The organism is Amycolatopsis sp. NPDC049253, from assembly GCF_040678995.1.
Classification (GTDB): Bacteria; Actinomycetota; Actinomycetes; order Mycobacteriales; family Pseudonocardiaceae; genus Amycolatopsis.
On record NZ_JBFAQX010000008.1, the window covers coordinates 55258 to 112093 of the forward strand.

52 protein-coding genes are annotated in these 56836 nt (G+C 72.6%); 33 read left to right on the forward strand and 19 right to left on the reverse strand.

Going from position 1 to position 56836, the window contains the following annotated elements:
* The first annotated feature begins 117 nt into the window (after positions 1 to 117).
* The 4 genes from AB0K15_RS19960 (at position 118) to AB0K15_RS19975 (ending at position 5025) form a co-directional block, all read left to right on the forward strand.
* The gene (locus tag AB0K15_RS19960) at positions 118 to 2376 is read left to right on the forward strand and encodes a polyribonucleotide nucleotidyltransferase (protein WP_364052156.1); all 2259 of its coding nucleotides are present in this window, start codon (positions 118 to 120) and stop codon (positions 2374 to 2376) included.
* A 95-nt stretch (positions 2377 to 2471) separates the two neighbouring features.
* Positions 2472 to 3836 carry a pitrilysin family protein gene (locus AB0K15_RS19965; RefSeq protein WP_364052159.1) on the forward strand — a complete coding sequence of 455 codons (1365 nt, stop codon included), beginning with the start codon at positions 2472 to 2474 and terminating at the stop codon, positions 3834 to 3836.
* Positions 3833 to 4582: a 4-hydroxy-tetrahydrodipicolinate reductase gene (gene dapB, locus AB0K15_RS19970; protein ID WP_364052162.1), complete on the forward strand. Its 750-nt coding sequence runs from the start codon at positions 3833 to 3835 to the stop codon at positions 4580 to 4582. The genes AB0K15_RS19965 and dapB overlap by 4 nt, the downstream gene beginning before the upstream one ends.
* Positions 4579 to 5025 (forward strand): tetratricopeptide repeat protein, encoded by a 447-nt coding sequence (locus AB0K15_RS19975; RefSeq protein ID WP_364052165.1) that lies wholly within the window; start codon positions 4579 to 4581, stop codon positions 5023 to 5025. Before dapB ends, AB0K15_RS19975 begins: the two co-directional genes overlap by 4 nt.
* Positions 5026 to 5144: 119 nt before the next feature.
* On the opposite strand, the gene AB0K15_RS19980 is transcribed toward AB0K15_RS19975, so the two are convergent.
* Positions 5145 to 5660, reverse strand: a complete 516-nt coding sequence (locus AB0K15_RS19980; RefSeq protein ID WP_364052168.1) for a hypothetical protein — start codon at positions 5658 to 5660, stop codon at positions 5145 to 5147.
* Positions 5661 to 5826: 166 nt separating this feature from the next.
* On the opposite strand from AB0K15_RS19980, the gene AB0K15_RS19985 reads away from it, so the two are divergent.
* Entirely contained in the window at positions 5827 to 6306 is a 480-nt protein-coding gene (locus AB0K15_RS19985; RefSeq protein WP_364052171.1) for a GtrA family protein, read from the forward strand.
* Here AB0K15_RS19985 and AB0K15_RS19990 read toward each other — a convergent pair.
* The gene (locus tag AB0K15_RS19990; protein WP_364052174.1) at positions 6296 to 6856 is read right to left on the reverse strand and encodes a GNAT family N-acetyltransferase; all 561 of its coding nucleotides are present in this window, start codon (positions 6854 to 6856) and stop codon (positions 6296 to 6298) included. The genes AB0K15_RS19985 and AB0K15_RS19990 overlap by 11 nt on opposite strands.
* A gap of 64 nt (positions 6857 to 6920) precedes the next feature.
* Between AB0K15_RS19990 and AB0K15_RS19995 the strand changes: the two genes are divergently transcribed.
* Entirely contained in the window at positions 6921 to 8135 is a 1215-nt protein-coding gene (locus tag AB0K15_RS19995) for a crosslink repair DNA glycosylase YcaQ family protein (RefSeq protein ID WP_364052177.1), read from the forward strand.
* A gap of 242 nt (positions 8136 to 8377) precedes the next feature.
* Here the strand turns inward: AB0K15_RS19995 and AB0K15_RS20000 are convergent, their stop codons facing one another.
* Entirely contained in the window at positions 8378 to 9379 is a 1002-nt protein-coding gene (locus tag AB0K15_RS20000; protein ID WP_364052180.1) for a DUF4097 family beta strand repeat-containing protein, read from the reverse strand.
* Between the two features lie 15 nt (positions 9380 to 9394).
* Positions 9395 to 9898 carry a toxin-antitoxin system HicB family antitoxin gene (locus tag AB0K15_RS20005; RefSeq protein ID WP_364052183.1) on the reverse strand — a complete coding sequence of 168 codons (504 nt, stop codon included), beginning with the start codon at positions 9896 to 9898 and terminating at the stop codon, positions 9395 to 9397.
* A gap of 120 nt (positions 9899 to 10018) precedes the next feature.
* Here AB0K15_RS20005 and thyX point away from each other — a divergent pair, with 120 nt between their 5' ends.
* The 7 genes from thyX (at position 10019) to AB0K15_RS20040 (ending at position 18884) form a co-directional block, all read left to right on the forward strand.
* Positions 10019 to 10771: an FAD-dependent thymidylate synthase gene (thyX, locus tag AB0K15_RS20010; protein ID WP_364052186.1), complete on the forward strand. Its 753-nt coding sequence runs from the start codon at positions 10019 to 10021 to the stop codon at positions 10769 to 10771.
* Positions 10771 to 11169: an ACT domain-containing protein gene (locus tag AB0K15_RS20015; RefSeq protein ID WP_364052189.1), complete on the forward strand. Its 399-nt coding sequence runs from the start codon at positions 10771 to 10773 to the stop codon at positions 11167 to 11169. Before thyX ends, AB0K15_RS20015 begins: the two co-directional genes overlap by 1 nt.
* A gap of 150 nt (positions 11170 to 11319) precedes the next feature.
* Positions 11320 to 12561 carry an Nramp family divalent metal transporter gene (locus AB0K15_RS20020; RefSeq protein ID WP_364052192.1) on the forward strand — a complete coding sequence of 414 codons (1242 nt, stop codon included), beginning with the start codon at positions 11320 to 11322 and terminating at the stop codon, positions 12559 to 12561.
* A gap of 98 nt (positions 12562 to 12659) precedes the next feature.
* Positions 12660 to 14147, forward strand: a complete 1488-nt coding sequence (locus AB0K15_RS20025) for a serine/threonine-protein kinase (protein WP_364052195.1) — start codon at positions 12660 to 12662, stop codon at positions 14145 to 14147.
* Between the two features lie 103 nt (positions 14148 to 14250).
* On the forward strand, positions 14251 to 15264 hold the full coding sequence (gene dapA, locus AB0K15_RS20030; protein WP_364052198.1) for a 4-hydroxy-tetrahydrodipicolinate synthase: 1014 nt from the start codon (positions 14251 to 14253) through the stop codon (positions 15262 to 15264).
* On the forward strand, positions 15261 to 16958 hold the full coding sequence (locus tag AB0K15_RS20035; RefSeq protein ID WP_364052201.1) for a ribonuclease J: 1698 nt from the start codon (positions 15261 to 15263) through the stop codon (positions 16956 to 16958). The genes dapA and AB0K15_RS20035 overlap by 4 nt, the downstream gene beginning before the upstream one ends.
* Before the next feature lie 402 nt (positions 16959 to 17360).
* Positions 17361 to 18884 carry a VWA domain-containing protein gene (locus tag AB0K15_RS20040; protein WP_364052204.1) on the forward strand — a complete coding sequence of 508 codons (1524 nt, stop codon included), beginning with the start codon at positions 17361 to 17363 and terminating at the stop codon, positions 18882 to 18884.
* Here the strand turns inward: AB0K15_RS20040 and AB0K15_RS20045 are convergent.
* Complete coding sequence (locus AB0K15_RS20045) at positions 18881 to 19453, reverse strand: TetR/AcrR family transcriptional regulator (protein WP_364052207.1); 573 nt, start codon at positions 19451 to 19453, stop codon at positions 18881 to 18883. The genes AB0K15_RS20040 and AB0K15_RS20045 overlap by 4 nt on opposite strands.
* Before the next feature lie 96 nt (positions 19454 to 19549).
* Here AB0K15_RS20045 and AB0K15_RS20050 point away from each other — a divergent pair, with 96 nt between their 5' ends.
* Positions 19550 to 20290 (forward strand): SDR family oxidoreductase, encoded by a 741-nt coding sequence (locus AB0K15_RS20050; RefSeq protein WP_364052210.1) that lies wholly within the window; start codon positions 19550 to 19552, stop codon positions 20288 to 20290.
* Here AB0K15_RS20050 and AB0K15_RS20055 read toward each other — a convergent pair.
* From AB0K15_RS20055 to AB0K15_RS20070, 4 genes are all read right to left on the reverse strand, one after another.
* The gene (locus tag AB0K15_RS20055; protein WP_364052213.1) at positions 20287 to 21231 is read right to left on the reverse strand and encodes an EamA family transporter; all 945 of its coding nucleotides are present in this window, start codon (positions 21229 to 21231) and stop codon (positions 20287 to 20289) included. The genes AB0K15_RS20050 and AB0K15_RS20055 overlap by 4 nt on opposite strands.
* Positions 21232 to 21273: 42 nt before the next feature.
* The gene (gene wrbA, locus AB0K15_RS20060; protein ID WP_220242275.1) at positions 21274 to 21894 is read right to left on the reverse strand and encodes an NAD(P)H:quinone oxidoreductase; all 621 of its coding nucleotides are present in this window, start codon (positions 21892 to 21894) and stop codon (positions 21274 to 21276) included.
* A gap of 29 nt (positions 21895 to 21923) precedes the next feature.
* Positions 21924 to 22763 carry a lysophospholipid acyltransferase family protein gene (locus AB0K15_RS20065; protein ID WP_364052217.1) on the reverse strand — a complete coding sequence of 280 codons (840 nt, stop codon included), beginning with the start codon at positions 22761 to 22763 and terminating at the stop codon, positions 21924 to 21926.
* A gap of 203 nt (positions 22764 to 22966) precedes the next feature.
* On the reverse strand, positions 22967 to 23230 hold the full coding sequence (locus tag AB0K15_RS20070) for a hypothetical protein (RefSeq protein WP_364052947.1): 264 nt from the start codon (positions 23228 to 23230) through the stop codon (positions 22967 to 22969).
* Here AB0K15_RS20070 and AB0K15_RS20075 point away from each other — a divergent pair.
* Positions 23202 to 25532 carry a DNA translocase FtsK gene (locus AB0K15_RS20075; RefSeq protein WP_364052220.1) on the forward strand — a complete coding sequence of 777 codons (2331 nt, stop codon included), beginning with the start codon at positions 23202 to 23204 and terminating at the stop codon, positions 25530 to 25532. The genes AB0K15_RS20070 and AB0K15_RS20075 overlap by 29 nt on opposite strands.
* 44 nt (positions 25533 to 25576) lie before the next feature.
* On the forward strand, positions 25577 to 26020 hold the full coding sequence (locus AB0K15_RS20080) for a hypothetical protein (protein ID WP_364052223.1): 444 nt from the start codon (positions 25577 to 25579) through the stop codon (positions 26018 to 26020).
* On the opposite strand, the gene AB0K15_RS20085 is transcribed toward AB0K15_RS20080, so the two are convergent.
* Complete coding sequence (locus AB0K15_RS20085) at positions 26021 to 26647, reverse strand: nitroreductase family protein (RefSeq protein WP_364052226.1); 627 nt, start codon at positions 26645 to 26647, stop codon at positions 26021 to 26023.
* Positions 26648 to 27038: 391 nt separating this feature from the next.
* Positions 27039 to 27563, reverse strand: a complete 525-nt coding sequence (locus AB0K15_RS20090; protein ID WP_364052229.1) for an amino-acid N-acetyltransferase — start codon at positions 27561 to 27563, stop codon at positions 27039 to 27041.
* 168 nt (positions 27564 to 27731) lie between these two features.
* Between AB0K15_RS20090 and AB0K15_RS20095 the strand changes: the two genes are divergently transcribed.
* From AB0K15_RS20095 to atzF, 9 genes are all read left to right on the forward strand, one after another.
* Positions 27732 to 29780 carry an acyltransferase family protein gene (locus AB0K15_RS20095; RefSeq protein ID WP_364052232.1) on the forward strand — a complete coding sequence of 683 codons (2049 nt, stop codon included), beginning with the start codon at positions 27732 to 27734 and terminating at the stop codon, positions 29778 to 29780.
* A 479-nt stretch (positions 29781 to 30259) separates the two neighbouring features.
* Positions 30260 to 33061 (forward strand): AAA family ATPase, encoded by a 2802-nt coding sequence (locus AB0K15_RS20100; protein ID WP_364052235.1) that lies wholly within the window; start codon positions 30260 to 30262, stop codon positions 33059 to 33061.
* A 117-nt stretch (positions 33062 to 33178) separates the two neighbouring features.
* A complete protein-coding gene (gene rimO, locus AB0K15_RS20105; protein WP_364052238.1) occupies positions 33179 to 34627 on the forward strand; it encodes a 30S ribosomal protein S12 methylthiotransferase RimO in 1449 nt (482 codons plus the stop codon).
* Between the two features lie 110 nt (positions 34628 to 34737).
* On the forward strand, positions 34738 to 35334 hold the full coding sequence (pgsA, locus tag AB0K15_RS20110) for a CDP-diacylglycerol--glycerol-3-phosphate 3-phosphatidyltransferase (protein ID WP_364052241.1): 597 nt from the start codon (positions 34738 to 34740) through the stop codon (positions 35332 to 35334).
* The gene (locus AB0K15_RS20115; RefSeq protein WP_364052244.1) at positions 35334 to 35810 is read left to right on the forward strand and encodes a CinA family protein; all 477 of its coding nucleotides are present in this window, start codon (positions 35334 to 35336) and stop codon (positions 35808 to 35810) included. Before pgsA ends, AB0K15_RS20115 begins: the two co-directional genes overlap by 1 nt.
* A 100-nt stretch (positions 35811 to 35910) precedes the next feature.
* Positions 35911 to 36381: a helix-turn-helix transcriptional regulator gene (locus AB0K15_RS20120; RefSeq protein WP_364052247.1), complete on the forward strand. Its 471-nt coding sequence runs from the start codon at positions 35911 to 35913 to the stop codon at positions 36379 to 36381.
* 239 nt (positions 36382 to 36620) lie between these two features.
* Positions 36621 to 37466: a phage shock protein PspA gene (gene pspA / locus AB0K15_RS20125; RefSeq protein ID WP_326837207.1), complete on the forward strand. Its 846-nt coding sequence runs from the start codon at positions 36621 to 36623 to the stop codon at positions 37464 to 37466.
* Between the two features lie 35 nt (positions 37467 to 37501).
* Positions 37502 to 38491 carry a hypothetical protein gene (locus tag AB0K15_RS20130; protein WP_364052251.1) on the forward strand — a complete coding sequence of 330 codons (990 nt, stop codon included), beginning with the start codon at positions 37502 to 37504 and terminating at the stop codon, positions 38489 to 38491.
* A 349-nt stretch (positions 38492 to 38840) separates the two neighbouring features.
* Complete coding sequence (atzF, locus tag AB0K15_RS20135; protein ID WP_364052254.1) at positions 38841 to 40586, forward strand: allophanate hydrolase; 1746 nt, start codon at positions 38841 to 38843, stop codon at positions 40584 to 40586.
* 424 nt (positions 40587 to 41010) lie between these two features.
* On the opposite strand, the gene AB0K15_RS20140 is transcribed toward atzF, so the two are convergent.
* The 4 genes from AB0K15_RS20140 to AB0K15_RS20155 form a co-directional block, all read right to left on the reverse strand.
* Complete coding sequence (locus tag AB0K15_RS20140; RefSeq protein WP_364052257.1) at positions 41011 to 42042, reverse strand: quinone-dependent dihydroorotate dehydrogenase; 1032 nt, start codon at positions 42040 to 42042, stop codon at positions 41011 to 41013.
* A gap of 70 nt (positions 42043 to 42112) precedes the next feature.
* Positions 42113 to 42679 (reverse strand): GNAT family protein, encoded by a 567-nt coding sequence (locus tag AB0K15_RS20145; protein WP_364052260.1) that lies wholly within the window; start codon positions 42677 to 42679, stop codon positions 42113 to 42115.
* Between the two features lie 560 nt (positions 42680 to 43239).
* A complete protein-coding gene (locus AB0K15_RS20150; protein ID WP_364052263.1) occupies positions 43240 to 44043 on the reverse strand; it encodes a DNA-formamidopyrimidine glycosylase family protein in 804 nt (267 codons plus the stop codon).
* Positions 44044 to 44046: 3 nt separating this feature from the next.
* Entirely contained in the window at positions 44047 to 44919 is an 873-nt protein-coding gene (locus AB0K15_RS20155) for a ParA family protein (RefSeq protein ID WP_364052266.1), read from the reverse strand.
* Positions 44920 to 45036: 117 nt separating this feature from the next.
* Here AB0K15_RS20155 and AB0K15_RS20160 point away from each other — a divergent pair, with 117 nt between their 5' ends.
* The 3 genes from AB0K15_RS20160 to AB0K15_RS20170 all read left to right on the forward strand — a co-directional run bounded on the left by AB0K15_RS20160 (position 45037) and on the right by AB0K15_RS20170 (position 47735).
* Complete coding sequence (locus tag AB0K15_RS20160; RefSeq protein ID WP_364052269.1) at positions 45037 to 45774, forward strand: methyltransferase domain-containing protein; 738 nt, start codon at positions 45037 to 45039, stop codon at positions 45772 to 45774.
* Between the two features lie 103 nt (positions 45775 to 45877).
* Entirely contained in the window at positions 45878 to 47095 is a 1218-nt protein-coding gene (locus AB0K15_RS20165; RefSeq protein ID WP_364052920.1) for a DNA polymerase IV, read from the forward strand.
* A gap of 232 nt (positions 47096 to 47327) precedes the next feature.
* On the forward strand, positions 47328 to 47735 hold the full coding sequence (locus AB0K15_RS20170) for a DUF3040 domain-containing protein (RefSeq protein WP_364052272.1): 408 nt from the start codon (positions 47328 to 47330) through the stop codon (positions 47733 to 47735).
* A 247-nt stretch (positions 47736 to 47982) separates the two neighbouring features.
* Here the strand turns inward: AB0K15_RS20170 and AB0K15_RS20175 are convergent, their stop codons facing one another.
* The 3 genes from AB0K15_RS20175 to AB0K15_RS20185 are packed head-to-tail and all read right to left on the reverse strand — an operon-like array spanning position 47983 to position 52814.
* Positions 47983 to 50553, reverse strand: coding sequence for a DUF3488 and transglutaminase-like domain-containing protein (locus AB0K15_RS20175; RefSeq protein ID WP_364052275.1), 2571 nt, complete (start codon positions 50551 to 50553; stop codon positions 47983 to 47985).
* Positions 50550 to 51821 (reverse strand): DUF58 domain-containing protein, encoded by a 1272-nt coding sequence (locus AB0K15_RS20180; RefSeq protein ID WP_364052278.1) that lies wholly within the window; start codon positions 51819 to 51821, stop codon positions 50550 to 50552. The genes AB0K15_RS20175 and AB0K15_RS20180 overlap by 4 nt, the downstream gene beginning before the upstream one ends.
* A 33-nt stretch (positions 51822 to 51854) precedes the next feature.
* The gene (locus tag AB0K15_RS20185) at positions 51855 to 52814 is read right to left on the reverse strand and encodes a MoxR family ATPase (RefSeq protein WP_255638198.1); all 960 of its coding nucleotides are present in this window, start codon (positions 52812 to 52814) and stop codon (positions 51855 to 51857) included.
* Between the two features lie 389 nt (positions 52815 to 53203).
* On the opposite strand from AB0K15_RS20185, the gene AB0K15_RS20190 reads away from it, so the two are divergent.
* The 4 genes from AB0K15_RS20190 to AB0K15_RS20205 are packed head-to-tail and all read left to right on the forward strand — an operon-like array spanning position 53204 to position 55438.
* Positions 53204 to 53584 carry a hypothetical protein gene (locus AB0K15_RS20190; RefSeq protein ID WP_364052281.1) on the forward strand — a complete coding sequence of 127 codons (381 nt, stop codon included), beginning with the start codon at positions 53204 to 53206 and terminating at the stop codon, positions 53582 to 53584.
* Positions 53577 to 54122 carry a DUF3558 family protein gene (locus tag AB0K15_RS20195; RefSeq protein ID WP_364052284.1) on the forward strand — a complete coding sequence of 182 codons (546 nt, stop codon included), beginning with the start codon at positions 53577 to 53579 and terminating at the stop codon, positions 54120 to 54122. The genes AB0K15_RS20190 and AB0K15_RS20195 overlap by 8 nt, the downstream gene beginning before the upstream one ends.
* Positions 54123 to 54155: 33 nt before the next feature.
* Entirely contained in the window at positions 54156 to 54722 is a 567-nt protein-coding gene (locus tag AB0K15_RS20200; protein ID WP_364052287.1) for a PPE domain-containing protein, read from the forward strand.
* The gene (locus AB0K15_RS20205) at positions 54719 to 55438 is read left to right on the forward strand and encodes an ESX secretion-associated protein EspG (RefSeq protein ID WP_364052290.1); all 720 of its coding nucleotides are present in this window, start codon (positions 54719 to 54721) and stop codon (positions 55436 to 55438) included. The genes AB0K15_RS20200 and AB0K15_RS20205 overlap by 4 nt, the downstream gene beginning before the upstream one ends.
* Positions 55439 to 55450: 12 nt before the next feature.
* Here the strand turns inward: AB0K15_RS20205 and AB0K15_RS20210 are convergent, their stop codons facing one another.
* Positions 55451 to 55903: an Lrp/AsnC family transcriptional regulator gene (locus AB0K15_RS20210; RefSeq protein ID WP_364052293.1), complete on the reverse strand. Its 453-nt coding sequence runs from the start codon at positions 55901 to 55903 to the stop codon at positions 55451 to 55453.
* A 120-nt stretch (positions 55904 to 56023) separates the two neighbouring features.
* Between AB0K15_RS20210 and AB0K15_RS20215 the strand changes: the two genes are divergently transcribed.
* Positions 56024 to 56809: a hypothetical protein gene (locus tag AB0K15_RS20215; RefSeq protein ID WP_364052296.1), complete on the forward strand. Its 786-nt coding sequence runs from the start codon at positions 56024 to 56026 to the stop codon at positions 56807 to 56809.
* Positions 56810 to 56836 lie beyond the last annotated feature (27 nt).

The window sequence follows — 56836 nt, forward strand, 5'->3', positions numbered from 1 at the left end:
CGAAGTCCCGGGAGCTTCGATCGAAGACCGGCCTCATTCCTCGAGCGTCCGCGGGCGAACCGGGTCCCAGGGTGGGAGACTCGCGCCGGACGAAGCACAAAAGAGGAGATACACCCTATGACCGACTCCACCGGAGTCACCGTGCACGAGACCGAAGCCGTGATCGACAACGGCCGGTTCGGCACCCGCACCGTGCGTTTCGAGACGGGCCGCCTGGCCAAGCAGGCCGCCGGCTCCGTCGTCGCGTACCTCGACGAAGAGACCATGCTGCTCTCGGCCACCACGGCGTCGAAGCACCCGAAGGAGCACTTCGACTTCTTCCCGCTGACCGTGGACGTCGAGGAGCGCATGTACGCCGTGGGCCGCATCCCCGGCGCGTTCTTCCGCCGTGAGGGCCGCCCGTCGACCGACGCGATCCTCACCGCCCGCCTGATCGACCGCCCGCTGCGCCCGTCGTTCACCGACGGTCTCCGCAACGAGATCCAGGTCGTCATCACCGTCCAGAGCCTCAACCCGGACGACCCGTACGACGTGCTGGCGATCAACGCCGCGTCGGCGTCCACGCAGATCGCGGGCCTGCCGTTCTCCGGCCCGGTCGGCGGCGTGCGCGTCGCCCTGATCGAGGACCAGTGGGTCGCGTTCCCGACCTGGTCGCAGCTGGAGAAGGCGACCTTCAACATGGTCGTCGCGGGCCGCATCGTCGGTGACGACGTCGCGATCATGATGGTCGAGGCCGAGGGCACCGAGCACACGCTCGATCTGATCGCCGCCGGCGGCAAGGCGCCCGACGAGGCCGCCGTGGCCCAGGGCCTCGAGGCCGCGAAGCCGTTCATCCGCGTGCTGTGTGAGGCGCAGCAGCGCCTGGCCGCCGACGCCGCGAAGCCGACCGGCGACTTCCCGCTGTACCCGGCCTACCAGCCGGACCTCTACGAGGCCGTCGCCGCGATCGCGACCGACGACCTGGCGAAGGCGCTGACCATCGCCGGCAAGCAGGACCGCGACGCCGCGACCGACGCCGTGAAGGCGACGGTCCTGGACAAGGTCGGCCTGGGCGAGGGCGAGGCCTTCGAGGGTCGCGACGGCGAGGTCGGCGGCGCGTTCAAGGCGCTGACCAAGAAGATCATGCGCAATCGCGTGCTCACCGAGAAGATCCGCATGGACGGCCGCGGCCTGACCGACATCCGGTCGCTCTCGGCCGAGGTCGCCGTGATCCCGCGGGCGCACGGCTCGGCCCTGTTCGAGCGCGGCGAAACCCAGATCCTGGGCGTCACCACGCTGAACATGCTCCGCATGGAGCAGCAGATCGACTCGCTCTCCCCGGAGACGACCAAGCGCTACCTGCACCACTACAACTTCCCGCCGTTCTCCACCGGTGAGACCGGCCGCGTCGGCTCGCCGAAGCGGCGCGAGATCGGCCACGGCATGCTCGCCGAGCGCGCCCTGGTCCCGGTGCTGCCGAAGCGCGACGAGTTCCCGTACGCGATCCGCCAGGTCTCCGAGGCGCTGGGCTCCAACGGCTCGACCTCGATGGGTTCGGTCTGCGCGTCCACGATGGGCCTGTTCAACGCCGGCGTGCCGCTGAAGGCGCCGGTCGCGGGCATCGCGATGGGCCTGGTGTCCGACGAGGTCGACGGCGAGACGCGCTACGTCGCGCTGACCGACATCCTCGGCGCCGAGGACGCACTGGGCGACATGGACTTCAAGGTCGCCGGCACCAAGGACATCATCACCGCGCTGCAGCTCGACACGAAGCTCGACGGGATCCCGTCCGAGGTTCTCGCGGCCGCGCTGAAGCAGGCGAAGGACGCTCGCCTCACCATCCTGGAGGTCATCGCCGAGGCGATCGACGGCCCGGACGAGATGAGCCCGTACGCCCCGCGCGTCACCTCCGTGAAGATCCCGGTCGACAAGATCGGCGAGGTCATCGGCCCGAAGGGCAAGATGATCAACTCGATCACCGAGCAGACCGGTGCCGACATCTCCATCGAGGACGACGGCACGATCTACGTGGGTGCGGCCGACGGCCCGTCGGCGGAGTCGGCGATCGACCTGATCAACGCGATCGCCAACCCGCAGCTGCCGAAGGTCGGCGAGCGCTTCCTGGGCACCGTGGTGAAGACGGCCGCGTTCGGCGCGTTCGTCTCGCTGCTGCCCGGCAAGGACGGCCTCGTCCACATCTCGAAGCTGGGCAACGGCAAGCGGATCGCCAAGGTCGAGGACGTGGTCAACGTGGGCGACAAGCTCCGCGTCGAGATCGCCGACATCGACAACCGCGGCAAGATCAGCCTGATCGTGGTCAAGGAGGACGACGCCGCCGACGCCAAGCCGGCCGAGGGCGCCGACAAGGCCGACGCCGACACGGCTGACGCCAAGTAAGGCACGTCCTTCGTTCTGAATTGAAGAAGTCCCGTCGAAGGCCTCCTCGCGGACCCGCGCGAGGAGGCCTTCGCGGCATCGTGAGTAAGGAACGCATGGCACGGCAGGTTTCCGGGCACGAGCAGCCCGTCGGCAGCACCCGCACGCTCGAGTCCACTCCGGACGGTGCGATCGTCAGGCGGAGCGTGCTCCCCGGCGGTCTGCGGGTGATCACCGAGTACGTCCCGGCTTCGCGCTCGGCCACCGTGGGGCTGTGGGTCGGCGTCGGGTCGCGCGACGAGCCGCTCGCCGTCGCGGGGGCCGCGCACTACCTGGAACACCTGCTGTTCAAGGGAACCGCCAACCGGGACGCCACGCAGATCGCCGAGGAGATCGACGCCGTCGGCGGCGAGTTCAACGCGTTCACGGCCAAGGAACACACCTGCTACTACGCGCAGGTGCTCGACGCCGACCTGCCGCTGGCCATGGACCTCGTGACCGACGTGGTGTTCGAGGCGCTGTGCACCGACCGCGACATGGACACCGAGCGCAGCGTGGTGCTCGAAGAGATCGCGATGCGCGACGACGACCCCGAGGACCTGCTGCACGAGACGTTCGTGGGCGCGATCCTCGGCGACCACCCGCTCGGCCGGCCGGTGCTGGGCACCGAGAAGTCCATCACGGAGATGTCGCCCGCGGCGTTGCGCGGCTTCTACAAGCGCCGCTACACGATGCCGCGGATGGTGCTCGCGGTCGCCGGGAACATCGAGCACAACCAGGTGCTTCGCCTGGTGCGCAAGGCTTTGGGCGATCGGCTCAACGGCGCGGGTGTCCCGGTGCCGCCGCGGGCCGGCCGCGCGCGCATCCAGACCCTGCCGAAGCTGGCGCTGCACACCGACGACACCGAGCAGGCGCACGTGATGCTCGGGATGCGGTCGCTGCCGCGTCACGACGAGCGCCGCTTCGCGCTGTCGGTGCTCAACGCGGCGCTGGGCGGCGGCATGAGCTCGCGGCTGTTCCAGGAGATCCGGGAGCGGCGCGGGCTGGCCTACCAGGTGTACTCGTCGGTGGCGAGCTACGCCGACAGCGGGCACCTGGCCGTGTACGCCGGCTGCCAGCCGGAGCGGCTCGGGCAGGTCGCGGGCGTGATCCGCGAGGTGCTCGACAGCGTCGCCGCCGACGGGCTGACCGACGCCGAGGTGGCGCGCGCCAAGGGGCAGCTGCGCGGCGGGCTCGTGCTGGGGCTGGAGGACACGTCGTCGCGCATGTCGCGCATCGGCAAGAACGAGCTGAACTACGGCCGTTACCTGGGGGTCGACGACACCGTGGCCCGCGTGGACGCGGTCACGACCGAAGAGGTGTGTGCGCTGGCTCGCACTCTGCTGCGCCGCCCCGGTGGGGTGTCGGCGGCGGCGGTCGTGGGGCCGTACGCTCACGCCGACGACCTGCCGGACGATCTGCACGAGGTGATCGCGTCATGACCGACTCCCCGATCCGCGTCGGCGTGCTGGGCGCGCGCGGCCGCATGGGTGCGACGGTGGTGAACGCCGTCGAGGGCGCCGCCGACCTGAAGCTGGTGGCCGCGCTCGACGCGGGAGACGACTTCGCGCCGCTGGGCGAGGCCCAGGTGGTGGTGGACTTCACCCACCCCGACGCCGTGATGGACAACCTGCGGTACTTGATCGAGCACGACCTGCACGCCGTGGTCGGCACGACCGGGTTCAGTGAGGAGCGGCTGGCGGAGGTGCGTTCGCTGCTGGCCGGGAAGCCTTCGCTGGGCGTGCTGGTCGCACCGAACTTCGCGCTGGGCGCGGTGCTGGCGATGCGGTTCGCGGCTCAGGCGGCGCGGTTCTACGCGTCGGCCGAGATCATCGAGCTGCACCACAACCGGAAGGCCGACGCCCCGTCGGGCACCGCTTCGCACACCGCGCGCATGATCGGCGAGGCGCGCGCGGCCGCCGGCCTGGAACCGGGTCCGGACGCCACGACGTCCGAACTGGACGGTGCCCGCGGCGCCCGCGTCGCCGAGGTCCCCGTGCACTCGGTGCGGCTGCCGGGATTGGTGGCGCACGAGGAGATCCTGTTCGGCGGCGAGGGGGAGACCCTGACCATCCGGCACGACTCGCTGGACCGCACGTCGTTCATGCCCGGGGTGCTGCTGGGTGTGCGTTCGGTGGTGTCGCGCCCCGGCCTCACGGTCGGCCTGGAGAACGTGCTCGACCTGTGAGGGCCCGCAACGTCGCGCTGCTGCTGACCGCGGCGCTGGTCGTGTACCTGGTCCTGCTCGCGGACCGGGCTGTGGAGCTGTTCGCCACCGGTTCGCCGGAGGGCATCGCGCTCGGGGTGGGCGTGTTCGTGCTGCCGGTGCTGGGCGTGTGGATCGTGGTGGCCACCTGGCGTTCCGGGCTGCAGATCCAGCGCCTCTCCCGCCGCCTCGACGCCGAAGGCGCCCTGCCCGACGTCTCGGACCTGCCCCGCCGCCCGTCGGGCCGCGTCGACCGCACCGCCGCCGACGCCTGGTTCGAGGCCCGCCGCGTCGAGGTCGAGGCCGCCCCCGACGACTGGCGCGGCTGGTACCGCCTCGCCTACGCCTACGACATCGCGGGCGACCGCCGCCGCGCCCGGGCGACGATGCGCAAGGCCGTGGAACTGGAAGCCGCCGACCGCTGAGGGGCTGGGCGGTGCCCGCCGGAGGTTGTGTCGCGCGCGTCGGCTGCCACCGCGGTCGCCGAAAAGCAGCGGTCGCCGCGAAACAGGGGTTGCCCACCCGCGGCGGGTGTGCCTGCGGTTCAGTGCATCCAGCCCGCGAGCAGCGCCGGTGACGCCGCGAGCAGGCTGAACCGCACCCATCGTCCGGCGAGCCCGGCAGCCACGAACGTGACCAGTCGCATGCGGACCATGCCCGCCAGCACGCTCGTCGCCATGAAGGGCGGGAGGCCGATGAGCGAGCTGGCGCCGTAGGTGCCCGCCATCCAGTGCGGGTGGCGTTGGCAGCGTTCGCGCAGGGCCTCGACCTTGGCGCGCAGCACCTTCGTGCGCCGGTGCCAGCGGTCGCGGCGGGCACTGGGCGGGCGTTCGCGGTGGAGGCGGTCGTGGAGGAAGCCGGGTAGCCGGATGGAGCCGCGCGCCGCGAGGAAGTACAGGAGCTTGCCGGCGATCTGCCCGACCGCCACGGCGGCGCCGAGCCACAGCCAGTGCGGGTTGTGCTGGCTCGCGCACAGGCCCACCACGAACAGCTCCGCGTTCACGACCGGCACGATCGCCGAGCCGAACGCGACACCGAGTGTCAGGAACAGCCAGCCCATCGTGCCTCCCCCCTGAAGTGAACCCCCGAAGTGATCCTCGTCATTCGAGGCTAGCAGTCGTCACGAAAAGGTCACGGGGGCTAACCCCCCTATTCCGGCGGGTGCCGACCCCAGAAGATCACCTGGACGTTCGGTTCAGGACACCTCGGCCTGCCACCATTCGGACGTGACCGACGTGCCCTTCGCCGATCGCTTCGCCGGGTTCTGCGCGGCCGTCGTCCGGGTCCTGCCCTTCGGGCTTTCGCGTCTCGTCGCGCCGAGCTTCCTCGGGTTCGTGATCATCAACGGGTTCACCTTCGGCGTCGACCTCGGCCTGCTGACGGTGTTCCACGGCGGCCTCGGCTGGCCGGTCTGGCTGGCGATCAGCGCGGCCTACGTGATCGCGTTCGGGCTCAGTTTCGTGCTCAACCGCGCGCTGAACTTCCGCTCGCACGCGCCGGTCGGGCGGCAGGCGGTGCTGTACGTGGTGGCGATCGGCGTGAACTACGCGGCGTTCCTGCTGGGCGTCGGCGCCGGGCTCGCCGCGCTGGGCCTGGAGTACCACCTGTCGCGGCTGGTCGCCGGAGCGTGCGAGGGCGTGTTCATGTACTCGGTGCTGCGCTGGGTCGTCTTCGCGAAGCGCGAAGAGCCCGCCGTCAGTGCGTGAGCTCCAGCTCCAACGTGCCGGTGAGGCGCACTTCGCGCAGCGTGCCGCGGCCGGTGTCGAGGGTACGGACGGTCCCGTCGGGCGCCCAGCCCGCGCGCCGGTAGAACCCGAGCGTCGGGTGGTCCGACTGCGCGACCCACGTGACGCCGCGGTCGAGCCCGTCCGAGCGCAGGTCGGCGGCGGCGGTGCCGAGCAGCCGGCCGGCGTGCCCGCGACGGCCCCAGCGCGGCTCGACGACGAGCGTCGCGATGAGCGCGGTCCTGGCCGCGTCGGGCGGCGCGGTGCCGTCGGCGGTGGCGATCTCGTCGGCGGGCGCGGGGCCGGCCACGCAGTAGCCGACGGCGAATTCGCCTTCCACCGCGAGGTAGACCCGCGTGCCGGGGAACTCGATGGTCTCGGCCCACGTGCCTTCGAGATCGGCGGCGTCGAGCGCGTCGATGGCCTCGGCGCCCAGCAGGTCGGTGTAGGCCGCCCGCCAGGTGAGGCGCTGGATGCGGGCGATCTCCGCGGCGTCGGACAGGCTCGCGGGACGGACTTCGGCGGCACTCACGCGGAGGAATCTACCGCCCGCCGTCGCGGAAACTGTCGGGGGCGGCTGGCACGATGGACCGACCATGCAGACGATCAGCCTTCAAGCGGCCCGCCGCACCGCGCTGGCCGCCCAGGGGTTCGCCGACGCGCGCCCCGCCGCGCCGCCCACCCGCCGGCACCTGGCCAAGGTGCTTTCGCGTGTCCAGCTGCTGCAGCTGGACTCCGTCAACGTCGCCGTGCGCGCGCACTACATGCCCGTGTTCTCGCGCCTGGGCGCCTACGACCAGGCGCTCGTCGACGACGCCGCCTGGACCGACACCGCACGCAAACCGCGGATGCTCGTCGAGTCGTGGGCCCACGAAGCGAGCCTGCTGCCCGTCGAAGACTGGCCGCTCCTGCGCTCCGGCGCCAAACGCGACGGCTGGTGGCGCAACTACACCAGCGTGGTCGAAACCGTGCCGGGCCTGATCGACGACGTGCTCGCCATCGTCAAGGAACACGGCCCGATCGGCGCGGGCGCCATCGAGAAGGCGCTCGAAGCGGAGGTCGCCGGGCGAGGGCCCGGCGCGTGGTGGGAACGCTCGGTGGTCAAGAAGGCGTGCGAGTACCTGTTCGGCCTCGGCCGCCTGTCCACGGGCACGCGCCGGTCGTTCGAGCGGCTCTACGACCTGACCGAACGGGTGGTGCCGCCGGCGGTTCTGTCCCGGCAGATGTCGGCGGAGGAAGGCGCTCGCGGCCTGATCGACCGCTCCGCGCGGGCTCTCGGCGTCGCCACGGAGACCGACCTGCGCGACTACTACCGGCTCGGCCCGGACGTCGCGCGCCAGGCCGTCGCCGAGCTGGTCGAAGAAGGCACCCTGGAACCCGTCCAGGTCCGCGACTGGCGCGGCATCGCCTACCGGCACACGGCCGCCCGCACTCCGCGGGCGGTGACCGGGCGGGCCCTCCTGTGCCCGTTCGACCCGCTCATCTGGGAACGCGCCCGCACCGAGCGGCTCTTCGGCTTCCGCTACCGCATCGAGATCTACGTGCCGGAACCCAAACGGCTCTACGGCTACTACGTTTTCCCGTTCCTGCTGGACGGCTCCCTGGTCGCCCGCGTGGACCTCAAGTCCGACCGCGCCGCCGGCGTGCTGCGCGTGCAGGGCTCCTTCGCCGAGGAGGGCGCCGACGTACCGCGGGTCGCCGACGAGCTGGCGGGGGAGCTGGCGCACATGGCGCACTGGCTCGGCTTGGACGGCGTGGCGGTCGGCCCACGCGGCGACCTCGCGGAGGCGTTGTCCCGCGCGGTGCGCTGACTGGCGCTTGATCTCCTTGCGGGGCAAGGATTTCGCGCCGGATCACCGGGGCGGCTGAAACCGCCGGGCCAGGTGTGGCACGTGGCGGCGGAACCCGTTTCTGCGGTCTGGCGGTGCCGTTGAGGCATGCGTTGTGTCGGATCGAGCCCGAATGCCCTGTCGCACAAGGACTTCGATCCCGAGCTGCGGATACGAAGCGGCGGGCCGGACCGGATGCCTCGGTCCGGCCCGCCGCCTCCCCCTTAGCCGGCCGCGCGGGTCACCACCGCGTTGCCCGTGCCGGTGCGGGCGCGCACACGCAGCGTGGTGCCCGCTTCGGGCGGCACGTCGGACACGTCCAGCTCGCTGTGAACGCGGCCCGCGGACGAGGCCAGCTCGACCTCGGCCGCGACGCCGCGGCGGATGCCCACGCGGACTTCGCCGGAGCCGGTGATCAGGTCGACCGAGCCGGAGGCCGCTTCGGCGACGGAGAGGTCGCCGCTGCCGGTGCGGGCCATGACTTCGCCCGCGACGGAGCCGAGCCAGACGTTGCCGGTGCCCGTGGCGAGGGTCGCGGAGCCCGAGACGGACGCCGCCTCGACCGAACCGCTGCCGGTGCGCAGCTGGAGGCCGGCGGGCGTCGGGCCGAGCTTCACGCGGCCCGTGCCGGTGCGCACGATGGCGGCGCCGTCGGCCTGTTCCAGCGTGACCTCGCCGGAGCCGGTGAGGATGTCGGCGCGCCCGGCGGTGCCGGTGACCGTGACATCGGCGGCGCCGGCGCGAACCTCCACATGGGAGCCCTTCGGCGCGTGCACGGTGACCGACACCGGCACGTTCCGCAGCTGCCACGCCTTCGCCGCCCGCACCACGAGCCGGTTGCCGGTCTTCTCGATGCGCGCCTGGCGCACCGCGTCGGCCGGCGAGGTGTCCGCGGTCACGCCCAGCTGGTCGCCGAAGCGCTCTCCGACCCATGACAGCAGGTTGTTCACACCACTGACCCACGGCGGCTGCTCGCCGGCGTCGTGCCGCAGCTCGACCCGCGCGCCGGACTCGCGGTCCAGCACCAGTTCCACGCGGCCGATCGTCACCCCGACGTCGAGCTCCAGCGGGCCGTCGGCCTCGAACTCCTGCGAACGCGCCAGCGGATTGTCCGAAGTGGACGAACCGGCGTCCGGATCCAGATCAGCCGAAGCGACAGCCTCCTCCGCCGCACCTGCGACGGCTTCCTCGGCGGCTTCGTCCCAGCCGGACTTGTCTTCACTCATCGTCGCTTCCCCGTTCTAGCTTTGGACCCAGCCGTGCAGCTTGGTCTCCGAGCGGCCGCCCTGGTGCCGCTGCTGGTGGTGCTGCGCCTGGCCGAGCGCCCCCTGCACGGCCTGGGCGACGAAGGTGTTGAGCGACACCCCCTGCGCGGCCGCCGCCTGCTCGGCCTGGCTCTTGATCTGCTCCACGAGCCGCAGCGTGATGCGCGAGATGTCCCCGCCGTCGATGGGCGGGGGCGGCGTGCGCGGCTGGTCGGTCCGCGCCGGCTCACCGGACTCCGGCGCGCCGGTCACGACCACGCGCACGTCGCGGCCGTCGAGCCGGACGTCCACGACCTGGCCCGGTAGGGCGGCGGTCACCTCCGCGGCGAGGTCGGCCAGCGCGTTCATCAACGTCAGCCGGGCCGCGGGTTCGAGTGCGGACGAAAGGAGGGCGGCCATGCGCCGGGTCTGCTCGTCCCCGGCGGAGGCCGTGTTCGCGAGGTCTTCGCGAAGGTTCGCGATGTACGGCGTCAGGTCCATGACGCCACTATGACGTCACCTATGGCGTCAGTCAAGCACCACGTGGTGTCTCGCCGTTGTCGAACAAACAAGCGGTTAGAGTGCGGGCCGGGAGCCGCAAGCGGGAGAGGGAGTGCTGACGTGGTCGAGACCGTGTCACCCAGAGTGCAGCTGGTCGCGAAAACGGAGTTCTTCCCGCCGGAGGACGTGCCGTGGACGACGGACGCCGACGGGGGACAGGCTCTGGCCGAGTTCGCCGGGCGCGCCTGCTACCAGTCGTGGAAGAAGCCGAACCCGAAGACGGCCACCAACGCCGGCTACCTCGACCACATCATCGAGGTCGGTCACCTTTCCGTGCTGGAGCACGGTTCGGTGAGCTTCTACATCACCGGCATCTCGCGCTCGCTCACCCACGAGCTGATCCGCCACCGCCACTTCTCCTACTCGCAGCTCTCGCAGCGCTACGTCCCCGAGCGCGAAGCGGCCTTCGTCGAGCCCGACGTGATCGCGAACGACCCCGAGCTGCACGAGAAGTTCCTCAAGGCCGCGCAGGCGAGCGCCGACGCCTACACCGAGCTGCTCGCCGGGCTCGAGGAGAAGTTCGCCGACGCGCCGAGCGCCACGCTGCGCCGCAAGCAGGCCCGCCAGGCCGCCCGCTCCGTGCTGCCGAACGCCACCGAGACGCGCATCGTCGTCACCGGCAACTACCGCGCCTGGCGCCACTTCGTCGCCATGCGCGCCACCGAGCACGCCGACGTCGAGATCCGCGCGCTGGCCATCGAGTGCCTGCGGGAGCTGCAGAAGGCCGCCGGCAACGTGTTCGCGGACTTCACGATCTCCACCCTGCCCGACGGCACCGAGGTCGCCTCGAGCCCGAAGGTGCTCGAAGGCTGATGAAACGACTCGCGATCGACGTCCGCCCGGGCGACTACTCGGTGGTGCGCCTGCCCGCCGACGCACCGGTGCCCGCAGACCTGCTCGACCCGGCCGAGTCCGCGCTCGTGTCCGTGACCCGCACACCGGAGGAGCTTTCGGTGATCTGCCCGACGGGCCGCGAGCCCTCGGGCGGCGTCGTCGAACACGGCTGGCGCCTGATGAGCGTGCGCGGCCCGCTGGAGTTCACGCTCACCGGCGTGATCTCGGCGCTCGCGTCCGAACTGGCCGCCGCCGGCGTCGCGCTGTTCTCACTGTCCACTTTCGACACCGACCACATCCTCGTGCGCGCCGTCGAGCTGGATCGCGCCGTGAAGGCGTTCCGCGACGCCGGCCACGAAGTCGGCCTGCCCGCCTGAAACCGGTCGCGGAGGCCCTCCGCCCGCACGGACGGAGGGCCTCCGTCGCCCGTGCGGCCAACCGGCTGGTGGCCGAGCACACCCTTGCCCTGGAAAGTTCGGCATGCCTAAACTTCGAGTTGGGATGTCCGACAGGCGGAGGGCGACGTGATGGCGGTGGCGGAAGCGGTCCGGCCCCGGCGGCTCGCCCGCCTGCGCGCGGGCTCGGCCCTGCTCGGTCCGGCGTTCGTCGCCGCCGTGGCATACGTGGACCCGGGCAACGTCGCGTCCAACATCAGCGCGGGCGCGCGGTTCGGGTACCTGCTGGTGTGGGTGATCGTCGCGGCGAACCTGATGGCCGTGCTGGTGCAGTACCTGTCGGCGAAGCTCGGCCTGGTCACGGGCCGGTCGCTGCCCGAGGCGCTGCGCGAACGGCTGCCCCGCTCGGCCCGCCTGGCGTACTGGGCACAGGCCGAGGTGGTCGCCGTGGCCACCGACCTCGCGGAGGTCGTCGGCGGCGCCATCGCGCTGAACCTGCTGTTCGACCTGCCGCTCGTGGTCGGCGGCCTGATCACCGGCCTGGTGTCGCTGACGCTGCTCGCGGTGCAGGACCGCGGTGGCCAGCGGCCGTTCGAGCGGGTGGTGACGGGTCTGCTCGCCGTGATCGCCATCGGCTTCCTGGCGAGCCTGTTCGTGGAGCCGCCGTCGGCCTCGGGGATCGCGAGCGGGCTCGTGCCGCGCTTCGACGGTGCCGACAGTGTGCTGATCGCCGCCGCGATGCTCGGCGCCACCGTGATGCCGCACGCGGTCTACCTGCACTCCGGGCTCGTCCGTGACCGCCACGGCACGCCCGCGCCCGAGAAGCGGCGACGCCTGCTCCGGGCGACCCGCTACGACGTCGGCTTCGCGATGCTGCTCGCCGGCGCGGTCAACCTCGGCATGCTACTGCTCGCCGCGACGAACCTGCAGGGCCTGCCCGGCGTCGACTCGATCGAGGGCGCGCACGGCGCCGTCGCCACCGCCCTCGGCCCGACCGTCGCGCTGCTGTTCGCGATCGGGCTGCTGGCCTCGGGTCTCGCGTCCACGTCGGTGGGCGCCTACGCGGGCGCGATGATCATGCAAGGCTTGCTGCGCAAGAAGTTCCCGATCCTCGTGCGCCGGCTCGTCACGCTCACGCCCGCGATCTTGGTGCTCGCGGTGGGCGCCGACCCGAGCGCCGCGCTCGTGGTGTCGCAGGTGGTGCTGTCGTTCGGCATCCCGTTCGCGCTCGTGCCGCTGATCCGCCTGACCTCGGACGCGCAGCTCATGGGCACCGACGTGAACCGGCGGATCACCACCGTGCTGGCGTGGTGCGTCGCGGCCGTGATCATCACCCTCAACATCGCGCTCATCTACCTCACCGTCGCGGGCTGAAACCGGGCTGAAACCCACACGGAAACCCGAAGGAACCGGCCTGGCCCTCGCGCGGTCCGACTAGCATCTGCGCGACCCCGAACGAGGAGCCCGGCCCCGTGACCGACGAACAGACGCGTCCGTACGACCCGACCCGCCCGGCGCCCGGGCCGCGGCTCGTCGCCGGCCGCTACCTGCTGCTGGGCGAGCTCGGCCGCGGCGGCATGGGCGTGGTGTGGCGCGCGCAGGACCAGGTGATCGGCCGCCAGGTGGCCATCAAGGAGCTCAGGCTGCCGGACGCGGAAGGCCAAGCCGTGTTCTCCGAACGCGTGCTGCGCGAGGTCCGCGCCGGCGGGCGGCTCAACGACCCCGCCGTGGTCACGGTCTACGACATCATCACCGACAACGGCACCACGTTCATCGTGATGGAGCTCGTCGAGGCCCCGACGCTGGCCGACCTCGTGCGCCGCCAGGGGCCGATGCCCGCCGCGCACGTCGCGATGATCGGCGACCGCGTGCTCGCCGCGCTGCAGGCCGCGCACGCCGCCGGGGTCGTGCACCGCGACGTGAAGCCCGCCAACATCATGGTCGCGCCCGACGGCCGCGTGAAGCTCACCGACTTCGGCATCGCGCACGCCATCGACGACCCGCGCCTGACCACGAGCGGCGTGATCGTCGGTTCGCCCGCGTTCATGGCGCCCGAACGCGTCGAGGGCCGCGAGGCCATGCCCGAGTCGGACCTGTGGTCACTGGGCGCGACGCTGTTCTTCGCCGTGGAGGGGATCGTCGCGTTCGAACGCCCGACCACGGCCGCGACGCTGCACGCGATCATGACCGAGGTCCCGTACCTCACCCGCGGCCAGGGCCCGCTCGCCGCGGCGATCCTCGGGCTGCTGGTGGCCAAGCCGGAGGCGCGGCTCACGGCTCCGCAGGCCCGCAACCTGCTCGCGACCGCGGCCGGCCAGCCGCCCACGCCGCCGTCGGGCAGCGCCGCCCCGGCCCTCGGCACCGCCCCGACGCGGGTCGCCGCGCCGCCGAAGCGTTCCCGCCGCGGCTGGTGGCTCGCGGGCGCCGCCGTGCTCACCGTCGCCGCGCTGGCCGGCGGCTTCTTCCTCGGCAAGCCCGTGTGGACGCCGAAGGCCGACCCGCAGCTGCAGCCCACCGTCACCTACGGGCCCGACGGGTTCCTCAAGACGCAGATCGGCCTGTCCTACCGCTGCTTCAACGCGGCGGTGCAGCAGGGTGTCGTCATCGGCGACGACAACAGCGCGACGTGCGACAAGAGCCACACCCTCGAGGTCTACGACGTCGGCGACGTGCTGCCGACCGAGAACTACAGCAGCGACGACGCGCAGCTCGCCGCCTACCCCGGGCTCGAGTCCGTGACCCGGCTCGCCGAGGCGCGCTGCGCGGCGTCGTTCCACTCGTCGGTCGTGCCGGAAAACCAGCGCGCGGGCCTGACATACCAGGCGATCGTGCCCACCCAGCGCCAGTGGGAGCTGGCGCCGCCCAACGACTACACCCCGCCGAGCCGTGTGTTCTACTGCGTGCTCGCGAAGCCCGGCAACGCCCAGATCCCGGCGCAGATCACCACTAAGATCAAGTGACCGGGGCGAGATGTTCCGCCCGGCGCCCGCCCGGCCGGGAAATTCTCCGATCTTCACCAGGTCGGGCCCGGGTTCACCCATTCGACGAGGTACCGTCAACACCATGTCCACTCCACCTACCGCCGCGCCCGGACGCCCGTTCGGCCGCGTGCTCACCGCGATGGCCACGCCCTTCGACCGCGACGGCGCGCTGGACCTGAAGCGGGCCCAGGAGCTCGCCGAGCACCTCGTGGAGCTGGGCAACGACGGGCTGGTCGTGAACGGCACCACCGGCGAGAGCCCGACCACGAGCGACGAGGAGAAGACGGCGCTGATCCGCGCCGTCGTCGAGGCCGTCGGCGACCGGGCCACCGTGGTGGCGGGCGCCGGCACCAACAACACCGCGCACAGCGTCGAGCAGGCCCGCGCCGCCGCCGAGGCGGGCGCCCACGGCCTGCTCGTGGTCACGCCGTACTACTCGCGACCCAGCCAGGCCGGCCTGTTCGCGCACTTCACCACGGTCGCCGACGCCACCGACCTGCCGGTGATGCTCTACGACATCCCGCCGCGCTCGATCGTGCCCATCGAGGTCGACACCCTGCTGCGGCTGGCCGAGCACCCGCGGATCGCCGCGGTGAAGGACGCCAAGGGCGACCTCATCGCCGGCTCCGAGGTGATCGCCAGCACCCACCTGGCCTACTACTCGGGTGACGACGGCCTGAACCTGCCGTGGATCGCCGTCGGCGGCGTCGGCGTGGTCAGCGTGATCGGCCACGTGGTGGCCGGGCGCATCCGCGCCATGATCGAGGCCTACGAGAGCGGCGACACGTCCACCGCGCGCACCAACCACCGCGCCATGCTGCCGGTGATGCGTGCGATGTCCCGCGTCGGCGGCGTCGCGTTCGCCAAGGCGTCGCTGCGGCTGCGCGGCTTCGACATCGGCGCCCCGCGGCTGCCCGTCGTGCCCGCCACGGACGAGCAAAGTGCCCTGATCGCCGCCGATCTCGCCCAGGGCGGCGTGCCGCTGGGCGACAGCGCGGCCCAGGACTGGCATGGTGCACGGGTGGCACAAGCGGATTCCCAGGCGGCCTACGTCGCCCCCACCTCACACACCAGCGTTGGGACCTTGCCCCGGTGAGCTCACTTCCCCCCGGACCCGGACCCACGAACCTCCCGCCCGCCCTTCCCGAAGGTGCCCTGCGCGTCGTCGCGCTGGGCGGCATCGGCGAGGTCGGACGCAACATGACCGTCTTCGAATACGACGGCAGGCTCCTGATCGTCGACTGCGGCGTGCTCTTCCCCGAGGACGACCAGCCCGGTGTCGACCTGATCCTGCCCGACTTCCGCGCGATCGAGGAACGACTCGACGACATCGACGGCCTCGTGCTCACCCACGGGCACGAGGACCACATCGGCGCCGTCCCGTTCCTGCTGCGGCTGCGGCCCGACGTGCCGATCTACGGCTCGCGCTTCACCAACGCGCTGCTCGCGGCCAAGGCCAAGGAGCACCGTCAGCGGCCGAACCTCATCGAGGTGCGCGAAGGCGAGCGGCGCAAGGTCGGCGCGTTCGACCTCGAGTTCTTCGCCGTGAACCACTCGATCCCCGACGCGCTCGCGGTCGCCATCCGCACGCCCGCCGGGGTCGTGCTGCACACCGGTGACATCAAGCTCGACCAGCTGCCGCTCGACGGGCGCCTCACCGACCTCGCGGGCTTCTCGCGCCTGGGCGACGAGGGCGTGGACCTGTTCTGCGTCGACTCGACCAACGCCGAGGTGCCCGGCTTCGTCATGCCCGAGCGCGACATCGGCCCGGTGCTCGACGACGTGATCCGCCGGGTCGACCAGCGCGTGATCGTCGCGTGCTTCGCGAGCCACGTGCACCGCGTGCAGCAGGTGCTCGACGCCGCCGTGCGGCACGGCCGCCGGGTCGCGTTCGTGGGCCGCTCGATGGTCCGCAACATGGGCATCGCCGCCGAGCTGAAGCTGCTCGAGGTCCCGGACGGCCTGCTCGTGGACCTCGACCAGGCGAGCACCCTGCCCGAGAGCAAGGTCCTGTTCGTCTCGACCGGTTCGCAGGGCGAGCCGCTCTCGGCGCTCTCGCGCATGGCGCGCGGCGAGCACCGGCAGATCTCGATCCGCGCGGGCGACACCGTCGTGCTCGCCAGCTCGATGATCCCGGGCAACGAGACCGCCGTGTTCGGCGTGGTCAACGGCCTGACCCGGCTCGGCGCCAACGTGGTGCACCAGGGCAACGCGAAGGTGCACGTGTCCGGTCACGCGTCGGCCGGCGAGCTGCTCTACCTGTACAACGCCGTCCGCCCGAGCAACGTGATGCCGGTGCACGGCGAGTGGAAGCACCTGCGCGCCAACGGCGAGCTGGCCATCCGCACGGGCGTGTCGCCGGAGAACGTGGTGATCGCCGAAGACGGCGTGGTCGTGGATCTCGTCGACGGCAAGGCTTCGCGGACCGGCCGCGTCGAGGTGGGCCACGTCTACGTGGACGGCCTCTCGGTGGGCGATGTCGGCGAGTCGACGCTGTCCGACCGGCTGGTGCTGGGCGAGGGCGGCTTCATCTCGATCAGCGTCGCGGTCGACTCCAGCACGGGCCGCGCGGTCAGCAGCCCGACGGTCTCGGGGCGCGGGTTCTCCGACGACCCGAAGGCGCTCGACACCGTGGTGCCGCTCGTGGAGATGGAGCTGGCGCGCACGGAGGCCGAGGGCATCACCGACACCCACCGCATCGCGCAGGCGGTGCGCCGGGTCGTCGGGCGCTGGGTCGCCGACACCTACCGGCGCCGGCCGATGATCGTCCCGACGGTCATCCCGGTCTGAGGTTTTCGAGTCGACAGCCGCCGCCGCTCTCCCTTTCGCCGGGGGAGCGGCGGCGGCTTTTTCAGCGCTGCCGGCCGGGATTTCAGCGGGTGATGGCGGCGATCAGCAGTGCGAAGGCGACGACGGCGCCTTGGCGGGCGAGTGCGTTTCGGGCCCGGCGCTGCTCGGATTTGTTCGGTGTGGTCACGGCTGCCCCCGTTTCTCGTGGTCGATCCCATGGTCGCTCGTGCGGCAGCCCGGCACATCCCGCGGGAGGCGGGTCCTGGCTCCCCCTCAGGGACGAGTCCCGCTTTACGCCGTTCGTCCTAGGGCGGCGGGCCGCGGCGGCGTTAACCTGCGATGAGCAGGAGGGACGCGCCGATGGGGCGTCATTCGAGCGTACGGGGAAGAAGCCGGCTGCTGGTGCCGCTGGCTGTCGCAGTGCTGCTCGTGCTCGGCGGCGCGGCGTGGGTCGCGGCCTCGCTGGAGGGCCGGTGCGCGCGGGGGCACGTCCTGGTCACGGCCTCGCCCGACATCGCCCCGGTGCTTTCCCAAGCGGCGCAGGGACTTTCGGCTTCGTGCCGGTCCTACGAGATCCGTCCGCGCGATACCGCGCAGGCCGTGGCGGAGTTCGGTGCGCCGGGTGGGGAGCGGGCGCAGGTGTGGGTGCCGGACTCGACGATCGCGCTGCAACAGGCGCGGCAGCTCGGCGCGACGGACGTGCCGGAGTCGGGGTCGTCGGTCGCGAGCTCCCCGGTGGTGCTGGCCGTCACGGAGGACGCCGCGCGCGGCCTCGGCTGGCCGGGGCGCGCGCCGACCTGGGCCGACGTCGTCGACGCGCCGGGCGCCGAGCTCACCCTCCCGGACCCGGCCCGCGACCCCGTGGGCACCTCGGCGCTGGTCGGGCTGCGTGACGCGGTGGGTTCGGCGCCGGACCCGGCGGGGGCGTTCGCGGCGGTGCTGCGGCGGTTCGCCGCCGGCGGCGGGGCAGCGGCGGCGTATCCCGCTTCGGAAAGCTCCGTGGTGCAGCACAACGCCGCGTCCGGGGCTGCGCCGCTCGTGGCGGTGTACTCGGCCGGCGCGCCCGCGCTGGACTACCCGTTCGCGCGGCTGACCGGCGCCGGTGATGAGCAGCGCGCCGCGATCGACGCGTTGCAGCAGGCGGTGCTGGGCAGCGCGGCGACGGCGGCCCTCGGGCGCGCCGGGCTGCGCGTGCCCGGACAGGCGCTGGCCGGGCACGAGGACGACCCGCACGTGGTGGCGGCCGCGCAGCGCAGTGCGCCCGTGCCGTCGAGCGCCGATCTCAAGGTGCTGCTCACCCAGTGGGCGGGCGTGAACCTCGACGCGCGCGTGGAGGTGCTGCTGGACGTCTCGGGCTCGATGGAGGCGCGGGTGCGGGGCACGAACCTGAACCGGATGCAGGTGACCGTGGCCGCCGCTGAGCAGGCGCTGCACCTCTTCCGGCCCTCGACGCAGCTGCGGATCTGGGAGTTCGCGACGGGGCTCGACGGCACCAAGGACTACCGCGAGGTGCTGCCCCTCGCGCCCGTCGCCCAGCACCTCACCCCGGGCGACCTCGCCCGGCTCACCGCGGTGCGCGCGATCCCGAAGGCCGGTACCGGTCTCTACGACAGCGTGCTCGACCTCTACGGGGTCGCCCGCCGCGACTGGCAGCCCGGCGTGCTCAACGTCGTGATCGTGATGACCGACGGCCGCAACGAGGACATGTCCGGCATCACCCGCGAGGCGTTCCTGGCCGGCCTCGAACGCCTCGCCGACCCGGCGCACCCGCTGCCGGTCATCGCGATCGGCATCGGCCAGGACGTCGAGGAGGCCGACCTGTCCGCCATCACCGCGATCACCGGCGGCGGCGCGTACGTGACGCGCGACCCGACGAAGATCGGCGAGGTGTTCTACGGGGCGCTGGCCCAGCTCGTGGCGCGCTAGGCCCGCTCTCGCGGGGGACGGAGGCCGTCGACGACGACCGTGACGACCCTGCCGGCCCGCGGCTCCCACTCCGTCTCGGGGATCCGCGACAACGCGCCCAGGAGCAGGATGACGTCGGCGGCATCGACCTCTTCCCGCACCTGACCGGCGGCTTTCCCGCGATCGAGCAGGGTGCCGAGCGCTTCGTCGAGCCGGTGGTGGTGATCGGAGTACAGGTCGTGCCAGGCCGAGGCCTCGATCGCCGCCATGACCCCGCGTTTGACGCGCGCGTAGTCGACCAGCCGGTGCAGCCAGTGCGTCAGGGCCGTCAGCGGCGCGTGCTCGGCCAGCAGCGGCGGCACGGCGTCGACGAGCTGGGTCAGCTCGTGGCGGTACACCTCCGCCAGCAGGTGCTCGCGGGTCGGGAAGTGCCGGTAGAGCGTGCCCTGGCCCACGCCCGCGGCCTTCGCGACGCCGTGGAGCTTGAGGTCGTCGATCGCCCCGTTGGACCGGCTCAGCTCGGCCCGCGCCGCCTCGACGATGCGGTCCCGGTTGGCCACCGCGTCGGACCGCAGCTCACGGCTCGCCACCGGCGTCACCTCGCTTCCGTTCGACTAAGTGGACAAGTGTCCGGTACGGTGGGAGGCGTAAGCGGACAGTTGTCAGTTTAGAGCGGAGAGGCCGAGATGAGCACGTTGGAGGGCAAGGTCGTCGCCATCACCGGCGCGAGCAGCGGGATCGGGGAGGCGACGGCGCTGGAGCTGGCGGCGCGCGGTGCGGCCGTGGTGCTGGGCGCGCGGCGCACCGACCGGCTGGACTCGCTCGTGGCGCGGATCCAGGCCGCGGGCGGGCGCGCGGAGATGCTGGACGTCGACGTGACCCAGCGGGCCGATCTCGAGCGGCTGGTGGCGCGGGCGTTGGACCGGTTCGGCCGGCTCGACGTGCTGGTGGCCAACGCCGGCATCGCGCGGATCGCCCCGATGGGCGACCTCGACGTGGACAGCTGGGACGCGATGATCGACGTCAACCTGCGCGGGGTCCTGCACGGCATCGCCGCGGCGCTGCCGGTGTTCCGCGCGCAGGGCAGCGGGCACCTCGTGACCACGGTCTCGACGTCGGGGCTCAAGATCGTGCCGGCGCAGGCGGTGTACGCGGGGACCAAGAACGCGGTGCGCACGCTGCTCGAGGCCCTGCGCCAGGAGTCCACCGACGGTGTGCTGCGCACGACCTCCATCTCGCCCGGCTACGTCCGCACGGAACTCGTCGACTACGTCGAGGATCCCGGGCAGCGGGCCCAGGCGCAGGAAGCCATGGCGGCGCTGGGCATCGCGCCCGAGGCCGTGGCGCGGGCCATCGCGTTCGCGATCGAGCAGCCGGACGACGTCGAGATCGGCGACCTGACCATCCGGCCCGCCCGGCAGGGTTAGGTCACGCCTTTCGAAAACCGTTGCACCACATACGCTCCGCCGAGCAGGATGGCCGCGCCGAGCGCCTGGGGCCACGCCAGCGCCTCGCCGAGCAGGGCCCACGCGAAGGCCGTCGCCGTCACGGGTTCGAGGAGGCCGAGCACACTGGCGACCGACGCGGGCAGGTGGCGCAGGGCCGTGATGCCGAGCAGGTAGGACAGCACGGTCGAGAGCAGCACCAGCAACGTCAGCAGCAGCCAGATCGGCGGCGTCCACGGGCCGAACTCCACGGCGTGGTCCAGCAGCGACCACGGGATCGTCCACGGTGGACCGACCACGGACACGACCACGGCGCCGATGACCATGCCCCACGTGACCAGGCCGAGGGGGTCGCGGCCGGCGACCGCGCGTTCGCCGACGAGGAAGTAGCCGGCGGAGCAGACCGCGGCGCCGAGGCCGGCGAGCACGCCGATCGCGTCGAGCGTGAGGCCCTGCCAGACCTGGCCGACGAGCGCGAGCCCGGCGATCGCGAGCGCGATGCCCGCCCACATGGCGCGCGGCAGGTGCGTGCGGCGGACCACCCGCACCCAGAGCGCGATCAGCACGGGGGAGAGGAACTCGAGCAGGATCGCGATGCCCACGGGCACGCGGTCGGCGGCGATGAAGTACGCGAGCTGCGTACCGGCGACGCCGAGCAGGCCGTACGCGAGCAGCATCGGCCACTCGCCCCGGCGGACCTTGAGCGTGTGCGGCGCGAGGACGGCCGTGCCGGCGAGCAGCAGCAGGCCCGCGAAGCCGATGCGGAACGTCGCGACCTGCTCCGGCGTCATCCCGGCGGCCATCGCGGGTTTGCCGAGCGTGCCGGACGTGCTGAAGAACAGCGCGGCGAGCAGCACGAACGCCACCCCGCGGCCGCGGTGCGCGACGCGGGGTGGCGTGACGACGGGCAGGTCGGTGGTCACGATCGTCGACAGTACGACGTTCGCGTCACCACCGAAACCGATTTAGCGGTTATCGTCCGCTTTCAGCCCGGTGGCGACGTGGGTGGTGATCGTCGCGAGGCGCTTGCCCTGCCGGGTCAGCGCGCCGAGCGCGAGGTCGTCCGGCGCCGCGGACTTGCGCGAGACGAACGAGCCGCCGTACGGGTTGCCGGATTCCTTCAGGTGCGGGTCGCCGTAGCCGAGCGGCAGCACGATGGCGCCCCAGTGGTAGAAGATGTTGTTCGTGGCGAGCACGGTCGCCTCCAGGCCGCCGTGCGCGGTCGACGCCGTGGTGAACGACGTCGCGACCTTGTCGGCCAGCTTTCCCTGCGCCCACAGGCCACCCGTGCTGTCCAAAAACGACTTCAGCTGGGCCGCGGGACCGCCGAAGCGCGTGGGGCTGCCCACGGCGATGCCGTCGGCCCACTCGAGGTCGGCGAGGGTGGCGTACTCGTGGTGCGGACCGGAGTCCACCCACGCCTGCCAGCGCGGGTTGCTCGCGACGGCCTCGGGCGGCGCGGTCTCGCGCACGGTCCGGACCCGGACTTCGGCACCGGTCTCCCGGGCGCCCTCGGCCAGCGCGGAGGCGAGGGCGGCGGTGTTGCCGGTGGCGCTGTAGTAGACGACGAGGATGCGTGTGCTCACGCCCCGCGACTCTAGGCGAAAGCGCGGGTTCAGGACTGGGGTGTCCGAGGGGTGGGCGGTCCCGGCTTCCAGGGGCTCACGGTGTCCGTCGGCCGCGTCGGGTCGTTGAACCGCGGCCGCACGGGCTCGTCGCGACGCAGCGGCACCAGCCCGTCGGTGATCGCCTGCATGATCTTCGCGTGCGCGCGCACTCCGGCGCCCGGCCGCTCCGGCTCGACGTCCGCCAGGTCCACCGGCGCCCCGAAGTGCACCTTGAACCGCGGCCGCCGCAGCGGCGCGCTCAGGCCCGACCGGGCCAGCGGTAGCAGGTCGGCGGGCCCGTTCACGGTCTCGGTGCCCCAGTACACGGCCTCGTGCGCGCCCCACTGGCTGATCGGGATCACCGGCACCCCCGCGGCCAGCGCCAGGCGCGCCGCCCCCGTCTTGCCGCGCTCCGGCCACAGGCCCGGGTCGTGGCTGATCCGGCCCTCCGGGTAGACGATGATCGGCTCCCGCGTGGTCCTGAGCTGCTCCACGGCCTCGGCGAACTGCCCGATGGCCGTCGCCGCGTGCTTGCGGTCCACCCGCAGGTGCCCGCTCACGCGCAACGCCGGCCCGATCACCGGCGCGTCCAGGATGCCCCCGGCCAGCATGAACCGCGGGTTGATGCCGATTCGCTTGCACGCCGCCATCAGCACGAACGCGTCGAACACGCCGATGTGGTTCGCCGCCATCAGCAACGGCCGCCCCCGCAGCTCCCGCGGCACCGCCCCCGACACCGTCAGCCGTCCCACGAGATTGACCAGCCCGCGGTCGATGTTGAGCATCGTCCGCCAGATCGCCGGAGCACGACGTGGGGCCGGGAAGTCGTCCTGTTGCAGCGCGAACATGCGCAGAGCATGTCATGTGGTGGATCTCGGCCCGAGAGGGTGGCTGACCACGTGACATCGGCTCCGTGACGAACCGACGCGCCCTCACGCTGCGGCGGGCGAATCGATCTGCCGAGCCGGGATCCACCAGGCCGGGCGGGAAATCCGGGATGATTGTTTCCCCTGCGCTGAGAGTGGCGCATGTGACTATCGGTCCCGGGCCGTTACCGTGGAGGCATGTCTGGGTCGGCGACGAGGAAGCGGAGCACGGCGGGAAGCGGCGGGAAGGCACCGGCGCGTGGTTCGCGCACGCCCGCGAAGCCGCGGTCGTCCGGGGGTTCCGGGACGCGTTCGTCGGGGTCGGGCGGGGCGCGTTCCTCGGGGACGCGGCCGAGGAGTTCCGCGCGCAAGCCGGCCCCGAAGCGGGGCAAGGCGAAGTCCGGCGCCTTCGGGCGCGGGGTGCGCGGCACGTGGAACCTGGTGGCCAAGGGGGTCGGTTCGCTGGCCCGCACGGTCGGGCGCACGCGGGAGCTGGAGCCGGAACACCGTCGTGACGGGCTGGCGCTGGGGCTGATCGCGCTCGCGATCGTGGCGGCCGTCGGCGTGTGGTGGCGGGCCGCCGGGCCGATCGGGGCGGCCGTGGAGGTCGCGACGCGCACGGTGCTGGGCGCCGGCGCGGTCACGTTGCCGCTGGTGCTGGTGGTGGTCGCGGTCGCGCTGATGCGGTCGGAGCCGAACCCCGAGACGCGGCCGCGGATGGTGATCGGCACGGTGCTGGTCGTGCTGTCCGTGCTGGGGATGCTGCACATCTTCACGGCCCTGCCCGAAACGAACGAGGGCCGGATGTACGCCGGCGGCATCATCGGGCTGTTCTCCGGTGGGCTGCTGACCAAGGGCGTCACCACGTGGGTCGCCGTGCCGTTGCTGATCCTGGCGCTGCTGTTCGGCGTGCTGGTGTTCACCGGCACGCCGGTGCGCGAGATCCCGCACCGCCTGCGCACGTGGGGTCTCGACGAAGACGAGCTGGCCGACCTCGAGGGCGACGACGCGGAACCGGAGACCGACGAGATCGTCGAGGCCGACCCGAAGGCCGTGCGGCTGCGCAAGCCGTCGCGCCGGCGCCAGAGCAGCGCCGACACCGAGGGCGAGCAGCTCGACCTCGACGCGATGCTCGCCGAGCCGCCGGTGCCGGTGCGCCCGCCCAAGCCGAAGCCCGCCGAAGACGTCCCGGAGAAGAAGCCGAAGAAGGCGCCGGAGCCGCCGCTGGCGATGACGCGGACCGTCGAGGGCGACTACCAGCTCCCGTCACCCGACCTGCTCAAGCTCGGCGACGCGCCGAAGTCCCGCAGCAAGGCCAACGACGCCATGATCGAGGCGATCACCGGCGTGCTGGACCAGTTCAGCATCGACGCGCAGGTCACCGGCTTCACCCGCGGCCCCACGGTCACGCGCTACGAGGTCGAGCTCGGCCCGGGCGTGAAGGTCGAGAAGATCACGGCGCTCACGAAGAACATCGCGTACGCCGTGGCCACGGACAACGTGCGCCTGCTCGCGCCGATCCCCGGCAAGTCGGCCGTGGGCATCGAGGTGCCGAACTCCGACCGCGAGATGGTGCGCCTGGGCGACGTGCTGCGCGCGCCGTCCACGGTCAAGGACAACCACCCGATGGTGATCGGGCTCGGCAAGGACATCGAGGGCCACTTCGTCACCGCGAACCTCACGAAGATGCCCCACCTGCTGGTGGCGGGCTCGACCGGTTCCGGTAAGTCGAGCTTCGTCAACTCGATGCTGGTGTCGCTGCTCGCCCGCGCGACGCCGGACGAGTGCCGCATGATCCTCATCGACCCGAAGATGGTCGAGCTCACGCCGTACGAGGGCATCCCGCACCTGATCACGCCCATCATCACCCAGCCGAAGAAGGCCGCCGCCGCGCTGGCCTGGCTGGTGGAAGAGATGGAACAGCGCTACCAGGACATGCAGGTCAACAAGGTCCGGCACATCGACGACTACAACCGCAAGGTGCGCTCCGGCGAGATCACCGCGCCCCCGGGCAGCGAGCGCGAGTACCGGCCGTACCCGTACATCATGGCGATCGTCGACGAGCTGGCCGACCTCATGATGACCGCGCCCCGCGACGTGGAAGACGCGATCGTGCGCATCACGCAGAAGGCGCGCGCCGCCGGCATCCACCTGGTGCTGGCCACGCAGCGGCCCTCGGTCGACGTCGTCACCGGCCTGATCAAGACCAACGTGCCCTCGCGGCTGGCGTTCGCCACGTCGTCGCTCACCGACTCGCGGGTCATCCTCGACCAGCCGGGCGCCGAGAAGCTCATCGGCATGGGCGACGCGCTCTACCTGCCGATGGGCGCGGGCAAGCCGGTGCGCATCCAGGGCGCGTTCGTGGGCGACGAGGAGATCGCCGCCGTCGTCGCGTTCGCCAAGGACCAGGCGCAGCCCGACTACACCGACGGCGTCACGGCCGCCAAGGCGGGCGAGAAGAAGGAGATCGACCCCGACATCGGCGACGACCTCGACGTGCTGCTCCAGGCCGCCGAGCTCATCGTCACGTCGCAGTTCGGCTCCACGTCCATGCTCCAGCGCAAGCTGCGCGTCGGCTTCGCCAAGGCCGGGCGCCTCATGGACCTGCTCGAAAGCCGCGGCGTCGTGGGGCCGTCGGAGGGCTCGAAGGCCCGCGACGTGCTCATCAAGCCCGAAGAGCTGGAGGGCGTCCTGTTCATGATCCGCGGCGGCGACGCCCCGGCGGGCGGTTCGGACGACGAGGACTTCTGACGCGCCCGTGCAACCGGGACCGGTGATCCTTCCGTCCTGATCACATGGACGCGCACAAGCTCGCTCTGGCCATCGGGACCGTTGCCGTGCTCGCGGTGGGCGCGGGGAGTTCGGTGGCGCTCGCGCACACGCTCGACGGCGCGGGCGGGGCGCCGCGGCCGGCCGCGGCGGTGGGGACCGTGCCGGCGGAGCCCGGCCGGGACGTGACGCTCAGGGCCGGTCAGGAGGCGCAGCTGAGCACCAGGGACCTGACCGTGCGGTACACGCGCCTGGTCGAGGACTCGCGGTGCCCGGCGAACGTCACGTGCGTGTGGCCCGGCGACGCGGTCGTGGCCGTGTCGTTGAGCCAGCCGGGGCGCGGGGAGCAGACCGCGGCGCAGCTGCACACCGGACGGCGCGGCCCGCACGACCTGACCTACGCGGCGGCTCACGTCGAGCTCGTCGACGTGAGCCGCGCGGGCGAGCGGATCACGCTGCGGGTGAGCTGATCAGCCGAGCGACTTGCCCCAGTGGTCGAGGTAGGCGACCTCCGACAGGGGACGGCGCGGGGTGGGCTTGAAGTCCGTCGTGGTCGTGTAGGCGACGGGCAGCAGGCAGGCCTGCGTGTAGCCCTCGGGAACGCCCAGGATCTCGGCCGCCTCGGCCTCGGTCTGCAGGTGGTACGTGGTGAGCGTCGAGCCCAGGCCGCGTGAGCGCAGGGCCAGCTGGAAGCTCCACACCGCGGGGAAGATGCCGCCGTAGAGCACCGCGTCGGCCACGTTCGCGCCGGTCGTGCGGCCCTCGACACACGGCACCACGAACACCGGCACCTGCTCGATCACGTCGATCAGGTACCGGCCGGAGGCCACCGAGCGGGCCATGGCCGGGTCGGCCGCGGCGACGTCCGCGTACTGCTCCAGGTACGCCAGGCCGACGCGGCGGAACAGCTCGCCCAGCCGGTTCTTCACGTCCTGGTCGCGCACGACGAGCCAGCGCCACGACTGCTGGTTGCCGGGCGTGGGCGCGTGCAGCGCGAGCTCAAGGCATTCGGCGAGCACCTCGCTCTCCACCGGACGCCGCAGGTCCAGCTTGCGCCGCACCGACGGCGTGGTCGTCAGGACGTGGTCGAACTCCATCAGGGCTCCTGTCGCGAGGCGAAGATCGGCTCGGCCGCCGCGGCGGCCGCACTCGATCTTGGCCGCCGGGCGCCCGGCGCGCGCCCGCGATCGCGGGAGCGTGAGCGAAGGGTCCGAGGTTTTCGGCTTTCCGGACGGAAGATCGGGTGACAACCCCTGTGCCCTGGTGCGGGGAGGGTGCACCAGGTCGGGGCCGGGTGCCGGTCGCCGCCGAGGACCGGGCAACCGCCCGGGTCCTCCAGCGACCTCGCCGGCCGACTTCGCGAGCCGGCGCGGCAGGCGGCCGGGACGAGCGCAGCGGCTTCTCGGCTTCGGCGAGCGCGACGTGGATGGCTGGCGCCTTGTCGAGCGAGGCGGTCCCGTGACCGGTGGTGCGAGCCACCGCCCCGGTCTAGAACTCCAGCAGCATGCGCGAGTTGCCCAGGGTGTTCGGCTTGACGTAGGGCAGGTCGAGGAACTCCGCGACACCCGGGTCGAGCGAGTGGCGCATCTCCTCGTAGACCTCGTGCGACACGGGCGTGCCGTCGATCTCGACGAAGCCGTGACGCAGGAAGAAGCCGGTCTCGAACGTCAGCACGAACAGGCGCTTGAGGCCCAGGTCGCGCGCCTCGTCCACGAGCCGGCCCACCAGAGCGTGGCCGATGCCGCGGCCGCGGGCGGCCTTGTCGACCACGACCGTGCGCAGCTCGGCGATGTCCTCCCACAGCACGTGCAGCGCGGCGGCGCCGAGCACGTCCTCCTCGCCGGTGCCGTCCTCGTCCACCGCCACCCAGAACTCCTGGATCGCCTCGTACAGCGTGACCAGGTCTTTTTCGAGCAGCACGCGGCCGGCGTCGGCGTCGACCAGGGCTTTGATCTTGCGGACGTCGGCTATGCGCGCGCGGCGGACGGTGGGTCGGACGGAGTCGAGGGGCACACGGTCCAAGATATCGATCGCGGCGCCCGGCGCCCCCGACGGCTCGATCGAGGTACCCCGGATGCGCGACCGGAAGGGCCTTCACGTATAGCTATTGCACGACCCCGACCGATCAGTAGCCGCTCAGAACATCAGGCCGCCGCGCGTGGCCTCATGGGGAGGAAGTGCATGTCCGGGACCACCGTGGTCGCCCCCGAACGACCCGGTCAGCCTCCGGCGCCCTCCGCGGCGCAGAGCCGCTTCCGGCCCGAACTGCAGGGTGTGCGAGCTCTCGCGTCACTGCTGGTCGTGGTCTACCACGTGTGGCTCGACCGGATCTCCGGCGGCGTCGACGTGTTCTTCCTCGTCTCGGGCTTCCTGATCACCGGTCAGCTCTACCGCGCGCTGCTGCGCGGCAAGATCGAGCTGCGGCCGATGTGGGGCCGGATGATCAAGCGGCTCTTCCCGGCCGCGATGACCGTGCTGCTCACGGTGGTGGTCGTCTCCACGCTGCTGCTGCCCGCGGACCGCTGGTTCCAGACCATCCGCGAGGTCTTCGCCTCCGCGCTGTTCTACGAGAACTGGCAGCTGGCCGCCGACTCCGTCGACTACTTCGCCCAGCACAACAGCGCGAGCCTGGTCCAGCACTTCTGGTCGCTGTCGATCCAGGGCCAGTTCTACCTGCTGTGGCCGCTGATCTTCGTCGCGCTCGGCTTCCTCGTGCGCCGCCTGGGGCTGTCGCTGCGCCACACGGTGAACACGCTGCTGATCACGCTGTTCGTGGCCTCGCTGGCGTACTCGGTGTACCTCACCGCGGTCGACCAGCCGCTGGCCTACTTCCACGGCCTCACCCGCGTGTGGGAGTTCGCGCTCGGCGGGCTGATGGTGATGTTCCTCGACGCGTTCACGCTGCCGCGGGGCCTGCGCGTGGTGCTCGGCTGGATCGGCGTGGCCGGGCTGGTGCTGTGCGGCATCGTGCTGCGCGTCGACTCGGTGTTCCCCGGCTGGATCGCGCTGTGGCCGACGCTTTCGGCCGGGCTCGTGCTCGTGGCCGGCCAGACCAACACCGTCTTCGGCGCCGACCGCTGGCTCAGCTCGAAGCCGCTGGGCTACCTGGGCAACCTGAGCTTCTCGCTGTACCTGTGGCACTGGCCCGTGCTGGTGTTCTACCTGGTCGTGCGCGACCGTGTGGCCGTCGGGCTGCTCGGCGGCGCGGTGGTGATCGGCGCGTCGTTCGTGCTCTCGATCCTCACCTACCACTTCATCGAGAACCCGATCCGGCTGTCGAAGATCGGCACCGTGAAGCGCTGGGGCGCCTACCGGTTCGGCATCCTGGCGCTGGCGCCGGTGCTGATCGCGGCCGGCGTGTGGGGCACCTACACCTCGGCGCAGGCCAACTACACGATCTCGCTCGCGGACGCCGACCACCCCGGAGCCGCCGCGCACGCGCCCGGGTTCGTCTACCGCGGTTCGGCGGAGCCCTCGATCGTGCCGCCCACGCTGAAGCTGCCCGAAGACTGGGCCGGCATCACGGACGACAAGTGCACGATGTCGCCGCGCAACGAGGAACTGAAGGTCTGCACGCAGAACCCCGACGGCCCGCCGAAGAAGCGCGTGGTCCTCGTCGGCGACTCGCACATGCAGCAGTACCTCGCCGCGTTCCTGCCGATGGTGCAGACCGAGGGCTGGGCCGTGACGTCGATGCTGAAGGGCGCCTGCCCGTTCTCCAGCAACGCCGACCTGATGCCCGGCGACCAGGCCTGCATGGACTGGAACAAGGCCGCGGCCGACGAGATCGTCGCGATGCATCCCGACGCCGTGGTCACCCTGGCGAGCGTGAACACCCACGCGGGCATCACCGAGACGACCCCGACGGGCTTCGTCAACCAGTGGTCGGTGATGGACAAGGCCGGCATTCCCGTGGTCGCCCTGCGCGACAACCCGCGGTTCGCGTTCAACATGGCCGCTTGCGTCGCGCAGCAGGGTCCGGCCGACCCGGCGTGCGTGCTCGACCGCGACGACGTGCAGCCGGCCACGCCGTCGTACACGACCACGCGCGGCGTGCCGGACAACGTGTCGTTCCTGGACTTCACGGATTACTTCTGCGACAAGGACACCTGTCCGCCCGTGGTCGGCAACGTGCTGGTGTACATGGACGACAACCACCTCACCGCCACGTTCCTGACCACGCTGGCGCCCATCGCCGACAAGCAGATGAAGTCCGTCCTGAAGTGGTGATCGCCCCGGTTCCCTGATCCCCGTATGCTGCGGCACCGGAAGATCGACAGGGGGAAGCGGGGGAGATGACACGCGCGGGGTGGGACGCGTTCCAGGCCGCCCAGGCCGAGGCGGTGGCGGGCCGGACGACGATGCTGGCCGGACCGGACGGCACTTCGTGGCTGCTGGTGCCGGGACAGCCGTGGCAGTGGTCACGACCGGGTGGTGCGTGGCAGTTCGGGGTGGTGCCGCCGGATCCGGCCTATCGGGCCGGGACGCGGATGGTGCCGCCGAACGCCGGTGGGCAGCGGGGTCAAGGCCCGGGGCCCTCGGGTCGAGGCGGACCGCCGGCACCGTTCGGGGCGCCCTCCGGGCCCGGTGCTCCGGGCGGGCAAGGCGGACGGCCGATGCCCGCCGGGCCGCCTGCACCGCCGGTCCAGACCGGGCCTCCGCCGGTGCCGCCGGGCTTTCCGCCCGCGCCCCCGGTTCAGTCCGGGCCGGTGCCCGCGCAGCCGTGGCCGGGGCAACCCGCGCCGACGCCCGTCCAGTCCGCGCCGGTGCCCGCCCAGCCCGCGCCGCCGCAGAGCCGTCCGGCTGGTCCGGCCGCACAACCGACGCCCGCGCGTCCGGCGGAAACCCCCGTCCGGGTGGAGAACGTCGGCGGCGGGTCGTTCGTCGCCGGCGACGAGTCCGCGGTCGAGTTCGTGAGCCGGGTGGTGCAGGTCGTCTCGTGGGCCGACCGCACGCGGCACGGCCAGGGTGGCTCGGGTGAACCACCGCCACCGGAACCGGAACGGCCCGAGGGCAAGGAAGGCGGGCTTCTCGACGACCTGGCCCGCAACACCCGCTCGATGACCTTCGACCTGCTCGCCGCCGGCAACCGCGTCCGAGGCCGGAAAGAGCAGGAGCGGTACGAGAAGGCGTACGCCGAGTGGACCGTCGCGTACCAGGAATGGGAACGCCGCAACGGGGCCGGCACACGGCAGCCGAACCCGCTCGTGCTGCTCGTCGGCGAGCCGCACACCGGGCAGCGGCGGCTGTGGCGGGCAGTGCGCGACGGGCTCGGCGCGGCCGAGGTCGGGTTCGAAGACTTCGTCACGGTCGGCGCGGCCGAGGTGCTGGGCGACGACGACTCGGCCGGAGACGCGCTGCGCGGGTTCGTTTCGCAGCGCACCGACCCGGCGATGATCCTCGTCGAAGACGTCGACGTGCTCTTCGAGAAGGAACCCTCCGGCGTGCTGCGCGCACTCCGCGACTACGCGCACGACCAGGGCAGCTGCCGCCTGCTCGTGCTCGCGGGCACCGAGCGCGTGGTCGAGCGGCTGCGCGCCGAGGCACCGGACCTGGTTTCCGCCGTGCTGCAGTACCGCATGCCGCGGTTCACCCGGCCCGCACACGCGGCCGCGTTGCTCGACGTCGTCGCGGCCGAGCGTTCGTTCGTGCTGCCCCCGGACGTGCGCGACCGGCTGGCACAGCTGGCGAACCTCGCCGCGGGCGCACGGGGCGTCGAGGCACTGCTGGACGCGGCCGGACGCGAAGCCGTCGCGAGCGGCCCGTCGGCGGACGGCCGGATCCATCTGACCGCGCAGCACCTCGCGCCGCTCGTCGCCGCGGCCGAGCAGCGGAGCGGGCGCCCGATCGAGGAGCTGCTCGCCGAGCTGGACGGGATGATCGGCCTCGACTCGGTGAAGCAGCGCGTGCGCGCGCTGGTCGCCGAGGCCCAGATCGACGCCCGGCGCCGCGATGCGGGCCTGCCCGTCGCCACCCGCAGCCGGCACCTCGTGCTCACCGGCAACCCCGGCACGGCGAAGACGACCGTCGCGCGGCTGCTCGGCAAGATCTACCAGTCGCTCGGGATGCTGCCGAAGGGCCACGTCGTCGAGGTCGCTCGGCCGGACCTGGTGGGCGAGTACGTCGGCGAGACGTCGAAGAAGACCCGCGCGGTGTGCGAACGCGCGTCCGGCGGCGTGCTCTTCATCGACGAGGCCTACAGCCTCGCGCTGGACAAGGACGACGACTACGGTCGCGAGGCCGTCGCCGAGATCCTGCTCCAGATGGAGAACCACCGCGACGACCTCATCGTCTTCGCGGCCGGCTACCCCAAGGAGATGGACGGGTTCCTGGAGACGAACCCGGGCCTGCGCTCGCGGTTCGCCACGAAGATCGAGTTCCCCGACTACACCGCGGACGAGCTGGCCGGGATCTTCCGCGTGCTGGCGCAGGGCCAGGGCTACGAGCTCGCCGACGACCTGCTGGCCGAGCTGCCCGAGGCCATGCGCAGCATCCCGCGTGGCCGCGGCTTCGCCAACGGCCGCTCCGCGCGCGGCGTGCTGGAGACGACGATCGGCAAGCAGTCGGCCCGGCTCGCGGCCCAGCCGGACATCCCCGCGTCCGCACTGTCCACTTTGGTCGCCGCCGACCTGCCGGGCCTCGGCGAATCCGGCGTCGCCGTCACGGACGACGCCGGGCCGCGCCGCGGTCTGGACGATCTGCTCGCGGAACTCGACGGCATGATCGGCCTCGACGCCGTCAAGCAACGCGTGCGTGCGCTCGTCGCCGGGGCGCGGATGGACGCGCGGCGGCGCAAGGCCGGCCTGCCCGTCGGGGCGAGCAGCCGCCACCTCGTCTTCACGGGCAACCCGGGCACGGCGAAGACGACCGTCGCGCGGCTCATGGGGCGGCTGTACCGGGAGCTGGGGCTGCTGTCGTCCGGGCACCTGGTGGAGGTCGCGCGGCCGGACCTGGTCGGGGAGTACCTCGGCCAGACCGCACCCAAGACGCGCGAGGTGTGCGAACGCGCGCTCGGCGGCGTGCTGTTCATCGACGAGGCCTACAACCTCGTGCAGACCTACGGCGGCGGCCACGCCGACTACGGCCAGGAAGCCGTCGCCGAGCTGCTGGTGCAGATGGAGAACCACCGCGACGACCTGATCGTCATCGCCGCCGGCTACCCGGCCGACATGGACCGCTTCCTCGACGCCAACGCCGGCCTGCGCTCGCGCTTCGGCGGCACCGTCGAGTTCGCGGACTACACCGACGAGCAGCTCGCGGCGATCTTCACGGCGATGACCACCCAGCGCGGCTACCGGCTCGCGCCCGACCTCACGGCGGCGCTGCCTGCGGTCATGGCCGGGCTCGACCGCGGCAGCGGCTTCGCCAACGGCCGCTCGGCCCGCGGCTTGCTGGAGCAGGCGATCGCCGCGCAGGCGCTGCGCCTCGCCGGTCCGGACGTCGACCTCGAGTCCGTCGACGACGCCGAACTGACGCTCCTGACCCCGGCGGACCTGCCCCCGCACGGGTGACCTCCGGCGCGCGCCGCCGGTGGGGGAGCGGGAAAGCCCGCCCACCGGCGGCCCGGGCCACCGCACTGAGTGACGCCGTCGCCGACCGGCGAGGGTGCGGCGGCTACCCTGAACGTCGTGCCTTCTCCCACCACTGAGCCAGCCCGCAGCCGTCGTGTCTCCCTCGTGACCCTGGGCTGCGCCCGCAACGAGGTCGACTCCGAGGAGCTGGCCGGACGGCTCGCGGCCGGGGGCTGGGAGCTGGCGGCGGACCCCGAGGACTCCGACGTGGTCGTGGTGAACACGTGCGGCTTCGTGGAGTCGGCGAAGAAGGACTCGGTCGACACGCTGCTCGCCGCGTCCGACACCGGCCGCAAGGTCGTGGCCGTCGGGTGCATGGCCGAGCGCTACGGCACGGAGCTGGCCGAGAGCCTGCCCGAGGCCGACGCCGTGCTCGGGTTCGACCACTACGCCGAGCTGTCCGACCGGCTCGACGACGTCGTGGCCGGCCGCACGGTCGCGTCGCACACGCCGTCGGACCGGCGCAAGCTGCTGCCGATCAGCCCGGTGCAGCGGCCCGCGGCCGCGGAGGCCGTGGAGGTCCCCGGGCACGCCCAGCACGGCTGGGGCCCGCGCGTGCTGCGCACCCGGCTCGACGACTCGCCCGTGGCCGCGCTGAAGATCGCGTCGGGCTGCGACCGGCGCTGCTCGTTCTGCGCCATCCCGTCGTTCCGCGGCTCGTTCGTCTCGCGTCAGCCGGACGAAATCGTCGCCGAGGCGCAGTGGCTCGCCGAGAACGGCGTGAAGGAGCTGTTCCTCGTCAGCGAGAACTCCACCTCCTACGGCAAGGACTTCGGCCGGGACGGCACGCGCGCCCTCGAGCTGCTGCTGCCGCGCCTGGCCGAGATCGAGGGCATCGACCGCGTGCGCGTGTCCTACCTGCAGCCCGCGGAGACGCGGCCGCAGCTGGTGAAGGCCATCGCGACCACGCCGGGCGTCGCCGACTACTTCGACCTGTCCTTCCAGCACTCGAGCGAGCAGGTGCTGCGCCGGATGCGCCGGTTCGGGTCCACCGACTCGTTCCTCGCGCTGACCGAGCAGATCCGCGAGTTCGCGCCGGAGGCCGGGATCCGCACCAACGTGATCGTCGGCTTCCCCGGCGAGACCGAGGAGGACCTCGCGGAGCTCGAACGCTTCCTCGCCGGCGCGCGTCTCGACGCCGTCGGCGTGTTCGGCTACTCGGACGAGGACGGCACGGAGGCCGAGACCTTCGACGGCAAGCTCGACCCCGCAGTGGTCGCCGAGCGCGTCACCCGGATCTCGGCGCTCGTCGAAGAGCTCACCGCCCAGCGGGCCGAGGATCGCATCGGCACGTTCGTGGACGTGCTGGTGGAGCAGGCGGCCGAGGACGGCGACGACGCCGTCGGCCGCGCCGCCCACCAGGCGCCCGAGGTCGACGGCGAGTGCGTGATCCTCGAAGACCCGGACCGCGCCGCCGTCGAGGTGGGCGATCTGGTGCGCTGCGAGGTCGTCGACTCCGCCGGGGTCGACCTGATCGTCCGCCCGGTGCCGGACGCGGACCGGTGAGTGCCGCACCCAGCGACGCCGGCGAGGGAACGACCCGCGCCGCGGAGGCGTCGTCCCAGGGAGCGGCCCCCCAGACCCACGAGGTGCCTGCTGAAACGGGGGCCGCCCCCATGCCCGAGCCTGCCGTACCCGAACCGACGCCCGTCCCGACGCTGAACGTCGCGAACCTGCTCACGCTCTCGCGGCTGGTGCTGGTGCCGCTGTTCGTCCTCGCGCTCTTCGCCGGCGACGGCGTGGACACCACGTGGCGCGCGATCGCCACGGGCCTGTTCGTCATCGCCTCGGCCACCGACCAGGTCGACGGGTGGGTCGCCCGCAAGTACGGCCTGATCACCGACTTCGGCAAGATCGCCGACCCCATCGCGGACAAGGCGCTCATCGGCGCCGCGCTCGTGGGCCTCAGCGTGCTCGGCGAGCTGCCGTGGTGGGTCACGATCGTGATCGCGGTCAGGGAGATAGGCGTCACACTTCTGCGCTTCTGGGTGATTCGTCACGGTGTGATCCCGGCGAGCCGCGGGGGCAAGGCCAAGACGATGACGCAGATCCTCGCCATCGTCGTCTACCTGCTGCCGCTGCCGGCCGGGGCCGACCCGGTGCGCTGGGTGCTGATGGGGCTCGCGGTCCTGCTGACTGTGGTCACCGGCGTCGACTACCTGATCCGCGCGATCCGCCTGCGCGCGGCGGGCCGCCGGGCGACGGGCGCTTGATGGCGGAGCTCGACGAGGCGGCCGCGCACCTGGTGGCCGTCCTGGCCCGGCGCGGCGAGACCGTGGCCACGGCCGAGTCGCTGACCGCCGGGCTGGTGTGCGCCACCGTCGCCCGCATCCCGGGCGCGAGCGTGGTGCTGCGCGGCGGGCTCGTCGTCTACGCCACGGAGCTCAAGGCCGCGCTGGCGGGCGTCGACGAGAAGCTGCTCGCCGAGCACGGCGCCGTGCATCCCGAGGTGGCGGCGCAACTCGCGGACGGCGCGCGCGAACGCTGCGGCGCCACGTGGGGCCTCGGGCTGACCGGAGTCGCGGGCCCGACCGCCCAGGACGGGGTGCCGCCGGGGACCGTGCACATCGGGCTCAGCGGGCCCTCGACGCGGATCGTCCGTACCCTGGTGGAGACCGGTGACCGGGACATGATCAGGACCGCGTCGGTGCGTTCGGCGTTTTCCCTGCTCGGGGAACATCTACACTGAAAACGGCGTTCGCCCTTGGCGGACGTACGTGTCAAGTCCTGCACTCGGGGCACCGCTCTGGGTAACGTAGGAGGCACCAGTTTGGGAAGGGAGGCGCGTGATGACCGTGCTGTTGCGTGAGGCGATCGGTGATCGGCTCCGTCATGCCCGCACCAACCAGCGTCGAACGCTGCGTGACATCTCCCGCGCCGCCAGGGTGAGCCTCGGCTACCTGTCAGAGGTCGAGCGCGGTCAGAAGGAGGCCTCCAGCGAGCTGCTGGCTTCCATCTGCGACGCCTTGGACCTTCCGCTCGGCGAGTTGCTCCACAAGGTCGCGGCCGACGTGTCGGCCCTCGAGTCGGTGGAGGTGGCCCCGGTCGACGAGCGTGTGGTCGACGGTGCCCCGCGGGAGACCGTGCCGGCCGAGCGGGAAGCCACCGCGTCGGCGAGCGGGTTCGAAGGCGGCCGCCTGGTCTCCGAGCTGGTCGGCGACGACTTGTCCGACCTGCGGCTTTCGCCCGCTCCGCGGATGAACACCCAGCTGCGGACCACGATCGGCGCGCCGAAGCTCGCGTCGACGATCGCCGCTTAGAACGCGCAGAGAAACGCTTCGTACGCGTACGGCCCCGGGTAGTGACCCCGGGGCCGTACGCGTATCCACAGGATCGATCAGGGTCGTCCCTGAATTCCCCCGGGGTCGCCTGGAACGGCAGGGGCTGACCTGACACGATGGAACCCAACGCCGGGGTCGGGACGTTGTGAACTAGGGGAGCGACGCCCCACCTCGAGACAACTCAGGGCCCGTGGGACGCAAGAAGGCAGGCGGAGGAGATGGCCAACCCGTTCGTGAAGTTCTGGAAGTACCTCATGGCGTCGTTCTCGTCGAAAATCGACGAGCACGCCGACCCGAAGGTGCAGATCCAGCAGGCCATCGAGGAGGCACAGCGCAACCACCAGGCGCTGACGCAGCAGGCCGCCTCCGTGATCGGCAACCAGCGCCAGCTGGAGATGAAGCTCAACCGGCAGCTCGGCGAGGTCGAGAAGCTGCAGGCGTCGACCCGGCAGGCCCTGGTGCTCGCCGACGAGGCCCGCGGCAAGGGCGACGAGCAGAAGGCGACCGAGTTCGAGACCGCGGCGGAGAGCTTCGCCGCGCAGCTCGTCACGGCCGAGCAGAGCATCGAAGACCTCAAGACGCTGCACGACCAGTCGCTGCAGGCCGCGGCCCAGGCCAAGAAGGCCGTGGAGCGCAACGCCACGATGCTGCAGCAGAAGCTGGCCGAGCGCACCAAGCTGCTCTCGCAGCTGGAGCAGGCGAAGATGCAGGAGCAGGTCTCCGCGTCGCTGAACCAGATGAGCCAGCTGGCCGCGCCGGGCAACACGCCGTCGCTGGAAGAGGTCCGCGACAAGATCGAGAAGCGCTACACCACCGCGCTGGGCCAGGCCGAGCTGGCGCAGAACTCGGTGCAGGGCCGCATGCTCGAGGTGCAGGAGTCCGCCACGCAGATGGCGGGCCACTCGCGCCTGGAGCAGATCCGCGCGTCGATGCGCGGTGACTCGGTCGCGCAGGTCACCGACGGTGGCGGCGCCGCGAAGTCGGCCGGCACGGCGGGCAGCGCGGACATCCAGCGTGAGATCCAGGCCCGCGTGCAGGCCGAACAGGGCAAGAACCCGGCCTGACCGCCGGGCGCGAGGACGATTCCCGGGGGTGGGACATGGCCGGCAGCGGCGGACGGCGGGACTTCAACGAGTTCAACGCCAAGCTCGAGAAGCACATCGAGAAGCTGCCGGAGTACGCCCAGCGCGCCCAGGAGAAGCTTCAGCGGTACTTCCCGCCGGCCGATGAGGCCGGCGGGAAGCCCGCCGCGCGACCGGCCCCGCCGAAGCGCCCCGCGCCGCCGGTGGTGCGCCGGACGGCCGTGCCCACCGCGTTCGCGCAGGTGGCCGGCCAGGTCCCGGCCGTGGCCGAGGTACGCGCGAAGTGGCAGCGGTGGAACGAACCCGCGGCCAAACACCAGCGGCGCATCACCCGCACCTCCCGGGTGCTGACGTTGTGGCTGCTCGTCACGATCTTGCTCGGCGTCCTGACCGTGCTCGCCGGCACGGGCCTGATGGGTGCCGGCACCGACGTGGCCCAGACCGTGCTCGCGGGGTTCGGCACGGTCGTGTTCGGCACGTTCAGCGTGCGGACCGGGCTGAAGCTGCGGCAGCTGAAGAAACTCGAACTTCCGCAGGCGAGCAGTGCGGCCCCGCCGCCGCTGCCCCCTGCTGCCTCCGCCGCTCGCGAACCGATGGAACGTCTGGCGGAGTCCGAGGCCTCCCTCGGTGAGCTGCTGCGGCAGCTGTCCGTGCCCACCTCGCTGGGCACCGCCGCCGTCCCCGCCGTCCCCGAGGTCTCCGTGGCCGACGCGCGCGCCACGGCCCAGGAGGCGGCCCGCGCGCTGCGTGGTCTGGCCGCCCGCATCCAGGCCATCGAACGCGGCCGCAACTCCGCCCCCGAACGTGAGCGCGGCGCGCTCGACGCGGCTGTGGCGAAGCTGCGCGAACAGCTCGACGACGGCATCGAAGGCTTCGGCAGCCTGGTCGCCGCGGCGGGACGCGCGGTGGCGGCCAGCAGCGACGGCATGGGCACGTCCAAGCAGGCGCTGACCGACGCGACCGACCACCTCGCGGGGCTCGCGCTGGCGTTGCGGGACCTGTCCTAGCGGCTCGCCACGCCGTGCGGCGGGTTTTCCGTCGGGTGATTTCTCCCGCGTGTGCGGATTCCCGTGCGGTGACCGGGTGCTGTGTGCGGCATCGGAACGAACCGGATGGCGCAGTTTGGGTTTCCGGTCGGCCTAGTCCTCGCCGCTTCGTGCCGACGGTGGGTGAGTGCCCCCGAATACCGAAACAATGGCGTAATCCGAAACAGCTGGTTACGGAAACGCGTGCGGTTTAACGTTTTTCTCATGAAGTCAGTGGTGGCATCCGCCAGGATCGGCGCCGTGGCCTGAGGTTCCGTGGCGCCGGACGTACACAGTGGACTCATCCGTTCCGTCGAGGAAAGGACCCCCCGTGACCACGCTCCCGCCCGAACCGGAACCCGTGCCCGTCCCGCCGCCCAGCTCGCACCAGCGGGTGGTGGCCGCGTTCGAACGCCTCGCGCAAGTCGACCGCCCCGAACTGTGGATCAGCCTCCGCACGCTGGAGGAGGTCCTGGTCGACGCGAAGGCCGTCGACGAGCGTGTGCGCGCCGGGGAGGACCTCCCGCTGGCCGGGACCGTCCTCGCGGTCAAGGATGTCATCGACGTCGCCGGGCTGCCCACCACCGCGGGGTACCCGGGTTTTTCGCGGGTGCCCGTGACGAGCGCCACGGCGGTCACGCGGCTCACCGGCGCGGGTGCCGTGGTGCTGGGCAAGACGAACCTCGACCAGTTCGCCTCCGGGCTGGCCGGCACGCGCAGCCCGTACGGCGCGGTGGCTTCGGCCGGCGACCCCCAGAAGGTCGCGGGTGGGTCCAGCAGCGGTTCTGCCGTGGCCGTCGCGCTCGGGATCGCCGATCTCGCGCTCGGTACTGACACCGCCGGCTCCGGCCGCGTCCCCGCGGCGCTGAACGCCGTGGTGGGCCTCAAACCGACTCTCGGGCTCGTACCGAAGACCGGCGTTTTCCCGGCGTCCCGGTCGTTCGACTGCGTTTCGGTGTTCGCGAGCAGCCTCACGCTCGGCCAGCGCGCGCTCGCCGTCCTGACCGGGCCCGACGGCCAGGACGCGTCCGTGCGCGAGTGGCCCGCCGACGTCCGGCTCGGCGCGGGGGAGCGGCCGCGCGTCGCGATTCCCGACGATGCCGGGCTCGCCGCGTTGTCCGGACCGGCGAGGCGCGCGTTCGGCGTGGCCGTGGCGTCGCTGGAGGCGTCGGGCGCGGTGATCGAGCCGATCGATCTCGGGGTGTTCTTCGAAGCCGGGGAGCTGCTCTACGGCAGTGCGCTGGTGGCCGAGCGCTACGCGTCGGCCGGCGACGTCCTGGCCGGGAAACCGGAAGGCGCCGATCCGACGGTCGCCGGGATCGTTGCCGCGGCCGGGACGCACTTGGCGCACGAGCTCGCCGACGCCCACGGCCAGGTCGCCCGGCTGCGCGCGGCGGCCCGCGAAGCGCTGGGCGAGTGCGACGCGCTGCTGCTGCCCACCGTGCCCGACCACCCGGACCTCGGCGAGGCGCTGGCCGACCCGCTCGGCGTGAGCGCGCGGCTGGGGACGTACGGCGCGTTCGTGAACGTCCTCGACCTGGCCGCCGTGACCGTGCCGGTCGCGCCGGGGGACCAGCGGCCGTTCGGCGTCACGATCGCCGCGCGGGCGTTCGAGGACCAGATCGCGCTCGACCTCGCCGCGGTGCTCACCGGCGAGCAGGCGCGCGAGCCGTACCCGGCCGAAGGCGCCGACCTGGTCGTGTTCGGCGCCCACCTGCGGGGCCAGCCGTTGCACGACGAACTGCGGGGCGCGCGGTTCGTCGCGCCGGTCCGGACCGCCGAGGCGTACCGCATGGTGCTGCTCGACACCGACCCGCCCCAGCCCGGCGTGATCCCCGGCAACGGCACGCTCGACGGCGAGCTCTGGCGCCTCTCGCCCGCGGGGCTCGGCCGGTTCGCCGCGGCGCTGCCGGAGCCGTTCGTGCTCGGCCACGTGGAACTGGAAGACGGCAGCACGCCGCTCGCGGTGCTGTGCCCCCCGGCCGCCACCGGCGACGCACCGAACCTCGACCGCTACGAATCGTGGCGCGGCTACCTCCGCTTCGCCAGCACGGCCGGCCTGCGACCCCCCGGCTGACCCGGCTGACCCGGCTGCCCGCGCACCGGCTCGCTCGGGGCGAGGCCGATGCTGAGACCGCACGGGGCTGGTGCCGGTGTCGAGTGCGCAGGCCGCTCGGGCTGTCGGGCGCACTGGCTTCGGTCGGCACTGCGCGAAGCTGGCCACCGCACCGGATGGCCACCCGGGCGAAGACCCCGAGCGGCATGCCGCTCGGGCTGCTGAGCGCGCTGGCTGGGCCAGTGGCGGGGTCCGGGCCGGTCAGGCCGGCCGGCCCGCGATCCCCCGGCCGACGCGGCGCATCAGTGCCGGCTCGTGCGGGGCGAAGCTGGTGTTGGGGCTGCACGAGGCTGGGGCCGGTGCCGAGGAGGTGTCGAGAGTCCGAGCGGCATGCCGCTCGGGCTGCTGAGCGCGCTGGCTGGGCCAGCGGCGGGGTCCGGGCCGGTCAGGCCGGCCGGCCCGCGATCCCCCGGCCGACGCGGCGCACCAGGGCCGGTCCGTGCAGTGCGAAGCCGGTGTAGAGCTGCACGAGGCTGGCGCCCGCGTCGAGCAGGCGGGTGGCGTCGTCCGGGCCGAGGATGCCGCCGACGCCGATGATCGGCAGCTTGCCCTCGGTGCGCTCGTGGACGAAGCGGACGACTTCCAGCGAGCGCGCCGTGAGCGGGCGGCCGGAGAGGCCGCCGGCCTCGGTGGCGAGGTGCGCTTCGGCCGGGGCGACGCCGTCGCGGGAGAGCGTGGTGTTGGTGGCGATGAGCCCCGCGACGCCGTGGCCGAGGCACACCTCGAGCAGCTCCGCGAGCGCCTCGTCCGTGAGGTCCGGCGCGACCTTCACCAGCAGCGGCGTGTCGCCGCCCAGCTCCGCGGACGTCGTGCGCAGCTCGGCGAGCAGCTCGCCCAGCGCGGCCTTGTCCTGCAACGCGCGCAGCCCCGGGGTGTTGGGCGAGCTGACGTTGATGGCGAAGTAGTCGGCGTACGGGTGCAGCGCGCGCAGCGAGAAGCGGTAGTCGGCCACGGCCTCGTCGAGCGGGGTCACCTTGGACTTGCCGATGCTGATCCCCAGCGGCACGCGCGGCTTGCCCTGCGCGGCGAGGCGGCGGGCCAGGGCTTCGGCGCCGTCGTTGTTGAAGCCCATCCGGTTGATCACGGCGTCGCTCTCGGGGAGGCTGAACAGCCGTGGCTTCGGGTTCCCCGGCTGCGCGTGCCGCGTGACGGTGCCGACCTCGACGAACCCGAACCCCAGCGCCGGCCACGCCGCGAGCGCGCGCCCGTTCTTGTCCATGCCCGCCGCCAGCCCCACGCGGTTCGGGAACCGCAGCCCCAGCACGGTGACGGGGTCGGCGGTGCCGTAGACCCGCGCGAGCGGCCCGAGCGCCGGGCCCACACGGCTCAGCAGCCGCACGGTGCGCTCGTGCACCAGCTCGGGATCGTGGTAGGCCAGCCGGTACAGCCCGGGGCGGGCGATTTTCTCGAAGAGCACGCGCCCATGCTGCCTCATCGGCTCCGCAGCGGCGCCCGGAACCCGGGCCGCTTGTGGCGCCGGGCACCGCTCAGCCGGCGGCGCTTTCCTTCCACTCGTCTTCGAGCATGGCGTAGACCAGTTCGTCGGTCCACTCGCCCTTGACGATCTCGTTCTCCTTCAGGTGCGCTTCCTTGCGCATCCCGAGGCGTTCCATCAGGGCGCTCGACGCGCTGTTGCGGCCGTCGCAGCGCCCCACGACGCGATGCAGGCCCAGGTCCTCGAACCCGAGGCGCAGCAGCTCTGTCGTCGCCTCCAGCGCGAGGCCGCGGCCGTGGTGGTCGGGGTGGAAGACGAACCCGATCTCGCCCTGGCGGTGCTCGGCGCTGAGGTACTCGAGGTTCAGGTCGCCGATCAGCTGGCCGGTCTCGGCGAGCTCGACCGCGACGGCGAGGAATTGCCCCTCCTGGGTCAGCGTGGAGCTGTGCACGCGCTTCGCGAGCGCGGCGGCGGATTCGGCCCGGCTGCGTGGTCCCCAATAGAGGTAGCGGGCGACGTCGGCCCGGGACTGGAAGGAGTTCAGCGCGTCGAGGTCCTCGAGCGTGAACGGGCGCAGGAGCAACCGTTCCGTCGTGATCGGGTAGTCGGGCCTGAGCATGCCGTTCAGGCTAGCCACGTACGGCCGTTCGGGGTATGCGCCCGTGCCAATTGATCGGCGGAGAAGGGGGATCGATCGCCGGACGGTCGCCCAGCGGGGCCCGACGGCGAGATCTCATATATGAAGGGGTGCTCCCGGGGCGCCTCTCGGACGCCGTCAAACGTCCGAGTCCAAGCCGGACCGGTGCTCGAAAGCCCCGGGAGCCCGGTGACTGCCTGGTATTCGCTATCAGGCAAACACGCGAAGCAGGCGATGAGCCGAAGGTGGCTCAGGTTGTATCGCTGCTCAAAGTCCCTACGCGTGCCATCCGCTAGCGGACAGCCACCTCACGAGTCCTGTGAGAATACAACTTAGGACCACCTCCTCTCTCGTGTAAGACCACGCTAACCGCGAATGCCGGTGCCCGGCAACATCATTTGGGCGAACTCACGGTCGCCTGCCTGGGATGTCCGAATCCGTTCGCCCGGCGCGAACGCGGGCGGCAGACCGGGACAGCAGAGCGGGACAGCAGACATGGACAACGGGCGCGGCGGGTTCCCCACGTCGTCCGGCCGCGCGGCTCAGGTCACGGGACGCGGGCCGGGCTGGCAGCGCGGGCAGAACCACGTCGGCCGCCGGTAAACGCCTTCGCCCTGGTCGTGGACCTCGACCCGCCCGCCGCAGCGGAAACAGCCCTGGCGCGTGCGCTCGTAGACCCAGTTGCGCCGGCCGCGGGCGAGGTCGCCGGTGGTCACCTGCTCGTGGCGCCACGCGTTGGCCAGCAGCAGCTTCCGGGCCAGCGCCACGACCTTCCGGGCGTCCACTTCGGACACCGGTGTCCACGGCGACACCTTGAGCAGGAAGCAGATCTCGACCTTGTACAGATTGCCGACGCCGGCCATGAGGCGCTGGTCGAGCAACGCGTCACCCAGTTCCCGGTCCGGCTGCGCGGCCAGCGCCGCGGCGGCCTTCTGGGCGTGCTCGTCGCTCCACTGTGGATCGAGCAGGTCGGGGCCGAGGTGTGCGACGAGGTCGTGTTCCCCGGTCGTGGGCACGAGTTTGAGGTCGTGGACGCGGAAGCCGATCGCCTGCACGTCGGCGGTCGCGAGGATCACGCGTGCGTGGTGGGCCGGGGTGCGCCAGCGGCCGCCGGCGGGGTAGATGTCCCAGCTGCCGTCCATGCGCAGGTGGCTGTGGAGCGTGAGGTCGCCGGAGAAGCGCGTGAACAGGTGCTTGCCGACCGTGCCGACGCCGAGCACGGCACGGCCCGAAAGGTCCACAGTGGCCAGTGCGGGGTGGCGGAACTCCCCGCGCACCAGCGTTTTCCCGGCCAGCGCCTTGTCGAGCAGCTTGCCGGCCAGGAAGACGGTGTCGCCCTCGGGCACGGCTCAGCCCGCGGCGTCGGGCACGGTCGCCGGCGACTCGGCGGTGGTCTCGAGGGCCTCGTCCTCGTCGCCGCGCACGCGGTGGCGCCCGGCGCGGTTGGACCGCAGGATCTTCGCCAGCACCATGTTGAACGTCAGCGCGATCTCCTGGGCACCGGGGGAGTGCCACTCGTGGATCGGGCTGCACGCGCCCTGCGCCTGCTGCACCGCCAGCCGGTCGGGGATCGCCGTGGGCATCACCAGCGAGCCGAAGTTCTCGCGCAGCTCGGCGACACGGAACTGGTGCTCGTAGGAGCGCACGCGCAGCTTGTTGACCAGCACGCCGATCGGGCGCAGTCCCGGGTTGCTCTCCTCGCGGATGCGCTCGATGGCCTCCAGCGCGCGCTGGGCGCCCGCCACGGCGTACATCGTGGGCTCGGTGACGATCAGTGCGCTGTCGGCCGCCACGAGGGCCGACTTCGTCAGCCGGCCGAGTGACGGCGGGCAGTCGATGACCACGAGCTCGTACGGCTCGTCGCGCAGCGGGTTCTGGTGCAGCTCGTCGAGGGCGCGCGAGAGGTTCTCCAGGCGCCGTCCGTCGGAGTCGGGCTCGTTGAGCAGCTCCAGCTCCTCGGCGCCGACCAGCACGTCGACCTCGTCGCTCCACACGCTGGGCGCGATCGCGCGTTCGAGGACCGCCCGCGCGGGGGTCTCTAGGACATCGGCGAGCGTCGCGTCCGTGTAGGGCGGGTCGAGCGAGGTGGTGGCGTTGCCCTGCGGGTCGAGGTCGGCCACGAGTGTGCGGGTACCCCTACGCAGAGCGGCCGACGCGATACCGAGCGCGACCGTCGTTTTACCGACGCCACCCTTGAGGCTGAGAACGGCGACCGTGTGCACTCGGCACAGCCTACGGGCCGCGGGCGGGGCGGGTCGCGAGGAAGGTGCCGAACACCTCTTCCGGGCAGGCCCGGGTGACGGCGGGTGACCGGCGGGCGGGCACTACCCTGTCCGACTATGAAGACGGACACCGTGGCGGCCCGGGGTTCGGGCGCCGTTCGCCGGGCGCTCGAAGCGGAGCTGCGGGCTGCCCGCGCCCGCGGCGTGGAGCAGCCCTCCGTCGTCGACGTCGGCGGCGGCAGCGGCGGCTGGGCGGTGCCGTTCGCGTCGGCGGGCTGCCTCGTGACCGTGGTCGAGCCCAATCCCAACGCGCTGGCGACGCTGCGCCGGCGCGCCGAGGAGGAGGGCGTCTCACACCGGATCACGGTGATCGCGGACGACTCCGACGCCCTCGGCGCCCACGTCGCGGCCGGTTCGGCCGATCTCGTGCTCGCCCACGGCCTGCTCGAGGTCGTCGACGACCCGGCGGTGGCGCTCGCCGCGCTGGCCGCGGCCGTCGCACCCGGCGGGGCGCTGTCCGTGCTCGTGGCCAACCGCAACGCGGCCGTGCTGCACCGCGCGCTGGCCGGCCGGATCGCCGAGGCCCAGCGGCTGCTCGACGGAGCCGACGGCGTAATGCCCGGCGGGCGCGACACCGTGCTGCGCCGCTTCGACAGCGCCGGCCTGACCGACCTGCTGGTGGCGGCGGGTCTCGAGGTGACCTTGCTGCAGGGCGACCGCGTGATCGCCGACGTCGTGCCCGGCGAGGTACGCGAGGACGAGCTGGCGGAGTTCGAGCTGGCGGCGGCCGCGGTGCCGGCGTTGCGCGACGTGGCCGGGCGGCTGCACGCGATGGCGCGGCCCGCTCAGGTCTGAACCTGCGATCTTCGGGCGCTGAGCACGGCATTCCCGGAATTGTCGGTGGTCGCCGGTAACGTCGGTCCCCGTGGGGAGCAGAAACGCCGAACTGCCCAGCGGCATGGCCCGCTACCGCGTCACCACGGGTGCCGAGACGCTGCCGGACGACACCGGCTGCGGGATCCTGCACGTGGACATGGACGCGTTCTTCGTGTCGTGCGAGCTGAGGACGCGGCCTGAGCTGGTGGACAAGCCCGTCGTCGTGTCCGGCGGCGGGCCGCGGTCGGTGGTGGCCGCCGCCAACTACCCGGCGCGCAAGTACGGCGTGCACTCGGCGATGCCGTTCGCCACGGCGAAACGGCTGTGCCCGCACCTGATCTGCCTCACGCCCACGTCGGGGCTCTACGGCGAGGTCTCGCGGCGGGTGATGGACATCTTCCGCGAGCTCACACCGCTCGTGGAGCCGCTGAGCCTCGACGAGGCCTTCCTGGACGTGAGCGGGGCGCTGCGGCGGCTGGGGGCCACGCCCGCGCAGCTGGGCGCGCGGATCCGTTCGCGCGTTCAGGCCGAGCACGGGATCACGTGCTCGGTGGGCGTCGCGAAGGTCAAGTTCGTCGCGAAGCTGGCGTCGGGGATGGCGAAGCCCGACGGGATGGTCGTGGTGCCGGCGGCCGAGACGCTGGCGTTCCTGCACCCCTTGCCGGTCTCGGCGCTCTGGGGCGTGGGGAAGCGCACCGAGGAGCAGCTGCGGGGGCAGGCGCTGCACACGATCGCCGACGTCGCTGCCGCGCCACCCGCGCGGTTGCGGCGGTCGCTGGGCAACGCGATGGGGGAGCACCTGTGGGCGCTCGCCAACGGGCACGACGACCGCGCCGTGGTCCCCGAGGCGGCGGAGAAGTCGATCGGGGCGGAGCGGACGTTCGAGGTCGACCTGCACAGCCGCGACGAGCTGGGGCTGGAGCTGCTGCGGCTGTCCGAACGGGTCGGGGCGACCCTGCGGGCGCGCGGGCTGCGCGGGCGCACGGTGTCGATCAAGGTCCGGTTCGCCGACTTCACCACGATCACCCGGGCGCGCACGCTGTACGCGGCCACGGACGTCGCTCGCGACATCCACCGGACGGCGGTCGAGCTGCTCGCCGAGCACGCACCCACGGGGGCCGTGCGGCTGATCGGCGTGCGCGTGGAGGGGCTGGACACGGGCGAGGGTGGCGAGCAGCTCCAGTTCGCCTCCGCCGAGCCGCGCTGGCGTGACGCGGAAGTGGCCGCCGACGTGGCGAGGTCGAAGTTCGGGTCGGCCGCGGTGCGCCCCGCGTCGTTGCTGACGCCCCGGGAGACGTGACCTGTGTCGCCCATTGTGTCCTCCGCGGGGCCGCAAGCGGGCCGTCGTGACCCAGTGTCAACCCACGTCAGTCGTGATTTCCCCCAATTCGATCCCTTCTGGATGCGGGATCGGGTAGTCGGACGCGCGCGGGGCTCGTATCCTGGACAGTGCCACCCCGCCTGGGGCTGGCTGTTGGGTCCAGAACGTTGCGCGGCCCGGCGCCCGCGACAGCTGTGCCGGAGGAGGAAAGATGCCACTCTCCGAGCATGAGCAGCGGCTGCTCGATCAGATCGAGCGCGAGCTCTATGCCGAGGACCCCAAGTTCGCATCCACGGTGCGTGGCACCCGGTTGCGCCGCCCCGCCCGTCGACGGCGCATTCAAGGGATCGCGCTGTTCGTGGTGGGGGTAGCGCTCCTGGTGCTCGGCGTGGTGGTGCCCGTGCTGCGGGTCGCCGACATCCCGTTGATCAGCGTGCTGGGGTTCCTCGTGATGTTCTTCGGGGTCTTGATGGCGGTCACGTCGCTACGCCACGGCGACAGCGGCGGAGGCGGCAAAGACTCCGGCCGCGGCGGTGGTGGCGGCAAGGGATCGGGCGGCAAGAGCTCGTTCACGCAGCGCATGGAAGAACGCTTCCGCCAGCGCTTCGAGGAGCAGTAGCTCCCTTCGGCAGATCGTGGGATCCGCGCTTCACCCGGCCGGGGTGGAGCGCGGATTCTCGTGTGCGCGGGCCTGGTCGAAGCCGCACCGCGACAGGTCTCGGCTGAGGCTCGTTGGATCTTGTCCTCGCGGGTGAGTCCCCGGACCCGGCCACGCGTGCCGGACCCATCCCCGTCTGCTCACCCGAGACGAGCGCCGGCCCCGGTCGCCAGAGGGATCGGCGAGCCGGGGCCGGGAACCGCGTGGGTCAGGAGTGGCGCCGCAGGATCGACTTCGGGAAGAGGCGCCCCCGCCAGGACAGCGGGGCCGTCGTGCGCAAGCTGTGGCGGAGGCGGTCGAAGGCCGGGGCCAGGTCCGGGTCCGCCGTGGTCGCACCGCTGTACCACGTGCGCTCGACGGCGCCGATCACGGTGCGCAGGCTGTCGCGGCCGGAGTCGTCCAGGTGGTGGCGCTCGGCGATCTTCTGCCCGGCCACGCGGACGGTGTCGCTGCCGGTCAGCGGAAGGCCGCGGTCGGCGCACTCGGCCTTGAGCTCGCGCCACGCCGCGTCGGCGGATCCGGGTGCGTGGGTGACGATCGCCTGGAGCCGGCGGCGGCGGGTGAAGTCGCGGACCGCGGCCGGGCCGCCCAAGCCGACCAGGAGCAGCACGACGATCACGGCGAACCACCAAGCCACGAGGCCGGCCAGGAAACCCAGCGCCGCAACGAGGAGCACGCCGCCCGTCAGGGGCAGCCACAGGGCGACCTGGCTGGTGCGCGCGGCGGCCGGAGCCGGAGCACGGACGAGGACGTCGCCGTCCGGGACGACGCCGGGCGGGAGCCCCGGAGCCGCGGCTCCCGGAGCCGGAGGCCGCCGCCGCAGGACGTAGGCCGTGACCACCGCCGCGGCGCCCAGGACGGCGAGCACGGCGGCGAGGATCGCGAGCCAGCCGTCCTGCGATTCGGCCGTGGCGGTCGTGGTCGGGGTGGCCTCGTTCTGGCCCTTGTCGAGGGGCGACTGCGTGGTGGGGGCGTTGGAGCGCGGCGCGGTGGGCAGGTCGTCGGTGGCGTCGGGCTGCTGGGAGTTCTGGTTGTTCTGCTGGAGGTACGACGGGACGATGCCGCGGCCGTCGGCGAGCGGGGTCGGGTCGAAGCTGACCCAGCCCTTGTCACCGAAGTACGCCTCGACCCACGCGTGCGCGTCCTGCGTGCTGATCGACTGGTAGTCGCCCTTCGGCACCCCCGGCGTGAAGCCGATGGCCACGCGCGCGGGGATGTGGGCGACGCGCAGCATCACGGCCATCGCCGACGCGTACTGCTCGCAGTAGCCGCGCTTGCCGTTGAGGATGAAGTCGGCCAGAGCGTCCGCGTCCGTGGCGTCCGCGGTCTTCGTGTCGTACACGAAACCGTTCTGCGCGCTGAAGAACTGCCACAGCGCGGTGGCCTTGTCGAAGTTGTCGGTCTTGCCCGCGATGAGCTGGTTGGTCTTCGCGACGACCCGTGGGTCCACGCGGCCGATCTGCGAGTAGAACGCCGGCACCTCGTCGGACTTCGGGTCGGTCGCCCGCAGCTCGGCGGCGGTCGGTTCCTTCAGCGACGCGACCTCGGTGTACGTCGGCGCGGGCTCGCTCTTCGTGGTGAACACGGCGCCACTGACCCGGTCGTACAGCCACTGCGGCGAAAGCCCGCGCAGCGCCCGCGGCGCACCGTAGACGGGCAGCCAGTTGTCGACCCAGCGCGTGGGCTGGATCTGGATCTGCCGCGACACGCCGGTGCCGTCGTCGCCCGGCGCGGCCGGCAGCGTGCTGTTGGCGAGCACACCCGTCTGCGCCTGGCCGCCGCCGCGCAGGCCCCAGCCCTGGTTGGGCGTGTACGTGTCGAGCGTGAACGCCCGCAGGTACCGCCGGTCGTTGCCGAGACCGCGGACCTGGAACAGCTCCGTATTCTCACCCTGGTCGAGCAGGCCGCGCAGCTGCGTGAACGGCGCGACGCCGAACCCGCCGCTGCCGTCGCCGCCCGCACCCGAGCCGGCGCCGAACGGGATCTTCCCGACGGTGCCCACCCACGTGATCCCACCGCCGAGCAGACCGAGCACGATGGCGGCGCTCACCACGGCCACGGGCGCCTGCAGCGCGCGTGCGCGCCCGCCCGAACCCGGCGCCTCACGGTTGCGCCAGCGCCGGTGCCGGTGGTTGCCGTCGAGCGCGAGCAGGCACGCGAACGCGGCCGCGCCGAGCAGGAACGTCCACCACGGCAGCATTTCGTCGGACAGCGCCGCCGGCACCGCGTACACGCACAGCAGGACCAGACCCGTCGCCGCCGGCGCCGCGGCGGCCACCGCGAGCGTGTCGACGAGCACCGCGACCAGCCCGATCGCGATCGTCACCAGGCACAGGATCGGCTGCGTGCCCTCGACCGGCGGCAGCCCGGTGCGGATCTGCTCGGCCGACGCCGCGAGCGTCGCCTGCAGCTCGCTGAAGGCCATCGGCCCCGGGATGATCTTGAGGATGCCCTGCGTGGTGAACGCGCCCGTGACCAGGAACAGCAGCACCAGGAGCTGGCCGAGCCCGACGAGCACGGTCGGCGCGCGCAGCGAGCGCAACGCGAGGCCGGTCGACGCGATCAGGATGACCGCCACGAACAGGTAACCGAACCACGCCCACCCGGAGACGACGCCGGTCAGCGACGTGGCCGCGCACAACGTCGCGACGCCCGCGGCCACCGGGGGCAGGATGCCGCTCGACCACACCGGCGGCGGGGCGGCCGGCTGCGGGGTCGGCGTGTGCGGGATCGGCGGGGGAACGTGGGAAACGGGCGGAGGGGGTGCCGTCGTGGTCATCGCGTACCGCCGATCAGGGCGGCGCGGTGGGCACCCGTGCGGCACAGCTCGGCCCACGCCTGCGGCATCGGCGTCTGCGGGCCGGCGATCACGACGCCCCAGCCGTTCGCGCGCAGCAGTTCGGCGGCGTCCTTCGTGGCCGCGGCCTGGTGGTCGGACGAGCCCGACCCCGCCCAGCCCGGCGTGTCCAGCAGGACCGCGAGGCTGCGGACACCGCGCGGGCGGTAGCGGGCCAGCTCGTGCACCGACTCCGCGCTGACCGTGCCGAGCACCGCGATGAGCTCCTGTCCTTCGGCCGGGTCGTGGCCCAGCGTCACGTCGCGCTGGTGCGCGGGCTGCAGCCCGGCCAGCGCGTCGAGCACCACGTTGTCGTAACCGTCGCCGCCTTCACCCGGGGTGTCGGCGAGCGTGATGCCGTGCTCGGTGACCAGGCGGACGCGGTGGCCGGAGCGGCGCAGGTGCAGTGCGACCGAGGCCGCGAACGACACCGCCCACTCGAGACTGGCCGCGGGGCCCGTGCCGTGGTGGGCGGCGGCGCGGTGGTCGACCAGCACGGTCGTGCCGCCCCGCCACGGCCGTTCCTCCACGCGCACCATGACCTCGTCGCGGCGGGCGGTGGAGCGCCAGTGGACCTTCCGCATGTCGTCGCCGGTGCGGTAGTGGCGCACGATCACGTCGGGCTCACCCTGGCCGGCGTGCAGGCGCACGGTGCCGTCGTCGCCCGCACCGACCCCGGCGCCGCCCGGCAGCCCCCACAGGGCGACGACGCGCGGCACGACCACGAGCCGCGAGTGCCCGATCAGCTCGCGTTCGAACTCGCACAGCCCGAACGGGTCGGTGATCGTCGCGCGCAGCGGCCCCACCTGCTGGATCCCGCGCAGCAGCGGCTGCAGCGGGTAGCGCAGCAGCACCCGGCGGTCGTGCGGCAGCCGCTCGACCACGAACCGCGGCTTCGAGCCCAGCGCGTACGGCACGCCGTCCTCGAGCAGCACCTCGCCGCCCGGGAGCCGGCCGCTGCGCCACAGCTCGAGGTGCACCTCGCCGCTCGCGCCGACGGCCACGCGCTCCGGCCGCAGCGCCCGCGCGGCGCCGAGGCGGAGCCGGGTCGCCGAGATGAACGCCGCGACCAGCAGCGGCAGCGCTACCACGAAGACGGCGACGCGCAGCAGGTCGCGCTCGTTGAGCACCAGCGAGCACACGGCCGCGGCGATCCCCGCGGCCAGGAGGCAGCGGCCGCGGGTGGTCAGGCCGGACAGTGCACGCAGCATGCGGTTCTCGGATTCGGGTAAGGGGATCGCCGGTCAGCGGGTGCCGGTGGAGCCCTGGGGGACGGGGACGCGGTGCAGCACAGCGCGGACCACGTCGGTCGCCGAGCGGCGGGCGGCGTGCGCCTCGGTGGTGAGCACGAGCCGGTGCGCCAGCACCGGCACGGCGACCGTGTGCAGGTCGTCCGGCACCACGTACTCACGGCCCGACAGCGCCGCCTGCGCCCGCGCGGCGCGGACCAGGTGCAGCGTCGCGCGCGGCGAGGCGCCCAGCCGGATCTCCGGCACCTGCCGGGTCGCGGAGACCAGGTCCACGGCGTAGCGGCGGACCTCGGGCGCCATGTGCACCGCGCGCACGGTCTCGATCAGTCGCTGCACGGTCGCGCCGTCGGACACCGCCGACAGCTCGGCCAGCGGGTTGTGGCCCGCGTGCTCGTCGACCATGGCCAGCTCGGCCTGCTGGTCGGGGTAGCCGATCGACACCCGCGCGGTGAAGCGGTCGCGCTGGGCCTCGGGCAGGGCGTAGGTGCCCTCCATCTCGATCGGGTTCTGCGTGGCGATCACCATGAACGGCGCGCCGAGCAGGTACGTGCTGGTGTCGACCGTGACCTGGTGCTCTTCCATGCACTCCAGCAGCGCCGACTGCGTCTTGGGCGAGGCGCGGTTGATCTCGTCGCCCACCACGATGTTCGCGAACACCGGTCCGGGCCGGAACTCGAACTCGCCGGTCTGGCGGTTGTAGATCGACACGCCCGTGACGTCGCTGGGCAGCAGGTCGGGGGTGAACTGCACGCGGCTCACGGTGCAGTCGATCGACCGGGCGAGCGCCTTGGCCAGCGAGGTCTTGCCGACGCCCGGCACGTCCTCCACGAGAAGGTGACCCTCGGCGAGGAGGGTCACCAGCGCGATCCGGATGACGTCGGGTTTGCCGACCAGCACGCGTTCGACGTTGGCGGCGATCCGGCGGGCCGTGTCGTGCAGCTCGTCGAGGGACACTCTCGGGGCGTACCCGTTGCCTCGCCCGTTCGGGGCATCCGCCGAGGGGTAGGGCGGCTGCCCGGCCCCGCCGCCCTGCGGTCCGGCAGGGGTGGCGGACTGGATTCTCGACGTCACTCGTCCTCCTGGTGGCGCATGCCTGTGCGGCTTTCACCGGCTCCGCCGGATCGCTCGCTGTCCGCGCAGCGATCAGCGTTCCATCCAGTGTGTCAAACTCGGGCGAACTCGGCGCCGGAACCCCGCGAACGGCTGCCGATGACTCTCCGGTAATGCCGTCGGTCCACCGTTCGGGTGTACGGAGCCGCGTTTTCGGGTGCTCCCGCTGACGGACCGCTCTCACGTATGCTCCGAAACCGAGTTCGCTCGACTACGGAGAGGCGTAACCGCTCATGAGCGAGGTGGGGGCCGCACCGCTGCCCGACGTGCCGGGCCTGACGAGCCCGGTGTCCGGCTCCGGCCGGTTCGCGGTGGCGCCGGAGCTGGCGACGGCCACCTACACGAAGCTCGGCGAACTTCAGGACGTGGTGGGCGAGATGGTCCGCGAGGCCAACGTCCTCGGCCGTTCGGTGCCGCTGGGCAGCGGTTACGCCGGCGAGGTCGGCGCGTTCATGGCGCAGTACGGCTTCGGCCGCGAGGGGTCGGCTCTCGCGCAGCTGACCGCGTTCGGCAGGCAGATCGAAGAACTCAAGGAACGCATCGAGAGCGCGTTGAAAAAGTACCGGCGCGAGGACGACGCGGCGGCCGACGGCGTGGACTGCGCCGGTGGCTGAGCCCGTGCGCAAGCTCCTGCTGCTCGTGCCGGTCGTCCCGGCTCTCGTCGTGCTCGCCGCGTGCGGGCGCCCGGTGACCCCGAAGGCGGTCGCGGCCGACGGCGGCCCGGCACCCGCGCCGTCGAGCGCGGCCCGGCCGGCGCTGGCCGACCTGGACCCGTGCGCGCTGCTCTCGCCGAGCGACCGGTCGAGCGCAGGGCTCACCGAGCTGGGCAAGCCGAAGACGATCGGCGAGGCGCGCGCGTGCGACTGGACCGTGCCCTCGACGTTCGGTGTCACGGTCACGCTCGACGAGACTGTCGGGCTCGCCAACCTCGACGTCTCCCACGGCACCCGCACCAAGAAGAAGGTCGGTGCGCACCAGGCGCTGCAGGTGGCGGACAAGAAGGCCGCCGCCGGCACGTGCGCCGTGCTCCTCGGCGTCGGCGATTCCGCGAGCGTGCAGGTGGACGTGAGCAACGCGAGCTTCTCCGACACCACGCTGGCGTGCTCCCGCGCGACGACCGTCGCCGGGCTGGTCGAGCCGAAGCTGCCCTGAGCTTTCCCGATCCCGTCAACCGGAAGGTGTGCCGTGTCCGCAGCCGTGCCCGAGCCGACGGCCCGTTACGAGTCCTTCAGCCACGAAGCGCTGGCCGCGCAGGTCGAGCAGGACAACGACCCCGTCGCCGCCGGCCAGGCGGGGGCGCGCTGGACCGAGCTGGCGCGCAGGTTCGAGGACTCGACCGCGTCGCTCGCCGCGCTGTCGGCGGCCAGCCACGAGACGTGGGAAGGCGCGGCGGGCGACGCGATGCGCGCGGTGCTGGCCCGAGCGGCCGGCTGGCTCGGGGAGTCGGCTGCCGTGTCCACTGTGGTCGGTGACGCCGTGGCGGGGCAGGCCGACGTCGCGGCGCGGGCGCGGGCCGAGATGCCGCCGCCGGTCGAGTTCGACCCGGCCGCGATGATCCGCTCGGCCGCCGCGAGCGGCAACGTTCTGGAACTCGCCGGGCTGTCCTTCGCGATGGATGCCCGCCGCGCGGAAGCCGAAGCGGCGCGGCAGAAGGCGATCGACGTCGTGCGCACCCGCGACACGGCGTTGCACGGGCTGGTGCCGGGCGTCGCGTTCCCGGACACCCCGGCCCTCGGCTCGGGGCCGGCTTGATCCGGCTCTCCGCGTCGGCCTTCGACGTGGTGTGGCACGACCTCGGGCTCGGCCACGTGCCGGTGCCCCTGGCGGTGCCCGGCGTCGGCGCGACGGAGGCCGAACGCGCGGCCGTGCGCGCCGAGGTCTACCGCGGCTTGGCCGATCGCGGCCTCTTCGACGGGCGGCTCGCGCCCGAGCTGGAGAACCGGCTGCGGCTGCTGGACAGCGGTTCGCGCTACGTCGCGTGCGAAGCCCTGGTGGACATGACGGCCGACACGCCGTTCCGCGGTGTCACCGCTGTGCGCGGACGCAACGGGGTGCTGGCGGTGCAGCCGGAACGGACGGTGGGGCTCAGCGGGATCCGCGAGGGAGAGCTCGTCTCGGCGCTCGTCGAGGTGCTGCCGGAGCTGTCGGCCGGGCCCGGGTTCGGCGTGAGCCTGCCGGCTTCGGGGTGGGACTCGACGTCGGCCGCGACCTCGGCTTCGACGGCGCGCCAGGCCGAGGAGGTCGCCGCGATCCAGGCGCGGCCGGTGTTCGCGGCGGGGCAGTTCGGCGTCTACACCCGCACCGGCGGCGGGCGGATCGAGCGCCGCGGCGGGCTGACCTGGTTCGACACCGACGTGGGCGCGTACTCCGCCGGTGTGTCGAGGGGGCGGGGCGGGCAGGACTGGGTGAACGTCGCCCCGGTCGACGGGCCGCGGCTGATCGAGCGGGTCCTGGCGCTGTTCGGCTGAGCCGCCCGCGGCTCACGCGAGGTCGAGCAGGCCGGTCGGGCTCACGTCGAGTTCGTGGAGCACCAGGCGGCTGCGCAGCTCGCGCACGCCGTGGTCGCGCTTGAGGCGGTCGACGACCGTCTCGAACTCCGCGGGGTCCAGGCAGGCGAGGCGGAGCTGGTAGTCGTACTCACCGGTCATGCGGGCGCCCGACACGACCTGCGGGACGCGGTGCAGCTCGCGTTCGAAGCGGGTGCGGTCGACGTCCTCGCGCAGGCGCACGTCGCTGACCATCGTCAGGCCGCGGCCCAGAGCTGCGGGGTCCAGGTCGGCCCGGAAGCCGCGGATGACGCCGGCGGCGCGGAGCCGGCGCACCCGGTCCGCGACGGTGTTGGCGGACAGGCGCACCTGGGCGCTGAGCTCGTTGTAGGTGCGGCGGGCGTCCTCTTCGAGGAGCCGGATGAGCGAGCGGTCGATGGCGTCCACGGGGCTGAGTGTGCAGAACTCGGCGTGCTCGGGCAAGTGCCGAGGAAAGCTCGGAGGTACCGCGGCAAGGGCCGTGATTTCCGAGCCATCTTCGGCAGACTTCCTGGAAACGTTCAGGACATGGAAGTCCTGCTGCCGCCCCTGCTGCCCGTGATCAGCGTCCTGCTCGTGACCGTCGTCCAGCGCCGCTACGGGCCGCGGCTCGGCGGGCGGCTCGCGGGCTTCCCGACCACCACCTTCCCGTTCCTCCTCGTCCTCCTGGCGCGTGCCGGCGCCGGCGCCGTGGCCGACGCGGCGCGCGGGATGATCGCCGGCCAGCTCGTGGTGGCGGCCTTCTGCCTCGGCTACGGCCGGGTCGCCCGCCGGGCGCGGCGTCCGGCCGTCGCGGCCACCGTGGCGCTCGCCGTCGCCGCCGCGGCGTTGTCGCTGGTGGCCGAGGTGCGGTCGCCGTGGCTCGCGGCGGCGGTGACCGGCGCGGTCGTCCTCGCCGGGCTGGTGACCTGGCCGCCGGTGCCCCGGATCGACACCACCACACCGCCCCCGCACTGGGAGGTGCCCGTGCGCGTCGGCGCCGCAGCGGCGGTCGTGACGGCGCTGGCCGTCCTGTCGAGCCTGCTGGGCCCGCACCTGGCCGGCGTGCTCGCCTGCACGCCGGTCGTGCTGGCGATCCTCACCCCGACCACCCATCGCGGGTCCGGCTTCGCCGCCGCGGAGACCCTGGTGCGCTCCGCCTTGCGCTCGCTGCCCGGCACGTGTGTGTTCGCCGTGGTCACGGCGTGGTGCGTCGTGCCGCTCGGGCCCGTGGCGGCGTTCGGCCTGGCGGGCGCCGGGCTGTTCGCGGCCGACCAGCTCGTCGGCCGGATGCCGGCAGCACGGCGGCCCGTCGGTGCCGGTCAAGCCCGCTGACCGCAATTCGCGGCGTGATTCTTCACG

Bases quoted from the DNA above. Each gene is read 5' to 3' on its own strand.
- AB0K15_RS19980 (WP_364052168.1), bottom strand. From the start codon at position 5,660: ATGGGCTGGCTGTTCCTGACACTCGGTGTCGCGTTCGGCTCGGCGATC.
- pgsA (WP_364052241.1), top strand. From the start codon at position 34,738: ATGCCCGAGCCTGCCGTACCCGAACCGACGCCCGTCCCGACGCTGAAC.
- dapB (WP_364052162.1), top strand. From the start codon at position 3,833: ATGACCGACTCCCCGATCCGCGTCGGCGTGCTGGGCGCGCGCGGCCGC.
- AB0K15_RS19960 (WP_364052156.1), top strand. From the start codon at position 118: ATGACCGACTCCACCGGAGTCACCGTGCACGAGACCGAAGCCGTGATC.
- AB0K15_RS20165 (WP_364052920.1), top strand. From the start codon at position 45,878: ATGGCCCGCTACCGCGTCACCACGGGTGCCGAGACGCTGCCGGACGAC.
- AB0K15_RS20080 (WP_364052223.1), top strand. From the start codon at position 25,577: ATGGACGCGCACAAGCTCGCTCTGGCCATCGGGACCGTTGCCGTGCTC.
- AB0K15_RS20120 (WP_364052247.1), top strand. From the start codon at position 35,911: ATGACCGTGCTGTTGCGTGAGGCGATCGGTGATCGGCTCCGTCATGCC.
- AB0K15_RS20085 (WP_364052226.1), bottom strand. From the start codon at position 26,647: ATGGAGTTCGACCACGTCCTGACGACCACGCCGTCGGTGCGGCGCAAG.
- AB0K15_RS20170 (WP_364052272.1), top strand. From the start codon at position 47,328: ATGCCACTCTCCGAGCATGAGCAGCGGCTGCTCGATCAGATCGAGCGC.
- AB0K15_RS20065 (WP_364052217.1), bottom strand. From the start codon at position 22,763: ATGTTCGCGCTGCAACAGGACGACTTCCCGGCCCCACGTCGTGCTCCG.
- AB0K15_RS20050 (WP_364052210.1), top strand. From the start codon at position 19,550: ATGAGCACGTTGGAGGGCAAGGTCGTCGCCATCACCGGCGCGAGCAGC.
- AB0K15_RS19995 (WP_364052177.1), top strand. From the start codon at position 6,921: ATGCAGACGATCAGCCTTCAAGCGGCCCGCCGCACCGCGCTGGCCGCC.
- AB0K15_RS20180 (WP_364052278.1), bottom strand. From the start codon at position 51,821: ATGCTGCGTGCACTGTCCGGCCTGACCACCCGCGGCCGCTGCCTCCTG.
- AB0K15_RS20130 (WP_364052251.1), top strand. From the start codon at position 37,502: ATGGCCGGCAGCGGCGGACGGCGGGACTTCAACGAGTTCAACGCCAAG.
- AB0K15_RS20000 (WP_364052180.1), bottom strand. From the start codon at position 9,379: ATGAGTGAAGACAAGTCCGGCTGGGACGAAGCCGCCGAGGAAGCCGTC.
- AB0K15_RS20020 (WP_364052192.1), top strand. From the start codon at position 11,320: ATGGCGGTGGCGGAAGCGGTCCGGCCCCGGCGGCTCGCCCGCCTGCGC.
- dapA (WP_364052198.1), top strand. From the start codon at position 14,251: ATGTCCACTCCACCTACCGCCGCGCCCGGACGCCCGTTCGGCCGCGTG.
- AB0K15_RS20115 (WP_364052244.1), top strand. From the start codon at position 35,334: ATGGCGGAGCTCGACGAGGCGGCCGCGCACCTGGTGGCCGTCCTGGCC.
- AB0K15_RS20015 (WP_364052189.1), top strand. From the start codon at position 10,771: ATGAAACGACTCGCGATCGACGTCCGCCCGGGCGACTACTCGGTGGTG.
- AB0K15_RS20005 (WP_364052183.1), bottom strand. From the start codon at position 9,898: ATGGACCTGACGCCGTACATCGCGAACCTTCGCGAAGACCTCGCGAAC.
- AB0K15_RS20145 (WP_364052260.1), bottom strand. From the start codon at position 42,679: ATGCTCAGGCCCGACTACCCGATCACGACGGAACGGTTGCTCCTGCGC.
- AB0K15_RS20190 (WP_364052281.1), top strand. From the start codon at position 53,204: ATGAGCGAGGTGGGGGCCGCACCGCTGCCCGACGTGCCGGGCCTGACG.
- AB0K15_RS20215 (WP_364052296.1), top strand. From the start codon at position 56,024: ATGGAAGTCCTGCTGCCGCCCCTGCTGCCCGTGATCAGCGTCCTGCTC.
- pspA (WP_326837207.1), top strand. From the start codon at position 36,621: ATGGCCAACCCGTTCGTGAAGTTCTGGAAGTACCTCATGGCGTCGTTC.
- AB0K15_RS20175 (WP_364052275.1), bottom strand. From the start codon at position 50,553: ATGACCACGACGGCACCCCCTCCGCCCGTTTCCCACGTTCCCCCGCCG.
- AB0K15_RS19965 (WP_364052159.1), top strand. From the start codon at position 2,472: ATGGCACGGCAGGTTTCCGGGCACGAGCAGCCCGTCGGCAGCACCCGC.
- AB0K15_RS20095 (WP_364052232.1), top strand. From the start codon at position 27,732: ATGTCCGGGACCACCGTGGTCGCCCCCGAACGACCCGGTCAGCCTCCG.
- AB0K15_RS20160 (WP_364052269.1), top strand. From the start codon at position 45,037: ATGAAGACGGACACCGTGGCGGCCCGGGGTTCGGGCGCCGTTCGCCGG.